This window comes from Chryseobacterium sp. S0630 (assembly GCF_024158915.1).
Lineage (GTDB): Bacteria > Bacteroidota > Bacteroidia > Flavobacteriales > Weeksellaceae > Chryseobacterium.
On the sequence record NZ_JAMZGF010000027.1, the window covers coordinates 1 to 57671 of the forward strand.

At 36.4% G+C, this 57671-nt stretch carries 42 protein-coding genes (1 of these 42 running past the window's edge); 23 read left to right on the plus strand and 19 right to left on the minus strand.

Features of this window, described 5'->3' with window-relative positions; all coding sequences use genetic code 11:
* Nucleotides 1–385: 385 nt before the first annotated feature.
* Nucleotides 386–1330, plus strand: coding sequence for a DUF4349 domain-containing protein (locus NK356_RS13160; protein WP_253317194.1), 945 nt, complete (start codon nt 386–388; stop codon nt 1328–1330).
* 264 nt (nt 1331–1594) lie between these two features.
* Here the strand turns inward: NK356_RS13160 and NK356_RS13165 are convergent, their stop codons facing one another.
* Together NK356_RS13165 and NK356_RS13170 are read right to left on the minus strand one after the other, a co-directional pair.
* Nucleotides 1595–1960, minus strand: a complete 366-nt coding sequence (locus NK356_RS13165; protein ID WP_034695305.1) for a hypothetical protein — start codon at nt 1958–1960, stop codon at nt 1595–1597.
* A gap of 22 nt (nt 1961–1982) precedes the next feature.
* Nucleotides 1983–3122 (minus strand): acyl-CoA dehydrogenase family protein, encoded by a 1140-nt coding sequence (locus tag NK356_RS13170; protein ID WP_034695304.1) that lies wholly within the window; start codon nt 3120–3122, stop codon nt 1983–1985.
* Nucleotides 3123–3468: 346 nt separating this feature from the next.
* On the opposite strand from NK356_RS13170, the gene NK356_RS13175 reads away from it, so the two are divergent.
* Entirely contained in the window at nt 3469–5247 is a 1779-nt protein-coding gene (locus NK356_RS13175; protein WP_034695302.1) for a long-chain fatty acid--CoA ligase, read from the plus strand.
* Between the two features lie 7 nt (nt 5248–5254).
* Nucleotides 5255–5914, plus strand: coding sequence for a hypothetical protein (locus NK356_RS13180; protein ID WP_253317195.1), 660 nt, complete (start codon nt 5255–5257; stop codon nt 5912–5914).
* 341 nt (nt 5915–6255) lie between these two features.
* On the opposite strand, the gene NK356_RS13185 is transcribed toward NK356_RS13180, so the two are convergent.
* The 3 genes from NK356_RS13185 to NK356_RS13195 form a co-directional block, all read right to left on the minus strand.
* Complete coding sequence (locus NK356_RS13185; RefSeq protein WP_034695298.1) at nt 6256–7032, minus strand: zinc ribbon domain-containing protein; 777 nt, start codon at nt 7030–7032, stop codon at nt 6256–6258.
* Between the two features lie 2 nt (nt 7033–7034).
* A complete protein-coding gene (locus tag NK356_RS13190; protein ID WP_034695296.1) occupies nt 7035–8132 on the minus strand; it encodes a Nif3-like dinuclear metal center hexameric protein in 1098 nt (365 codons plus the stop codon).
* A 114-nt stretch (nt 8133–8246) separates the two neighbouring features.
* Nucleotides 8247–9095: a hypothetical protein gene (locus NK356_RS13195; protein WP_051934309.1), complete on the minus strand. Its 849-nt coding sequence runs from the start codon at nt 9093–9095 to the stop codon at nt 8247–8249.
* Nucleotides 9096–9345: 250 nt separating this feature from the next.
* On the opposite strand from NK356_RS13195, the gene NK356_RS13200 reads away from it, so the two are divergent.
* Both NK356_RS13200 and NK356_RS13205 read left to right on the plus strand, forming a co-directional pair.
* Nucleotides 9346–10173, plus strand: coding sequence for an ion transporter (locus tag NK356_RS13200; protein WP_253317196.1), 828 nt, complete (start codon nt 9346–9348; stop codon nt 10171–10173).
* Nucleotides 10174–10216: 43 nt separating this feature from the next.
* Nucleotides 10217–10375 carry a hypothetical protein gene (locus NK356_RS13205; RefSeq protein WP_156106430.1) on the plus strand — a complete coding sequence of 53 codons (159 nt, stop codon included), beginning with the start codon at nt 10217–10219 and terminating at the stop codon, nt 10373–10375.
* A 191-nt stretch (nt 10376–10566) separates the two neighbouring features.
* On the opposite strand, the gene NK356_RS13210 is transcribed toward NK356_RS13205, so the two are convergent.
* The 4 genes from NK356_RS13210 to dnaE form a co-directional block, all read right to left on the minus strand.
* Nucleotides 10567–12891, minus strand: a complete 2325-nt coding sequence (locus tag NK356_RS13210) for a GEVED domain-containing protein (RefSeq protein ID WP_253317197.1) — start codon at nt 12889–12891, stop codon at nt 10567–10569.
* A gap of 172 nt (nt 12892–13063) precedes the next feature.
* Nucleotides 13064–15841, minus strand: a complete 2778-nt coding sequence (locus NK356_RS13215) for a T9SS type A sorting domain-containing protein (protein ID WP_081906432.1) — start codon at nt 15839–15841, stop codon at nt 13064–13066.
* A 171-nt stretch (nt 15842–16012) separates the two neighbouring features.
* Nucleotides 16013–19561: a T9SS type A sorting domain-containing protein gene (locus NK356_RS13220; protein ID WP_253317198.1), complete on the minus strand. Its 3549-nt coding sequence runs from the start codon at nt 19559–19561 to the stop codon at nt 16013–16015.
* A gap of 345 nt (nt 19562–19906) precedes the next feature.
* A complete protein-coding gene (gene dnaE / locus NK356_RS13225) occupies nt 19907–24577 on the minus strand; it encodes a DNA polymerase III subunit alpha (protein ID WP_253317199.1) in 4671 nt (1556 codons plus the stop codon).
* Between the two features lie 257 nt (nt 24578–24834).
* On the opposite strand from dnaE, the gene NK356_RS13230 reads away from it, so the two are divergent.
* The 4 genes from NK356_RS13230 to NK356_RS13245 all read left to right on the plus strand — a co-directional run bounded on the left by NK356_RS13230 (nt 24835) and on the right by NK356_RS13245 (nt 31652).
* Nucleotides 24835–26976 (plus strand): S8 family peptidase, encoded by a 2142-nt coding sequence (locus NK356_RS13230; protein WP_253317200.1) that lies wholly within the window; start codon nt 24835–24837, stop codon nt 26974–26976.
* Between the two features lie 75 nt (nt 26977–27051).
* Nucleotides 27052–29124 (plus strand): thiamine pyrophosphate-dependent enzyme, encoded by a 2073-nt coding sequence (locus tag NK356_RS13235; protein WP_034695285.1) that lies wholly within the window; start codon nt 27052–27054, stop codon nt 29122–29124.
* A 207-nt stretch (nt 29125–29331) separates the two neighbouring features.
* On the plus strand, nt 29332–30363 hold the full coding sequence (locus tag NK356_RS13240) for a bestrophin family protein (protein WP_253317201.1): 1032 nt from the start codon (nt 29332–29334) through the stop codon (nt 30361–30363).
* A gap of 203 nt (nt 30364–30566) precedes the next feature.
* Complete coding sequence (locus tag NK356_RS13245; RefSeq protein ID WP_253317202.1) at nt 30567–31652, plus strand: serine hydrolase; 1086 nt, start codon at nt 30567–30569, stop codon at nt 31650–31652.
* 23 nt (nt 31653–31675) lie between these two features.
* On the opposite strand, the gene NK356_RS13250 is transcribed toward NK356_RS13245, so the two are convergent.
* The gene (locus NK356_RS13250) at nt 31676–32134 is read right to left on the minus strand and encodes an Lrp/AsnC family transcriptional regulator (protein ID WP_034695278.1); all 459 of its coding nucleotides are present in this window, start codon (nt 32132–32134) and stop codon (nt 31676–31678) included.
* A 157-nt stretch (nt 32135–32291) separates the two neighbouring features.
* Between NK356_RS13250 and NK356_RS13255 the strand changes: the two genes are divergently transcribed.
* Nucleotides 32292–33521, plus strand: coding sequence for an aminotransferase class I/II-fold pyridoxal phosphate-dependent enzyme (locus NK356_RS13255; protein ID WP_034695275.1), 1230 nt, complete (start codon nt 32292–32294; stop codon nt 33519–33521).
* 317 nt (nt 33522–33838) lie between these two features.
* Here NK356_RS13255 and NK356_RS13260 read toward each other — a convergent pair whose 3' ends face one another.
* A complete protein-coding gene (locus NK356_RS13260) occupies nt 33839–34843 on the minus strand; it encodes a glycosyltransferase family 2 protein (RefSeq protein ID WP_253317203.1) in 1005 nt (334 codons plus the stop codon).
* 209 nt (nt 34844–35052) lie between these two features.
* On the opposite strand from NK356_RS13260, the gene NK356_RS13265 reads away from it, so the two are divergent.
* Nucleotides 35053–36066 (plus strand): SDR family NAD(P)-dependent oxidoreductase, encoded by a 1014-nt coding sequence (locus tag NK356_RS13265; RefSeq protein ID WP_253317204.1) that lies wholly within the window; start codon nt 35053–35055, stop codon nt 36064–36066.
* A 216-nt stretch (nt 36067–36282) separates the two neighbouring features.
* Nucleotides 36283–37089 (plus strand): AraC family transcriptional regulator, encoded by an 807-nt coding sequence (locus tag NK356_RS13270; RefSeq protein ID WP_253317205.1) that lies wholly within the window; start codon nt 36283–36285, stop codon nt 37087–37089.
* Nucleotides 37090–37445: 356 nt separating this feature from the next.
* Here the strand turns inward: NK356_RS13270 and NK356_RS13275 are convergent, their stop codons facing one another.
* The gene (locus NK356_RS13275) at nt 37446–37868 is read right to left on the minus strand and encodes a branched-chain amino acid ABC transporter substrate-binding protein (RefSeq protein WP_253317206.1); all 423 of its coding nucleotides are present in this window, start codon (nt 37866–37868) and stop codon (nt 37446–37448) included.
* Nucleotides 37869–37887: 19 nt separating this feature from the next.
* Nucleotides 37888–39054, minus strand: a complete 1167-nt coding sequence (locus NK356_RS13280) for a class I SAM-dependent RNA methyltransferase (protein WP_034695266.1) — start codon at nt 39052–39054, stop codon at nt 37888–37890.
* Between the two features lie 137 nt (nt 39055–39191).
* On the opposite strand from NK356_RS13280, the gene NK356_RS13285 reads away from it, so the two are divergent.
* Together NK356_RS13285 and NK356_RS13290 are read left to right on the plus strand one after the other, a co-directional pair.
* A complete protein-coding gene (locus tag NK356_RS13285; protein ID WP_034695265.1) occupies nt 39192–39917 on the plus strand; it encodes a class I SAM-dependent methyltransferase in 726 nt (241 codons plus the stop codon).
* Nucleotides 39917–40648, plus strand: a complete 732-nt coding sequence (locus tag NK356_RS13290) for a ZIP family metal transporter (protein ID WP_034695263.1) — start codon at nt 39917–39919, stop codon at nt 40646–40648. The genes NK356_RS13285 and NK356_RS13290 overlap by 1 nt, the downstream gene beginning before the upstream one ends.
* A gap of 63 nt (nt 40649–40711) precedes the next feature.
* Here the strand turns inward: NK356_RS13290 and NK356_RS13295 are convergent, their stop codons facing one another.
* Nucleotides 40712–42097, minus strand: coding sequence for an OmpP1/FadL family transporter (locus NK356_RS13295; RefSeq protein ID WP_253317207.1), 1386 nt, complete (start codon nt 42095–42097; stop codon nt 40712–40714).
* Between the two features lie 54 nt (nt 42098–42151).
* Complete coding sequence (locus NK356_RS13300; protein WP_034695260.1) at nt 42152–43252, minus strand: hypothetical protein; 1101 nt, start codon at nt 43250–43252, stop codon at nt 42152–42154.
* Between the two features lie 144 nt (nt 43253–43396).
* Between NK356_RS13300 and proS the strand changes: the two genes are divergently transcribed.
* The 5 genes from proS to dnaJ all read left to right on the plus strand — a co-directional run bounded on the left by proS (nt 43397) and on the right by dnaJ (nt 50260).
* Entirely contained in the window at nt 43397–44872 is a 1476-nt protein-coding gene (gene proS / locus NK356_RS13305; RefSeq protein ID WP_034695259.1) for a proline--tRNA ligase, read from the plus strand.
* Between the two features lie 118 nt (nt 44873–44990).
* Complete coding sequence (locus NK356_RS13310; protein WP_253317208.1) at nt 44991–46316, plus strand: OmpA family protein; 1326 nt, start codon at nt 44991–44993, stop codon at nt 46314–46316.
* 113 nt (nt 46317–46429) lie between these two features.
* Nucleotides 46430–47764, plus strand: coding sequence for an Nramp family divalent metal transporter (locus NK356_RS13315; protein ID WP_034695256.1), 1335 nt, complete (start codon nt 46430–46432; stop codon nt 47762–47764).
* A gap of 739 nt (nt 47765–48503) precedes the next feature.
* On the plus strand, nt 48504–49040 hold the full coding sequence (locus NK356_RS13320; protein WP_034695255.1) for a nucleotide exchange factor GrpE: 537 nt from the start codon (nt 48504–48506) through the stop codon (nt 49038–49040).
* Between the two features lie 101 nt (nt 49041–49141).
* The gene (gene dnaJ, locus NK356_RS13325; RefSeq protein WP_034695254.1) at nt 49142–50260 is read left to right on the plus strand and encodes a molecular chaperone DnaJ; all 1119 of its coding nucleotides are present in this window, start codon (nt 49142–49144) and stop codon (nt 50258–50260) included.
* A gap of 132 nt (nt 50261–50392) precedes the next feature.
* On the opposite strand, the gene NK356_RS13330 is transcribed toward dnaJ, so the two are convergent.
* Nucleotides 50393–51277, minus strand: a complete 885-nt coding sequence (locus tag NK356_RS13330; protein WP_034697497.1) for a DUF808 family protein — start codon at nt 51275–51277, stop codon at nt 50393–50395.
* 155 nt (nt 51278–51432) lie between these two features.
* Between NK356_RS13330 and NK356_RS13335 the strand changes: the two genes are divergently transcribed.
* Genes NK356_RS13335 through NK356_RS13345 form a run of 3 tightly spaced genes read left to right on the plus strand, consistent with a single transcriptional unit; the run spans nt 51433 to nt 54264 of the window.
* Nucleotides 51433–51915 carry a tetratricopeptide repeat protein gene (locus NK356_RS13335; RefSeq protein ID WP_253317209.1) on the plus strand — a complete coding sequence of 161 codons (483 nt, stop codon included), beginning with the start codon at nt 51433–51435 and terminating at the stop codon, nt 51913–51915.
* A 28-nt stretch (nt 51916–51943) separates the two neighbouring features.
* Nucleotides 51944–53344, plus strand: a complete 1401-nt coding sequence (locus NK356_RS13340; protein ID WP_253317210.1) for a serine hydrolase — start codon at nt 51944–51946, stop codon at nt 53342–53344.
* A 50-nt stretch (nt 53345–53394) separates the two neighbouring features.
* A complete protein-coding gene (locus tag NK356_RS13345) occupies nt 53395–54264 on the plus strand; it encodes an alpha/beta hydrolase (RefSeq protein WP_034697500.1) in 870 nt (289 codons plus the stop codon).
* Between the two features lie 333 nt (nt 54265–54597).
* On the opposite strand, the gene NK356_RS13350 is transcribed toward NK356_RS13345, so the two are convergent.
* Together NK356_RS13350 and prfB are read right to left on the minus strand one after the other, a co-directional pair.
* Complete coding sequence (locus NK356_RS13350; protein WP_034697501.1) at nt 54598–55296, minus strand: DedA family protein; 699 nt, start codon at nt 55294–55296, stop codon at nt 54598–54600.
* Nucleotides 55297–55382: 86 nt separating this feature from the next.
* Nucleotides 55383–56495 (minus strand): peptide chain release factor 2, encoded by a 1113-nt coding sequence (gene prfB, locus NK356_RS13355; protein ID WP_034697502.1) that lies wholly within the window; start codon nt 56493–56495, stop codon nt 55383–55385.
* A 430-nt stretch (nt 56496–56925) separates the two neighbouring features.
* Between prfB and NK356_RS13360 the strand changes: the two genes are divergently transcribed.
* The gene (locus NK356_RS13360; protein ID WP_034697503.1) at nt 56926–57198 is read left to right on the plus strand and encodes a hypothetical protein; all 273 of its coding nucleotides are present in this window, start codon (nt 56926–56928) and stop codon (nt 57196–57198) included.
* Between the two features lies 1 nt (nt 57199).
* Here NK356_RS13360 and NK356_RS13365 read toward each other — a convergent pair whose 3' ends face one another.
* On the minus strand, nt 57200–57671 hold the 3' portion of the coding sequence (locus tag NK356_RS13365; protein WP_051934479.1) for a hypothetical protein. It continues 20 nt past the right edge of the window; the window shows 472 of its 492 coding nt (coding positions 21–492); its start codon lies beyond the right edge, outside the window — the gene reads right to left on this strand; the stop codon is at nt 57200–57202.

A 57671-nucleotide genomic window follows, 5' to 3' on the forward strand; every position in this document is an offset into this window, starting at 1 on the left:
GCAACGCTAAATTTTTCTTTTTTATACATAAAAAATGCCCCTAAAAAGTGTCTAACTTTTTGGGGGCAGTCCATTTCTGCGGATTTTTTTATGCTTTAATTATATAGCATAATTTAAACTACAGTAGATTCCTACGGAATGACATACTGAGCGCTGCAATTTATCCACACACTTTGTCATTCCGTAGGAATCTACCCATCAATAACATGTTCAATTAATAAGCATTTTGCTATTAAACAAAACTAAATACTTTGTAAATCTTTTGTAAAACAAATACAAAACATTGAAAATATAACAGTTACTATTTTACCAGCACAATACATTTCATTTACAATCTTTACAAGAACTTCCCTTCTAATTTTACTTCATCAAAAAAATTAATCTTATGAAAAAGTTCATCTTACTCGTTGCTGTATCAAGCACTTTCATTATGTGTAAAAAAGCGGAAGCTACACAGGATAAAATACATGAAGCAATCCATTCAGCCGACAGTGCGGCTACAGTTGCTTCAGAAACCGTTGAAAATGCCAGTAAAACAGTAGACCAGGTTATGGATTCTGCTAATATTAAAATAAAAGATTTTGAGAATACTAAAAATGACATCCAGGAAAAGATAGAACATACCTCCAAAATGGTAGATTCTTTATCTGATAAAATTGCCAATACAAAACTGGAATCAAAAATTGAGAAAAAAGATTCTATAGCAAAGAAATCTGAAAAAATTGCAGCAAAAACTCCAGCACCAAAGGTTATTAAAGAAACAAAAATCATTTATAAAGAAAAGCCTAAGAATGACAGTTACGAATTGAATATGCCTAAAGATAAAATGGTAAAATCAGGATATCTTTCTATAACCGCAGAGAATGTGGAAACGGTAAAGGAAATTATCCGGGAAGAAGCGAACAGAAATAACGGCTATATCAAAAGTGAAAATCTTTCTTATGTAGAATCTGCCAGCCCTCATGGAGAAGATCAAAAAATATACAGCCTTGACATCAAAGTTCCTATGCAGCATTTTGATGGATTAATGGACGCTATCAATAGCAATGTTGGAGATATTGATACAAAAGATATTCAGGTTTCCGGGCGAAACTACGCAGACAATACCATCTGTACAATCAATGTAAATATCAGCGATAAAGCTAAAACAGAAACAGAGCCTAAAACTTTTGGTGGAAAATCACTGGCTGCCATTGAATCCGGCTGGGATGTTATTACTTCAATATTCCTGTTTATCCTTCCATTATGGCCTTTATTCCTGATTGCCGGTATTGGATATTATTTCTATAAAAAGAAGAACAGAAACATTCCTAATAATGATTCTCACTAGGTTTCAATCTTTCCTCAGGGTAGATTTTTAATATTTTTTTAATGAGGTTTAGAATTGAAGTTCGATTCTTATGTTTAATTTTATCAAACGTAAAAGAAAGTGCTTGCTTATTAGAAAAATAACTCTTAACTTTAAGTATAAGCAAAATGTAAAGAATCTTCGTTGTGAAACAGGGTTCAAAAGAAATTTGGAAATTTTATTTCATATATTAATATTTTGTGATTTGGTGTAAAATAAGGCCCTCTATTGAGAGCCTTATTTGTTTTATTTCATATTCACTACTTTATCTACAATGAACTTTGTGTTTCCTCTCCAGGGAAGTGCGCCATTGTACTCTTTGTAATGCAGGTCAAAAGTTTTACCGCTGTTGGTTTCCAGTTGTTTGAAAACTTCGGGATCATCTACGGAAAATTCAAACTCATAGCTTGTAATTGTTCCTGTTTTTCCTCTTCCAAAGCCTTCCTGAATCAGCTTGCCTTCATAAGTTTTGAAAACATAACCTTTTTTCATAGCATAGTTCAGGTATCCGGATTTTACTCCTTCTCCGAAAACAAAATAGTACTTATACCAGACAAATACGCCCAGTAACAGCAGTACAACCCCAAGGGTGATCCACAAAGATTTTTTCATAGGTAGTGTGTTTTATAAAATGTTATTTTGCGATGCTTCTGGAGATCACGATTTTCTGGATTTCAGAAGTTCCTTCATAGATCTGAGTGATTTTTGCATCTCTCATTAATCTTTCTACGTGGTATTCTTTCACATATCCGTATCCACCGTGGATCTGTACTGCTTCAATAGTAGTATCCATTGCCACTTGAGAAGAATATAATTTTGCCATAGCTCCGCTTTCAGAAATATCTTTCCCAGCATCTTTCTCACAAGCAGCTTTGAAACATAACATTCTTGCAGCAGTGATCTGAGTAGCCATATCAGCCAATTTGAATGCAATAGCCTGGTGGTTGATGATTTCAGTTTTGAAAGCTTTTCTTGTTTTAGCATATTTCAATGCCAGTTCGTAAGCACCTGAAGCAATTCCTAAAGCCTGAGAAGCAATACCAATTCTTCCTCCGTTCAATACTGCCATAGCAAAGTTGAACCCGAATCCGTCAGCACCGATTCTGTTTTCCTTCGGAACTTTTACGTTATTAAAGATCAAAGAGTGAGTATCACTTCCTCTGATTCCTAGTTTGTCTTCTTTTAATCCAATTTCAAATCCTTCCCATCCTCTTTCAACGATGAAAGCATTGATTCCTTTGTGCTTTTTCTCAGGATCTGTCTGTGCAATTACGATATAATAAGTAGCTGTTCCACCATTGGTGATCCAGTTTTTGATACCATTTAAAAGATAGTAATCTCCTTTGTCTTCAGCAGTAGTTTTCTGAGAAGTTGCATCAGAACCTGCTTCCGGCTCAGATAATGCAAATGCTCCAATTACCTGCCCGCTTGCCAGTGGAGTAAGATATTTTACTTTTTGCTCTTCAGAAGCGAATTTTTCAAGACCGGCACAAACCAATGAGTTGTTTACAGACATCACAACAGCTGCAGAAGCATCCACTTTTGCAATTTCTTCCATTGCAAGTACGTAAGAAACGCTATCCATACCTGCACCGCCGTATTTTGGATCTACCATCATTCCTAAAAGTCCCATTTCTCCCATTTTCTTCACCTGTTCTGCAGGGAATTTCTGGTCACGGTCTCTTTCAATCACTCCAGGTAAAAGTTCGTTCTGTGCAAAATCTCTTGCTGCCTGCTGAATCATCAGCTGTTCTTCCGATAAATTAAAGTCCATAAAAAAAATAATTAGATAGCCGTAAATTTACACTTTTTAAGCAAATCTGAAAAAATAAATTAAAAGCGGGAAAAAGGCAGGTTTGGGGAGGTTTAATGATAATGGGATACTTGTTTAGGGATCTGAGATCATGGGTTAAGAAGACAATATAAAACAGATGAAAAAAAATAAACCTTCATAAAAGAATCATTGGAAATACAAAATCCCCACTTCAGGGCTTCCGGCCTCCTTTTTGATTCAAACTATTATGGTAAGCATTTAACTAATTCCTAATTATCACATTGAGATGTTTTCAATTAAAAAAAATGCTTATATTTAAATTTCTTTATAAATTACGTAAAAAATCATGACGATCAAGAGATTATTCGATATTCCACACTATGCTTTAGAAAAATATCCTAAAACGGATATGTTTGTAACAAAATATCATGGTGAGTGGAAAAAAACTTCTACACAGGAGTTTATTAATGAGGGAAATAAGATATCCAGAGGATTATTGAAGCTTGGTATAAAACCAGGTGATAAAATCGCTTTGATTACAACCAACTCCCGTACAGAATGGGCTATCATGGACTTTGGACTTTCTCAGATCGGCGTTGTTTCAGTACCGGTTTATCCAAGTATTTCTCCTGAAGATTATGAATTCATCTTCAATAATGCTGAAATTCAGTATTGTTTTGTTTCTGATAAAGAGCTGTTGAATAAAGTAATGAAAGTAAAGCATAATATCCCAAGTTTACAGGGAATTTTTACTTTTGATAATATCAGTGGAGCTGCCAACTGGAGAGAAATTCTGGATCTGGGTAAGGATGAATCTACCCAAATTGAAGTAGAAGACCTTTCCAATGCCATCAATACAGAAGATCTTGCAACCATTATTTATACTTCCGGAACTACAGGAAGACCAAAAGGAGTAATGCTTACGCATAATAATATTGTTTCAAACGTATTGGGAGCCATACCAAGAATTCCAAAGAAAAGAAGTCTGGATTACAAGGAAACAAGAGCATTAAGCTTCCTTCCCATCTGTCATATTTTTGAAAGAATGCTGTTCTATCTTTATCAGTACAACGGTTTTTCTCTTTATTTTGCTGAAAGCATCGAGAAAATGGGTGAAAATGTAAAAGAAGTGAAACCTCATTATATGACTGTAGTACCAAGACTGGTAGAAAAAGTATATGATAAAATCTACAATACTGGATCTTCAGCCGGAGGATTAAAATCAAAAATCTTCTTCTGGGCCCTGAACCTGATTACCAAAAAGAAAACCATTTCAAAACCGTCCGGGCTTCAGGAAATTATTGCTGACAAGCTTGTATTTTCTAAATGGAGAGAAGGTTTAGGTGGTGAAATCGTGACTTTGGTTTCAGGATCTGCAGCATTATCTACAAGACTTAACCTGATGTTCCAGAATGCTGGTATTCCAATTCTGGAAGGCTATGGCTTAACAGAAACTTCCCCTGTAATTTCTGTCAACAGCTTTGATAAAATGAAAGTGGGAACCGTAGGGATTCCATTGGATAATTTAAAAGTTAAAATTCAGGAAGACGGTGAAATTACAGTGAAAGGACCATCGGTATTCAAAGGATATTTCCAGAATGAAGAAATGACGAAAGAAGCTTTTACAGAGGATGGATTCTTTAAAACCGGAGACATTGGACATATCGACAGTGACGGATTTTTACAGATCACTGACCGTAAGAAAGAAATGTTCAAAACTTCCGGCGGAAAATATATTGCTCCACAGACTATTGAAAACTTAGCAAAAGCTTCAAAATTCATAGAGCAGATTATGGTTGTAGGTGATGGTGAAAAAATGCCGTGTGCTTTGGTACAGCCTGATTTTGAGTTTGCTAAAAACTGGGCTTTAAGAAATAATCTGAACATCGGTGCTACACCGGAAGAGATTGCAAAAAGCCCTGAATTGAAGCAAAGAATTGAAAAAGAGATCGACGGCATCAATGAGCACCTTGGAAACTGGGAGAAAATCAAAAAAATCGAGCTTACTCCTGAAATATGGAGCATTGAAAGCGGATTGCTTACTCCAACGTTAAAACTGAAAAGAAAAGCGGTAAAAGAGAAGTTTATTGCTTTGTATAATAAGATGTATGATCATCAGGAATAATTATTCAATGGAATTATTTAAGTATAAATTCATCTACCAATCCACTTTTGTTGGATTGGTATTTTTTATGTTTTCATGTAAACAACAGATTGAAAACACAAAATCAATAGCTGAGGAAAAAATAGAAATTCCACAACTTTTATCAGATTCCACGTTAAAAGAGAAAACATTGAATGATTATATTCAAACTGCTGAAATCATAAAACCCAATGTAAAAAACGGGGTTCCTTTTAACAAGCTTGATTATGATAAAATTATTGCTTATGATTTTGCTGGTGACGAAGAGACCTATCCTAATCCAATTGATAGAAAAGGAAAATTTATCCCTGTGATCCTGAGACAACAGTTTCTGACTCAAAAACAAGCCGATCAGATCCTATCTGCCTTAGCAAAAAATTCAAGCTATGGTGAGAGCTCTGCGGCATGTTTTCAACCTCATCTGGGATTAGTGTTTTTTAAAGACAATAAAAAAATCAATCAGATTAGTATTTGTTTAAGCTGTAACGCTTCAATTACAGAAATTGAAATTCCTGCCAGAATCCATAAAGTATTTAATAAGGGAACAGATAATGAGTATTCCTTTACTGGCTTCAAACCGTCTGGAAAAGCAGCAATCATCAAACTGTGTAAAGAGATTAATTTTCATTATGGAAACAAGAAAGAGTAATATATTAATAAAACAGATTGAAAAATAACTTTCTTTTTTATTTATAACGAAGTCCTTTATTTTGAATATTTTTATAGGTTTTGGCTAAAATTTCATTTTGATTAAACGGGCTAAAGCCCGTTCCTATTGATGATTTTCCATTGTTTTTTTCAACCTTAATGATTAACGCCAACTTTGTCATTCCATAGGAATCTATATCATATTAAAAGAATGTGCAAAGATTCCTACGAAATGAAAAGAACACCGTAAAAAATTAAACGGGCTAAAGCCCGTTTCTATTGAATACACAAAAAAAGCTGTCTCATTTCTGAAACAGCTTTTATATGTTTTAAAATCAATAATTAGAATTTAATTACAGATTTCATTCTTTCGTTTTCTTCCATTACCAATTCATCATCAACAAGGATTTTTCCAGAGTGCTCATCAATGATGATTTTCTTTCTCTGAGCAATTTCCATTTGCTTTTGAGGAGGAATAGTGAAGAAAGATCCTTTTGGAGCTCCTCTTTCTAATCCTACTACTGCAAGACCATTGATAGAGTTGGTTCTGATTCTGTTGTAAGAAGCCAATAATCTTTCATCAATTTTACCTGCGAATTCTTTAGACTGCTCTAAAAGATATTCTTCTTCTTTCTGCGTTTCAGAGATCAAACCATCCAATTCTTCTTTCTTGAATTTCAAATGGCTTTTCAAATCATCGATCTTAGAGTTCAGTTCGCTTAAAGTTTCGTTTTTGTGAGCGATTTTAGCTCCGAATTCTTTAATTCTTTTTTCAGCAAGCTGAATTTCCAGATCCTGGAATTCCATTTCTTTCCCTAATGCTTCAAACTCTTTATTGTTTCTTACATTATCCTGCTGAGATTTGTATTTCTCAATTAAAGTTTTAGCATGGTTAATTACTTCATGCTTTGTTTTGATCTGATCGTCCTGATCTTTGATATCAGCATGAAATTTTTCAGCTCTTTTTTCAAGACCTTCAATCTCAATCTCAAGATCTTCAACTTCAATTGGCAATTCTCCTCTAGTATTTCGGATTTCATCCAATCTTGAATCAATGATCTGTAAATCGTATAAAGCTCTTAATTTTTCTTCAACTGAAATATCGTTGGTTTTTGCCATATTTAAATGAAATAATTTACTGGGTTTGTTTTTTCAATAGATTTTGAAATTGCAAATGTACTAAATTTTTGTGATAAAATTTCAAATAATTGTTGAGCAACAAATTGTTCTGATTCATAATGTCCTATATCACAGATCAGCATTTTAGACTCAGCCAGAAAATAGTCGTGATATTTAAGATCTCCGGTAAGATAAGCATCACATTTCCTGGCTGCTGCAGATCGTATTCCACTTGCTCCTGAGCCTCCCAGAACCCCTACTCTTTTGATTTTTTTATTATTAAAAGAGGAATGTTTTATCACTTCCAAACCAAATTTTTCTTTTACAAATCCAAGGAAATCTTTTTCATCCATTTCTTCTTCCAGATCACCGTACATTCCCAAGCCGGCATGATGATTTTTATTATCCAGATTATAAACCTGATAGGCTACTTCTTCATAAGGATGTGCTGTCTTCATAGCACCCACAATCTGCCCTTGTTTAAAACCTTCAAAAATCACAGAGATCATATCTTCATCTGCATTTTCACGAACTCCCTGCTGTCCTGAAAACGGATTTGAACCTTCTACAGGCCTGAATGTTCCGTTACCATTCACTGTAAAACTGCATTCATCATAAAATCCGATATTTCCTGCTCCGGCTGAGAACATGGCTTCTTTTACTTTTTCTGAATAGTCTTTGGGAACAAAAACCGTCAACTGTTTTAAATTATTTTCTTTAGGCTGAAGAATTTTCATATTCTTTAATCCCAACTGACTGCATATTCCATGGTTGACTCCAAAGAAATCATTATCAAATGCGGTGTGGATGGCATAGATGGCAACCTTATTTTCAATAGCTTTTAAAACTGCTCTCTCTACGTAGTTCTTCCCTGTTAAAGATTTTAATCCGGAAAATATAATGGGATGAAAGCACACAATCAGATTGCAGTTTCTCTCAATAGCTTCATCAACCACATTTTCCAACGCATCATGGCAAACCAGAATCCCTGACACATCACGGTCGTAAACCCCGCAGAGTAATCCCACATTATCAAAATCTTCTGCCTGTCTGATACTTATTTCCTCTTCAATCTTTGCAATTACAGTTTTTAGCTTCATTAATTTTATATTTTACAGTTACAGCGAAGATATTAATTTTACGGGAAAAATTTCCACAACCATAAAAAAACCGGCTTTCATCAACCGGTTTTATTTTGATATTAAAAAAGACTGTTAATCTTTGAAAAGAGATACTCTTGTAAAGGATTCCACGACAACACCACAGTTGATATCAGACTCCATAAAAAGTTGATATCCTCTTCCCGGATCAAGACTTGCAGGGTCTGCAATGGTATAGAAATAAAAGGTAAGAATGTTACCCGTTCCACTTGAGCCACTTGGAACCAGCTGAATAGAGTTAATTTCAAAGCCTGAATCAGGATTTTTAAAAGTAGCTTTTATAGATCCTGAAGAATTGGATCCTGGAGTGATGGTAGCAATTACTCTCCATACATGTACTTGCCCGTAAATTTCATTTTCCCGCCATTTACCAGTTGCCGAGATATAGATATTACTGGTTACTCCGGGAAATGGAACAGTGGTTTCCGGCCAGCTTGTAGTAGGGCTTGCGGCAAATACTAGCGGAGTAGCATAAAGTACCTGTTGTCTTGGGCCGTAGCCGCTTCCTGCTGCACTTAAACTGAATGAGGGTTTTACATTTGCGTTTCCAGAATTGATTTTAACGACACCATCGTTACCAGCCTGAGAAGATGTGGGAACAAAAAGCTGTCTCCAGAGGGTACCGTCCCAATACTGGAAGTTATTTGTTGTCGTATTAAAAATAAGGGTTCCTGCAGTAAGGTTAGGGTTTACCACACCTGCAGGAGGTACTGTGGAAACATCGTTATCTGCCAGGTTGGTATCCCGGTCAGTATCTGTAAGACGAGGAATAAGAATTCCTTTTTGGTTGGAAACTATATCCAGTACTGAAGCCCCATTTGGCGCTGCAGTATTAATCCCAACCTGAGCATTAGCAAAACTGCTTATAATAAACAGAATAAACAAGGTTAAAATTTTTCTCATGATATAAAGCTTTTGTAGAATAAAATTACAAACTTGGACCAAAAAAATGTTAAAAATTTAATTTTTATATGTCATATTTTATTCGTATTTTACTAAATATAACATATTGAAAACCATGTAATTAATACCATATAATTCACTTTTTAATGATAGATTTTCCTTTAACATTTGCAAGATTCTTTTAACAATCATATATTTACCGTATACATTATAGAAATTATTAACTTCGCTGTGAAATAACCTTATATAAATGGAAAGAGAACATAATCTGATTCCTGAGGACACTTTATGGAAAAGATTCCTTTATCGTATAATTTATCGCTCCGATACGAAGCTTGGAAAACTGTTCGACATCATATTATTGTCATTGATTCTTGCCAGTACTGCTATTATTATGATGGAAAGTGTACCAAAGCTTGATAAAAGATTCCATTATACCTTTCTGATCCTCGAATGGATCATCTCTATTTTTTTTACAGCAGAATATTCTATGCGGATTGCGGTGGTAAAAAATAAACGGAATTATATCTTCAGTTTTTTCGGAATTATAGATTTCCTGGCTCTTGTTCCTTTTTTTCTAAGCTTTATTTTCCCTGTTACTAAATATTTCCTGATTTTCAGAATGCTGAGAATGCTGAGAGTGTTCAGAATTTTCAACTTACTGGATTTTATGAATGACGGATATTTTATTGTAAGGGCTTTAAAAAACAGTTCAAGGAAAATTTACATCTTCCTTCTTTTTCTGATTATTTTCTCAGTTATTGTAGGATCGCTTATGTTTATGGTAGAAGGCGGAAGAGAAGGCTTTGAAACAATACCTCAATCCATCTATTGGGCAGTTGTTACAGTAACTACTGTAGGGTACGGTGATGTATCACCTATCACGCCTTTAGGAAAGTTCTTTGCTGTTATTCTTATGCTGGCGGGTTATTCCATTATTGCAGTTCCTACCGGTATTGTAACGGCCGAAATGAGAAACAAAAGACAGAACCTGGAAATAGTATGCGACCGCTGTGGTAATGATGATATTGATGATGATGCAAGGTATTGTAAGAAATGTGGCAAGAAATTAGCTTAATATTTGGTATAAGTAAAATTTATTCACCAAATACCACAAAATCATGGAACCAAAAAAGAAAAACAGACCGAATAGCTTAGTGATTATTCTTTTTGCATTGATCGTGCTGATGATCATCATCTACTTTATATTAGCAATGTTCTTCCCTACTGTTTTTGACCTTATGAATAAAGGAGAAATACAGCCTGTACCCAATAAATGATGAGTAATGTAAAATACGCAATGGGGAATAATTTATAATCAACTAGAACTATAGAACAAAATAAAAAAGATGAGCAAAGTATTTTGCTCATCTTTTTTCATCAATATTTTTCAAATCAAATTCTATTCAATCTCCATAAAAAAAGACGGATCATCAATGACCCGCCTCCCTTTTTTTATTTAAATGATGAATTATTTTTTAATAGCTTTAATAGTCTGCTTGGATCCGTCTTTCATTTCAAGTGTTATTAAATAAACTCCTTGCATCAGATCTCTTAAATGGATTGTAGATTCAGGGTTGGTAATAGTTTTCACCAATCTTCCTGTAGCATCTGTCACCGTTACATTTTTAACATTTTTCACATCAGAGATATTCAATACATCCGTAAATGGATTAGGATAAACCTGGATATTATTTTTCGCTTTAGCAACTTCAGCTGTTGCCAGGTTCGCATTATTAATACTGATATCGTCAATATACAGATTATACTGGTCCGGATCTGAATAAGCATTAAATCCAAAGAAATACACTCCTGTTGTAGGCACTGTAAACGTTATAGATTCTGTATGAGCCATTTCATCATTGATTGAAGGATAATCTGCGATAGAACCTGTCATAGCTGCTGCAGCTGGTGAAGTTCCGTACGCTACCTTCAATTTTTCAACATAGGTTGATGAGTTATTACCATATTTATAACTGATGGTATACTGCACTCCTGCCGTCAAATTCAATCCTTGTGTAAAGAACCATGCATTACCAGAATTGGAAGAGTTATACTGATATTTCAACACATTGGTAGTGAATCCCTGGCTATCGGAAGGAGGATCCATTGTTTCCCAATCATTTCCTGTTCCCGCATTAACATTATTTGTGCAACCAGGCAGATCCGGAACAGTAACGTTTTCAAAATCTATTGTGTAAGGAATATTCGTACTTGAACATAATGTTGTAAAGGTAGCAGAATCACTCCATATACTTTTACTGGTTGCACTACATGCAGATCTTACCCATACGTAATAAGGAGTGGAAGCAGCTAAACCTGGAATATTATAAGTGGTTGCTGTAACTCCTGTAAAGTTAGGGGTACTTGTTGCTGTAGGTGCTGTATTGGTTGTACTGTAATAAATATCATAGCCGTTAGCCGGAACCGGAGTGGCTGCTGCCCAGGAAACTGTAGCTCCTGCAGCGGTAATATTTGAAACAGCTAATGCATTAGGTTCACTACAAGCTGGTGCTACATCTATATTAATATCATCAACGTATAATTTATTCATATTAGCATCAGAATAGGCCTGAAATCCAAAATAATACACGCCCGTTGTTGTTGGCGTGAAGTTCGCAAAAGCACTTGTTGCGGTGCTGATAACAACATCCGAGTGGTCCGCCAATGTATTGGTCATTCCCGCACTTGTAGCCGAAGTTCCGTAGGCTACTTTTAGTTTTTCAGCATATACAGTTCCTTCCGCATTGGCATATTTATATTTAATTCTATAGGTCACTCCTGCAGTAAGATTAATTCCGTTGGTAAAAAACCAGGTATTCGCATTCTCTGCATAGTCGTAAGAATACTGAAGAACATTTCCAGTAAATCCTTGAGCATCCAGATCACCTGTTTCCCACATATTTCCTGCCCCATCATTCACTACCGAGGTACAAGTTGGCATATCTGGTGGAGTTATACTTTCAAAATCCAATGCATAAGGCACTCCCACCGCAACACACGAGGTCATAAATGTGGCCATTTGAGACCATGCACTCTTATTAGAAGAACTGCATACAGAACGTACCCACACATGGTAAATAGTAGCTGGTGCAAGAGAAGGTAAATTTGTAGTCAATCCATTGATAGACCCTGAAACTACTGTTGCAGCAGTAGGATATGTACTGGAAGTTGAGTAATAATATTCATAACCACTTCCCGGAGCGGAAGTCGGAGCTGTCCATGCTACCTGAGCTGAATTTGCCGTAATAGCAGATACCGTTAAAGCAGATGGTGCAAAACAAGTCGGAACCGCCCCAATTACAACTGTATAATCATGAGCTTCTCCATATCCATCTGTATTACAAGGAATAGGATCTCCGGAGAACCTGTCACCCACTCTCATTCTGTAAGTACCTGGAGTTACAGTTGAAGGAATTGTTATAAGTCCTGCTGTAATATTATCCCCTCCTACAAACGTACTGCTTGCAGAAGCTACAAGCTCCGGAGCTGCATCATCAAAAGTTCCATCGTTATTGAAATCTATCCAGATACGAACATTCTGATCACTGTAATCATGTTTAACGCTAAAATCATAACTTAAACCTGCACTGAGATTAATTGTCATAGAAGTATAATCTCCATAGGCATTAGTAGAACAACCTGTATTAGAATGATCAAATCCCGCTCCCGGAATTGCAAAAGTGTCTATCATATCCCCACCGCTACAGCCACTAGCGAACGCAGGCGTACAATAGGTTTGCGCAGAGGATAAAAAGCCAGTTATTAAGAAACCAACGAGTAAAAAGTTTTTCATATAAATCAGTATTAGTTAATCAAATCTAGTGAAAATCAGCAATAAAAAAAATATTTTTTTCATCATATGACAACAAATACAAATTTTCTTTCAACAAAAGACAATTCACCTTATAAACAAAGAGACTGCTCAAATTGAACAGTCTCTTTTTTCTATTTTTAAAAGAAATTATTTATTTCTTAATTGCTTTAACGGTTTGTTTAGATCCATCTTTCATATGCAGTACTACTAAATACATTCCTTCTTTCAGATCTTTCAAATGAAGCTCAGAGGAAGGTTTTTCAATTGTTTTAATCAATCTTCCGGTAGAATCCAGAATAGAAACTGATTTTACTTTATCTGGTTTTGCAATATTCAGTACGTTTGTAAATGGATTTGGATAAACCTCTATACTTTCTCCGTTTTTAGAAACTTCAGAAACCCCCAAAGTCCCTTTGGAAATAGTAATTGTAAAAGGAAATTCTAAATAATCCACGGTTGAACTTTCATTCCCAACATTCACATAATATACAGTTCCCGGAACAGTATCAATAGATATTGGTGTAGAATGCCAACCTCTGGTAATACAAGTTAAACTTCCACATCCTCCTTTATAAACTCCAACCTTAGGAAATTCATTTCCTATAGGTGATACTATAATTTTATGAGTAGAACCATCCCCTGTAAACGTAAACCATGTACCATCATTCATTGCCGGGCTACAAGTTGTAACAAATCCATTATTATTAGTTGCAGCTAACGCGTCTGTTTGTGTGTAACTATAAGGAAATACAGAAGCAACCAAAGCTCCGGAACAACTGTCATTAACTGGAACCGGAGGCAATGTTCCAATACATATATTAAATCCGACAACTTCACTTGGGTATCTAGTATTAAATACTCTTATATAATAAGTTTGGCCTATTGTAAGCCCGGAAACCCCACCCATACGATGTGAGCAATTAATACTTGTAAGGTTACCACAATCACCACTAAAAAGCTGAAAGTAGATTTCATTACCGAACTGCACCCCAAGAGAAACCAAATCTTTCAATTGAATCAAATGACCTGTTGCAGTGGCCGTAAACTTAAACCATACATCTCCCGGTTTTGCAACACCATTGCATGTAGGAGCTGATATATTCGACGCTGTAGCCCCCACTGTACTTCCAGCTGTTGCAACGGAACAATTCACATCAGAATTTACAGGTAAAGTAATTGCATTTATACATTCATCATTGGGAGGAGGTGGTGTATTATCTGTCCCTATACATATATCAAAATCCATAGCACTGGATTGTTGCGTCGAACTACTATAAACCCTTATATAATAAGTATCTCCTACTGTAAGATTATCTACAGCCAAAGCATTCAGATAAGAACAAGAAAGACTAGCTAAACTATTACAATCCCCCTTATAAACCTGAAAACGTAAAGTAGGAGCAAAAAATACCGGGACTTTATAGATAATATTGCTTAATTTAATAACATGCTTATTGCCTGTTGCTGTAAATTTGAACCATACATCATAATTAGGACTATTATAGCAAGTAACAGGTGACAGACTGGAATCTGTCGCGGATATAATGGTTCCTTGAGTAATGCTTGCACAATTCAAATCAGGATTTACAGGTAAGTCTATAGCATTTCCACATTCATCATTGACTGGTGGTGGCGGAAACGTTACCACGCATATATCAAAATTTTGAGCAGCACCATAATTAGCACGAGTAAACACTTTTACATAATAAGTTTCACCCGGAGTAAGATTACTTACTATTGAATAATATTGAGCTTCGTCGCTACATGCAATATTTGTTAAGTTACCACAACTTCCTTTAAAAACAGAAAAATATATAAACTTATTATTTACTGCTCCTACGGAGGTTATATTACTTAATTTAATCATATGTTTGGAAGCTATAGCAGTAAATTTATACCACACATCATTATGACTATAAGAATTAATACATGAATTCTGTCCCTGATTAGATACAGACGCCATCAAATTTGTACCAGGAGTAAAATTTGTACAATCTATAGTTGGGCTCACAACCAACTCCACAGCGTCTGCACATTCATCATTAGATGGAGTTAATGGTGCAGTTGTAAACTTGATATTAGCACAACCGTAGGATTCCCCTGTTGATCCTACTGCCGTCACCTTAAGATAATATGTGGTAGTCAGTGAAAGCGGAGACGATGGGGTGAAACTTGTTCCCGTTACAGACTGTTGATTTACCACATCAGTTCCTCCTGGTGTAGTCCCTATTGAAACTTTGTAACTTGTCGCTCCTTGTGATGCAGCCCAGGTAATCACGGGTGAAGTAGGTACAAGCACTTCATTATTAACAGGATAAGATACTGCAGGACATACTGGTAAAACACTCGGCTCCAAGCCCTTAAGAGTTATTACAGATTTATACGGCAAAACATTTCCCTGATTACTAGTAGAAGGATCTCCAAAACCAGGATTTAAAAGATAGCGCCCCCCTCCTTCTGTAGTATTGTAGACAAAAAATTGATTAGAAGGATTGTCGTTAGATACCTTTCCATGAACTGCAATTACTAAGTTCCGGACATTATCATATGCAAAAGGAGTCGTAAATGTTATATCTATAATTCCATTTACATTATAAATAGCACTAGAATAAACCTTTGTCATTTGTCCGCTTGAAATCCAGTTATCATTAGGCGCAAAGGTGGTTTTTGTAGTATGTCCTATATATACATCCCAACTTGACGAGTACGCTGGATTTGCAGATGAAGTTACATAAAATTTAAGCCCGGTAATATTTCCTGCGGCATCAGCATTAATTTCTTGCTTTGTAAAAATCTGCTGAGAATAGGACGTGCTATAATCTGTATTGACTGGAGCATTACCTGTATCTGTACTTCCTGCACCTAATTTGATTTGAGCACTTAGTACAATACTTACCATTAGTAAGCATAAAAATAAGATTTTCTTCATGTATAAGTTTTTGGTTATTAACACATCCACGAATTTACAATAATTTGAAACATCTTTTTTTAAGTTTAAAAAAAAAGAAATAATGATAGATCTATAGGCATCTACACCACAAATAACAATAAAAAACGACAGCCAAATAGCTGTCGTTTGATAGGATATGATTAATAAATTTTATCTCTTAATTGCTTTAATGGTTTGTTTAGATCCGTCTTTCATATTCAACACCACTAAATACATCCCTTCTTTCAGATCTCTCAATTGAAGTTCAGAGGAAGGATTATCAATGGTTTTCACCAATCTTCCGGAAACATCAACAATTGAAACAGATTTTACTTTAGAAGCATCTGAGATATTCAGAACATCTACAAATGGATTAGGATAAGCTTTAATCTCATTATTTTTCTTTTCAACCTCAGCTGTTGCAAGACCCGAACAACCTTGCGTTACTGAAATACTATAGTTACCAACTCTGGTTGCAGCATATCCTGTAAGCAAGATATAATACGTAGTACCAGCAACTCCTGTAAAGGTTAATGTCGGAGCATTATAAAGAGAAACTGTACATCCGGCATCAGCATATCCCACACCAGAACTATTACTGAAGCAAGTAAGCGAACCACAAGTACCTGTGTATACTCTTAGATATGCATCATATTGTGTACCACAAGCATCAATAGTAATAGGTCCATTTTCAGTAGCTTTTACTGTATACCAAACTCCTTTATAAGATGCAGTAGAACCTGTACTACCACATGATGAAGCAGGAAGGGTTTCATCACCCGCCAGTGCATTTACACCTTGAACCGTTCCGTTACAAGCTATAGCAGTTGCTGTATCACATGTATCATTAACGACAGGTGAAGGAGTAGTCACAGCAATCTGGAAATTAGATGTTGTAGTTGCCGTACTTGTAGAAGAATATACTCTTACATAATAAGTTTGACCTACTACAAGATTTTGTAACAATATGTTGGAATTTCCATAAGCACCATCAAAACAAGTCATAGCTGTTAAAGCCCCACATGCTCCAGAATATATCTGTGTACTTGTTGCATTATCAGTATATAAAACATGTACAAGATGCGTAGCAGCTGTTGCTGTAAACGAATACCAAACGTCATCATTGATTCCAGATGCACTACATGTAGGCGCTGTAACTCCTGAACTCTGAGTAGCACTTACAGTAGAACCGTTCACAGCGTTTAGGAAAGCATCAGTACTGCTCACAGAAAGAGCTGTAGCGTTTGCACAGTCGTCATTTGCAGGAGGTGGCGGAGGTGTACCAATACAAATATTGAAGCTATTAGCGTACAGCGTAGTACCATTCGTATTAGAATTATAAACTCTCACGTAATAAGTCTGACCTGCAGTAAGACCAGTAAGTGGAGTATTTACAGAAGTACCACATTTAATACTTGTCAAAGTACCGCAAGCACCACTGAACACCTGAGTATACAAACTCGTTGATGAAGAAGTTCCAACCGCAGTAACATTTGAAAGCATTACCATATGATCAGTACCTGTAGCTGTAAATTTATACCAAACATCATCATCAGCTGTTCCTGTACATGGACTTACTGCCAACCCTGAGTTAGTAGCACTTAAAGTTGTTCCCGATACAGGCGTAGCACATGCCAAAGTAGAGTTTACTGATAAGGAAACAGCAGCTGAACACTCATCATTAGCAGGAGCAGCAGGAAGTGTTCCCATACAGATATCAAAAGAATTTGCATAAAAACTCGCTCCTGAATTAGCATCATATGTATACACTCTTACATAATAAGTCTGACCTGCTGTAAGACCTGTTAAGTTTGTAAAGTTTGTATTTGAGCTGATACATGTAGTACTTACCAAAGCTCCACAAGCACCACTGAATACCTGAGCATACAAAGATGTAGTAGAAGCAGTTCCAACAGAAACTACATTCTTCAACTGGAAAGTATGACCAGTTCCTGTAGCTGTAAATTTATACCAAACATCATCATCAGCTGTTCCTGAACAAGATCCAAGAGCAACTCCTGAACTTGTTCCTCCTAAAGTTGTTCCCGATGTTATACTTGTACAGCTCATATCAGGATTGATGGTAATTGCCACTGCATTAGCACAGTCATCATTCGCTGGCGGCGGTGGCGGCGTACTTACACAAATATTAAAGCTAGCATTAGCCGTAACCGTAGTAGAGTAAGTATAAACTCTTACATAATAGGTCTGTCCCGGAGTAAGACCGGTAACAATATTTGTTTCAGCATCAGAACACAGTAGACTTGTAAAAGTACCACAGTTTCCTGACAATACCTGGAAATACATATCAGTAGTTCCTGTTGTAGTTCCAGTAGAAGTGATATTAGATATTGCTATTACATGACTTGCTGCTGTTGCAGTAAACTTATACCATACATCATCATTCGGGCCTCCGAAACAAGTACCTGCAGCCATAGATTCTGTAGCACCCAAAGTATTACCAGGAGTTGTAGCAGTACAAGTTAAAGAAGGATTTACTGTTACATCCACAGCACCTGAACAATTATCATTTACCGGAGGTATTACAGTAGTCGTGAAATTTCTTTCAGTACAACCTGTTGATACTACACCACCGTTATAAGCTGTAACAGTATAATAATATTGAGTTGTCGGATTCAGTTGCTGCGCAGGAGTAAGGGTATAAGTAGTAACATTTCCCATATCAAAATTACTCAAAACATTGGAAGCACCAGCAGACGTTCCGATACTTAATCTATATCCTAATGCTCCGCTTACAGCAGACCAAGAGAAAGTAGTTAATACAGGTACACCAACCTGAGCACTTGTAGGCGCGCTCACAGAAGGACATCCCAATGTAGCCATTGTTGTGAAAGATCTTTCAGCACATCCAGTAGATGTCCCTGCAGAATTTACAGCATATACTGTATAGTAATATTGAGTATTGAAACTCAAAGAACTGGTTAAAGTATAAGAATTAGTAATTCCTACATCCTGCATATTCATAATATTTGTTCCTCCAGGCGTTGTTCCTATGCTAATCTTATATGAGGAAGCATAGCTGGAAGCCGTCCAGGTAATCGTAGGCATTACAGAAACATTGGTTGCTGCAGCTGCAGGCGCAGAAACCGCCGGACAAGCTGGAGCTGCTGCCGGAGTAAGTCCCAAAAGACCTGTAACTGATTTTGTTGTTGTTCTTGATCCTGTTGGAGGTGATGCAGGATCCGGGTTCACAGTATCACTTCTATTATACAGCGTTGAATTAGAAGGTCCGGTATAGGTGTAGAATTTGTTTGTGGTTGCTGTATAATCAGCAGTATTCTCATCTATAGCAAACACAAGGTTATCTGTATTGTTATAAGCAAAAGGAGTTGTAAAATTAACAATCACCTCTCCTCCTGAAGCACTTACAGTACCAGCAAAAACCTGTGTCATTCCAGAAACAGGAATCCAATCCGACGTAGAAGAAAAGGAAGTTTTGGTAGTATGAGCTACATACACCACCCAATCTACAGATTTGGAAATATCAGCATTGTTTGGAAGATAAAACTTCATTCCGGTAATATTTCCGGCGGCACTCGCATTAATTTCACTTTTAGTAAAAATCTGCTGGGTGTAATTGTATCCGTAGTTGACATCAACCGGGACATACCCGCCCTGGGACGTCCCACTGCCAAGTGTTACCTGGGCATTCATAATAGAAGCTATTAAAAATAGACTTAATAGTAGTAGTTTCTTCATAAAATAGTAATAATAAAGGTTAGGGCGGTAAATGTATAAATATTAATTCAAATTTTAAATGAAAAAAAACAAAAAATATCATAAAATCTTAAATAAAAACAAATAAAAACAACAATAAAATACAATAAAACTAAACATTTATTTAATTTTAATGATTATTTCGCAATATATTGAAAAATAATAAATAATTGAAAAACAGACACTTAAATACTATACAATCAAAATAGACTTCAGAAAATTTTTCTATTTAACATAAAAAAATATTTAAAATTTTTCACTAATATTGACAATATGTAAACAAAAAAAGAGTGACCTAAGCCACTCTTTTTTATTATAAGGTATTTTCTAGTTTAAGTAAAACTCATATTTATTAAGAAGTTGAATTTCTTTAATCAAATCTCCATTAAGATCCACTGAATGCTTCATAGACTGCACTTCAATATCAGAACCATCTTCCATGTTTTTAATAAAGAATTTCAGCTTTTGATTTCCTTTATTCCTGTCGAGAACTGTTCTGAAAAAGTCGAGATCTTCCCGTCTTACATCCATCACATCCATCACCAGAGAAATACTTTTTGCAAACCGCTCAAATGCTTCCTGAAGTTCTATCACATCATTTACATTCACAAAGACTCTTCCATCCTTTACCTGAGCGAATTTGATCTTAAAAATAACAAATCTCTGAACCTCCAGCTTCTCCTTCAATCTCATATAATCTCTGTCTCCCAACCTGAATGAATACGATCCGGAATAATCTTCCAGGGTAACAAAAGCTACTTTCTCACCACTTCTGAAGCCATCTTTCACCACATATTCCGTAATCAGGCCAGCAACAGTGTATTCTTTACCGCCGCCGCCATTTTCCCTTTCTTTCTGAAGGGTTTTCCAGTCTTTCTTTTTCTCTTCAAACAACTCTTCCTGTTTATTGGAAAAAGCCTGTTCTTTATAAGCATCTACCTCATCCAGATTCAGGAATAGGAAATTCCCTTTAGGCTCTGCTTTTTTTGTTACTTCTTCTACTACTTCCTCTTCACCCGCCACTACATCATCTGATACAATTTCCGTAAGATCTGCAGCATCATCCTGAGTATCCTGTTCCAAAACAGGCGCTTCATCCGTAACTACTTTATCTTCCTCATTTTTCTCAAGAACAGATTTTTTAGAAAGCTGCCCCTGCATAAACTGGAACTGATATTTAAACTCATCCAGCGGATGTGCAGAAAGATAGAAACCAATAATCTCCTTTTCTTTATTAAGCTTATGCATATTAGGCCATTCCGGACAAGGCGCTAATTTCGGCTGCTCAATCTGAACTTCTTCTGCAAAATCAGCAAATAAGGAATGTTCCATTTCGTTTTTGCTTTCCTGGAAGCTCTGTCCGTATCTGATAAGTCTTTCAAGGTTAGTCTTTCCAGCCATGTCAATATCAAAATACTGTCCTCTGTGGAAAGAATCCAGTTCATCAAAAGCTCCGGCAAGCACTAAACTTTCCGCTACCCTCTTATTCATCTGAGAAGGCATTATTCTTTCAAAGAAATCGTAAATATTCTTAAATCTTCCGTTTTCTCTTTCTCTTGTAATTCCTTCGCTTGGCCCTTCACCAATTCCTTTGATTGCTCCCAATCCGAAACGGATCTGCCCTTTTTCGTTTACGGAGAACTTGTATTGAGATTCGTTTACATCCGGTCCTAATACATCAACTCCCATACTCTTACAATCTTCCATGAACATGGTAATAGAATCCGTATTATTAATGTTATTACTCATTACACTCGCCATATATTCCGCAGGATAATTCGCTTTTAAATAAGCAGTCTGATAAGCAATAAACGCATAACAGGTTGAGTGAGATTTGTTGAAAGCATATTCCGCAAAGGCTTTCCAGTCATTCCAGATTTTCTCTAATCTTTCCTCATTCAGGTTGTTTTTTCTACCACCTTCAATGAATTTCGGGTACATTTTATTAAGAACATCAATCTGCTTTTTACCCATCGCTTTTCTCAAAGTATCGGCTTCACCTTTGGTAAAGTTGGCCAGTTTTTGAGATAAAAGCATTACCTGCTCCTGATAAACGGTAATCCCGTATGTTTCCTTTAAATATTCTTCTGTTTCCGGTAAATCGTAAACAATTTCTTCAATCCCATGCTTTCTGTTGATGAAGTTTGGAATATATTTAATCGGACCTGGACGGTACAATGCGTTCATGGCAATAAGATCGGCAAAAACCGTTGGCTTAAGCTCCCTCATATATTTTTGCATCCCAGGACTTTCATACTGGAAAATCCCAACCGTTCTTCCTTCTTTGAACAACTGATACGTTTTGGTATCATCAAGCGGAATAAGATCCGGATCAATATCTATATCATATCTAGCTTTTACCAGCTTCAATGCATCTTTAATAATAGTCAGAGTTCTCAACCCCAGGAAGTCCATCTTCAGAAGTCCTGCACTTTCCGCAACGGAGTTATCAAACTGCGACACTAAGATATCAGCATCTTTCGCAGCAATGGTCACAGGAACCAGATTACTCACATCTTCAGGTGTAATGATTACTCCACAGGCATGAATTCCGGTATTTCTGATACACCCTTCCATCTTTTTGGCACTTGCCAAAACTCCATGTCGTGCATCATCAGGACTATCAAGAACATATCTCATTTCATCTACGAGCATCTGTTCTTCCGGTTTTAATTTATCATATTTTGCTAAAGCTTTCGCAATGTTCATCCCCGGACTCGGAGGAATCAGCTTAGCAATATTATTCGTGTCAGGAATCGGAACATCCAAAACTCTTCCGGCATCTTTAATAGCAGATTTTCCACCCAACACTGAGTAGGTAATAATCTGTGCTACCTGAGTTTTACCATACTTTTCAACTACCCATTTGATAATTTTATCTCGTCCTTCATCATCAAAGTCAATATCAATATCAGGCATGGAAACCCTTTCAGGATTCAGGAATCTCTCAAAAAGGAGATCATATTTAATCGGATCTACATTGGTAATTCCGATACAATATGCTACAGCAGATCCTGCAGCAGAACCCCTTCCAGGACCTACCCAAACACCCATATTACGAGCTTCGTTACAGAAATCCTGTACAATAAGGAAATATCCCGGATAACCGGTATTGGCAATTACTTCAAGCTCGAAGTCAAGACGTTCTTTAATTTCATCAGTAATCCCATCATATGGATCATATCTTCTTTTCGCTCCTTCATAGGTAAGATAGGTAAGATAAGCCATCTCTCCTCTTTTTCCTCCGTCTAACTCATCTTCTGCGTGGATAAATTCTTCAGGAATATCAAACTTCGGAAGGAGAACGTCCCTTTTTAAAGTATATGGTTTAAACTTTGCCGTAAACTCTTCATAAGCATCAAAAGCATCAGGATAAGCTAAAAAAGCTTCTTTTATTTCTTCAGAATTTTTAATAAAATATTCACCTGTAGCCAACCCTCTTCTTTTACCAAATCCCTTACCAATAGGTGTTGTCAGCTTTTCACCATCTTTGATACAGCTTACAATATCCTGGATATTAGAATCATCTTTATTGGTGTAAAAAGTCTCGTTCTGAGCAAGAATTTTAACATCATATTTATCAGCCAGATATAAAAGAACCTCATTCAAATGCTCTTCTTCAGGCAGTTTGTGATTCTGAATCTGAACATAAAAATCATCTTCAAAAGTATCTTTCCACCATTTGAAAAGTTCTTCTCCTTTCTGCTCACCGGTATTTAAAATCGCATCAGGAATATCTCCCATAATTCCGGAAGTCAAAGCAATCACTCCTTCTTTATATTGGGCTATCAATTCTCTGCTCACCCTTGGAACCCCAAAATAAAATCCTTTCAGAAATCCTATACTGGAAAGCTTTGCCAGGTTTTTATAACCATTAAAGTCTTTTGCCAAAAGCACTACCTGCGTTCTCCTGTCCGGATCATCTTTGGTAAATTGCTTTTGTTCATAACGTTCTGAAATATAAAATTCGCAGCCTACAACGGGTATAAGCGGTTCGGAAACAGGTTCGGCTTCATTAAACTCTGTTCCGTTTTCTTCTGCTTCCTGCTTTTTCGCCAGGTATTCTTTATGTTTCTTTGCTCTGTCTCCATTAGCTCCCTCTACTGCTGAAACAAACTTGAAAGCTCCCATCATATTTCCGAGATCCACCATTCCGACAGCCGGGAAGTTTTCATCAGAAGCTTTTTTAATCAAATCATTGATGCTAGAAGTAGCGGTAAGTGTTGAGAAAACACTGTGATTATCAAAATTGAAATATTTACCTAAATCAATTTCATCAATACTTCCGAAATCCTGTTGTTTTTTCTTATTATGAAAATCAGCAACCTGCCTTCTGATAACAATATTGAAAGGCTTAATCGAATCCGGATAAAGGCTTCTGAAATAAGCAAGCTGATCTTCTGAAATCTTTAAGGTTTCAGCGGGTACTACTCCAATTCTTACCATTTCAAAGAAAGCTCTGGCAGTAGCATTTACGTCGGCAGCAGCATTATGGGCTTCATCAAATTTGTTCCCATAAAGTTTTTCATAAAGTTCTTCAAGTTTCGGAGGTTTGAATCTCCCTCCACGTCCTCCACCAAGCTGACAGAAGTCGGTTCCCAAAATCATGGTATCGGCTTTGGGTTTTTCCTGAAGATTATCTTTCAGATTTTTTCTATAAAATTCTGCCCCTACAATATTATAGTCGAATTCTACATTATGTCCGGAAACCACCCTTACTCTTTCGAGAACTTTAGAAAATTCTTCAAGAATCTCCTGAAGATCCCGTCCTTCTTCATTGGCAATCTTGGTTGTAATTCCGTGAATACGTGCTGCGTTGAAGGGAATATCGTACCCTTCAGGTTTTATTATATAATCCTGGTTTTCAATCAAGTTCCCGTCATCATCGTGTACTTGCCATGCAATCTGAACCATTCTTGGCCAGTTATCCGAGTCTGAAAGCGGAGCGTTGAAATTTTTTGGTAAACCGGTTGTTTCTGTGTCAAAAATTAAATACATATAATGTTCTAACTTTTTTATAAAAAGAGGATGTAAAGTTACTTCATTTTTTCCAATTATTATTTTATGGCCACGATACAATAAATCAATAATATTCAAAACAAATCAAATGGACACTTTCCCAATAATAACTCCATTTTTTTAAGTTAAATTAAAATAATATTAAAAAATTAGAGTTATATAATAAAACACTACTGACTATTAAAATTTTACTATAATTTTGATTCAATATACTTTTTAACAATTTACTATCTAAAATGAAGAAACAATTACTTTTAATTAGTTCTTTTGCTATTTCACTATTAAGTGCCCAAAATAATGAAGAATTAAACAGACAGTTTGAAAAACAGAGAATAGAGAACAATGCTAAGTTTGATACTTATATAGCTAAGCGGTTTGGCTCCGACAGAAGCCCTGAAACTTTAAAGAAAATTGAATTACAGAGAGCCACTTTGGCAGGTTTTCTACCTGATAACAAACCTTATTTCTTACAGGCTCAAGATGCTGACCAAATTAAAAATTCCAATTCTGATTTTTTACAGGGAGGAACCATCACAGGATTAACAGGATCTTTTAACGGAGAAGGCATTAAGTTTACTATTTTTGACGGGAGTACTTCTTCAGGGGTAGCAAGAGTATTTGCAGGCCATGTATTTTTCAACAACCTTCCTAACAGAATAACGAATAAAGAAAGCAGTACAGTTAATTACGGCGACCATGCGACTGCTGTTTCCAGCTTTATAGGAGCTAAGGACTATCCATATACTGTAACTTTTAACGATGGTACAACAAGACAAGTTAACTTCAAAGGGATTGCTCCTAACTCTACAATAGATGCATATGCTTTTGGAACCTCTATATTAGATGGAGAAACTACACAAAAGACTGTCTATCAAAAAATCACACAAGCCCAACCTAACATTTCCAACCATTCATACGGAAGTAATCAGGGATGGGCGGACCCTCAGTTGATTAACAATGAGCCTTCATGGGTATGGAACGGTGCTTTTGCCAGTCCTAATACCACTTTCGATGCTCAGGGTACTTACCACACCGATGACCGTAATTACGATCAAATTGTATACAACAATCCATCATATATCATTATAAAATCAGCTGGAAATTCTTTCGGCAATGGGCCTAGTTCTGCTACCAGTACATATAAAAAATACTACACAGACAACAGCGGTAATCTGGTTGAATTTGCGCCAACTGACACACTACCTCAAAGCAATTGTGCACAAGGATATGATTGTATAGGGATTGGTTCTTTAGGAAAAAACATAATTGTTGTAGGAGCTACTGACAAAATTACAACTAACAGCGGAAGGTATACTGCCTCTTCAGATGTTATCCACTCCAGCTATAGTAGTGCAGGACCAAGAGATGACGGAGGTATTAAACCGGATATTACAGCTGTGGGAACAGAAGTTGCCAGCGCATGGACTGATAACAATGCGACAGGAGGCAGTAAAATTGATATAGGAGATGGCACTTCTTATTCCGCTCCTGTAGTAACTGGTATTGTGGGACTTTGGACTCAGATTAATAAACAACTATTTGCAGGAGGTTTATTAAATGCTGCATCAGCCAAAACTCTAATGATACACTCTGCAAAAGAAGCAGGTAATATTGGCCCTGACCCGCAATTCGGATGGGGATTCATTGATGCTAAAAAAGGAGCAGAACTCCTTGTAGGGAAATCCAACAACAGTATTATTTTTAATGATGAAACTTTAAATAGCGGAGTTGCGAATGTAAAAACCGTAAAAGCATCAGCTTCAGAACCGTTAAAAGTAACAATATCCTGGATAGATCCTGAGTTCACCAACTTTACTAATCAATGGAGTAATATCTACAATAACCGAAACTCCAAGTTGATTAATGATTTGGATCTCAAAATTACAGATACCACTACAAACACGGTATACTATCCATGGAAACTGGATGCTAACAATCCAATGACTCCCGCTACCAAAGGAGACAATACAGTAGATAACGTAGAACAGGTTGTAGTAGACGCTCCGGTTGCAGGAAGAACTTATAAAATAGAGATCACCAATAAAGGCATACTGAAAAACAACACGGGTGGGAATGCCCCTCAAAACTATTCTGTTATCGTAACAGGATTTACCGAAGTATTGGGAACTAAAGAAGCCGGATTTGCAATGGATGCTGTAACCGTAGCTCCAACTGTTGTAAAAGACTTTACCAATATATTAAAAGCGCCTAAAAAGTCTACTTTTAATGTTTACGATCTTTCGGGTAAAAAATTACAGACAGGTATCATTAACAATGATAAAGAAGCAGTAGATTTATCCGCTTACACAAAAGGAATTTACATCATTGAAGTAAAAACAGACAAAGATGTTATTTCTAAAAAAGTGATCAAGGAATAACCTATATCAACAAAGATTTTACACAAAATACTAACAGTTGTTAGTATTTTGTTTTTTTATGTATATTTGCTTCCTATGGAAAATGCACTTCACGAAAAAGTTTCTCAGGATATATTACTCAAAGCGTATAATCATATGATGCTGGCGAAAGCCATGGCAGACATCTACGAAGAAAACAGAAATGTATGCAAATACGTTCACAGTACTTCCAGAGGTCATGAAGCTATTCAGCTTGCAACGGCTTATCAGCTAAAGAAAGAAGACTGGGTTTCTCCTTATTACAGAGACGAAAGTATTCTTTTAGGAATTGGCTTTGAACCTTATCAATTAATGCTTCAATTACTAGCCAAAGCTGATGATCCTTTTTCGGGAGGAAGATCTTATTATTCACACCCTTCAAGTAGGGATGAAAACAAGCCAAAAATTGTTCACCAGAGTTCTGCCACAGGAATGCAGACCATTCCTACGACAGGAGTAGCACAGGGTATCAAATACATTCAGGATTTCAACCTTCAGAATTTTGAAAATAATCCTGTTGTGGTTTGTAGTCTTGGAGATAATTCTGTGACAGAAGGTGAAGTGAGTGAAGCTTTACAATTTGCCGCTTTACACCAGCTTCCTATTATCTTCCTGGTTCAGGATAACGAATGGGGAATTTCCGTAACAAAAGACGAGGCAAGAACCTGTGACGCTTATGATTTTGTAGCTGGATTTACCGGATTAAGCAGAATGAGAGTAGACGGAACTGATTTCGTGGAAAGTTTTGAAGCCATGAAAAAAGCCGTAGACTTTGTAAGAACAGAAAGAAAACCGTTGGTTGTCTGTGCAAAGACTGTATTGATCGGACATCACACTTCAGGAGTAAGAAGAGAATTCTATAGAGACGAAGAAGATTTAACAAAACACAGAGCTAAAGATCCGGGAGAAATCCTTAGAAAATATTTACTGGAAGCAGGTGTAGACGAAGATCTTTTAAAACAAATCACTAAAAAGGCTCGTCTTGAAGCAGAAGAAGCTTTCGAAAAAGCTAAAAACGCAGAAGATCCAAAGCCTGAAACCGTAATGCAGCACGTTTTTGCTCCTACTCCAATTACAGAGGAAACAGGAACACGTGAACCTGCTAACGGAGAAAAAATCGTAATGGTAGACGCTGCCATCCACGCGATACAGGAATTGATGTGGAAACACCCAGAAGCTCTTCTTTACGGGCAGGATGTAGGAGAAAGAATTGGTGGAGTTTTCCGTGAAACGGTTACTTTAGGAAAAAAATTCGGTAGCAAGAGAGTATTCAATACGGCTATTCAGGAAGCGTATATCATTGGGTCTACAGCGGGAATGAGTGCTGTTGGACTAAAACCAATTGTTGAGGTTCAGTTTGCTGATTATATTTATCCGGGAATCAACCAGCTCATTACTGAGATTTCAAAATCAAGTTATTTAAGTGGCGGAAAATTCCCAGTAAGCAACATCATCCGTGTTCCTATCGGAGCCTATGGAGGTGGTGGTCCTTACCACAGCGGAAGTGTTGAAAGTATCTTAGCCAATATCAAAGGAATCAAAATAGCATATCCAAGTAACGCTGCCGATTTTAAAGGATTATTAAAAGCAGCCTATTACGATCCGAACCCGGTAGTAATGCTGGAGCATAAAGGATTATACTGGAGTAAAGTTCCGGGAACTGAAGATGCTAAAACTATAGAACCTGCTGAAGACTATGTTCTTCCATTCGGAAAAGGTAAAGTGATCATTGAAGCTGATAAAGATGAAACTGAAAAAGGCAGAACTTTATTAGTGGTTACTTACGGTATGGGAGTTTACTGGGCTAAAGAAGCAGCCAAAAATTTCAACGGAAGAGTTGAAGTGATTGATTTAAGAACATTAATTCCTCTGGATGAAGAGCTTGTTTTTGAAAGAGTAAAAGCGCACGGAAAGTGTATCGTTCTTACAGAAGAGCAACTCAACAACTCTTTTGCAGAAGCATTCGCTCATCGTATTTCTAAAAACTGTTTCAAGTATCTTGATGCTCCGGTAGAAACGATGGGATCCCTGGATGTACCTGCCGTTCCAATCAATCTGGTGCTGGAAAAAGAAATGCTTCCGAATGCTGAAAAGCTCAGCAGTAAGATCGAAGAAATGCTGAAATATTAATTTTATATAAACTTAAAACCTCTAAAAATATTTAGAGGTTTTTTTATGCAATTTTTTCACTACTTTTATTTAAGATTATCAATCTCAATTCTAGTCGATTATCAACCAACAAAACACAATTATCCATTATCTGAGAGGTACCATGAAATACAATTAATCCCAGTTTGGTATTTATTTTGTCTATACACGCAAAACACATCCATTTTTATGATCACAACCAAATACGTCAACTATAAACAGGTTCTCAATCTTGCCGGTGTACATCTTATCCTTATCTCTATCTGGTGTACATTGATTGCTGTTTTCTTTTATTTCTTTAACTGGCACTGGATGACGATTCCATGGGTTCCTGTTGCACTTATTGGTACAGCAGAAGCATTCCTTGTGGGTTTTAAAAACAACCAGGCCTATGACAGACTTTGGGAAGCCAGAAAAATATGGGGCGGAATTGTGAATTCCAGCCGTTCATTTGCGTCTATGGTGTATGCTTTCGATACCAAAAATGAAGAAATTGGAGTTTTTGATCTCGAAGACCGTAATAGAAGAATCGTTTACCGCCATATTGCATGGTTATATACTTTCCGTGAACAGCTTTTAGTCCCTACAGAATGGGAACACATCAGTACAGAAAATAATAAATTCGGGAATATCAACCTGAGAAGAAACAGATTAATCAAGGCTGGTTTTCCTGATTACGGAAGAGCCCCTATTTTCCTTCACAAATATCTTTCGGAGGAAGAATATGAACTTAAAAACGATTATAAAAACTTTGCCACCTATTTAGTTGCCCAACAGGCAAAAGACATCAATGAGCTGAAAAATATGAATGCCATCACAGAATTCAACCAGACTCAGCTTCAAAACAGCCTGAATGAATTCTACAATTTCCAGGGACAGGCAGAAAGAATCAAGAAGTTTCCTTCTCCAAGACAGTTTGCCAGCACAGCTTTTGTTTTCAATATTCTTTTTATCATGCTGCTGCCACTAGGATTAGTGAATGAGTTTGCAAAACTTGGTGATTGGGGAATCTGGACCTCCATTCCTTTCTGTATCATCATCGGATGGATTTATATTATTATGGAGCTGGTGGGAGATTATTCTGAAAATCCTTTTGCAGGATTAATGTTTGATGTTCCGATGCTTTCAATCTGCAGAACCATTGAAATAGACCTTCTTCAGATGAGCGGAGAAACAGAGCTTCCTGATCCTATTTCTTCCAAAAACGGAGTTTTGGTCTAACTTCTTTAATCATATTCAAAACTTAAAATTCATATCAAAAGCATTGTAAAAAACTTTAAAATATTCTTTAAAACATATTCAAAAAGTTCATTGTTTTTCATAATTTAGAAGCATTGAAAGCACAAGCTATATTGATTCATCCGAATCGATTTAGCTTTTACTTTTTTCATCAACTAATAATTTTATCCTTCCTTTTGTAAACAATGAACTCCAAGCAACTTCTGCAGGCTATCACAATGCTATGTCTTACCCTCTTCTGTACTAAAGTGAAGTCGCAGGCCGCCTACAACCAAGAACTACCTAAAGAATTCAAAGACCAATTCACCAAAGAAATTAATGACAGTATTCCTTCTCTGGGATCTTTTATTGTTTCCCAGAATAATAAGGTAATTTATGAGCAGTATTTCCATGGAGCTAATAAAGAAACTATATTCAGTATAAAATCTGTTACCAAAAGTATTGTCTCTGTACTGGCAGGCATCGCACAGGATAAAAACATACTTCCTAACCTCAATACTCCGGTTTTAAAAATTCTTCCGGAATACAATATATCGAGAAGTAGTTTCAAAAACATTTCCAATATTGAAGGAAAGGTGGCTCATGATTCCATCAGAAATATATTAACATTAAAAAATCTACTGACCATGCAGGGTGGTTTTGACTGGGTTGAAAATTCAAAAATTTCAACAGCCATGTTGTTTTCCGGTGATCCTGTAAAGTTTGTACTGGATCTTCCTTTTGAAGAATATCCGGGGACAGTCTTCAATTATAACAGTGGTGAAACCCATCTTTTTGGAGCAGCGTTGGCAAAAATTGTAAAAACGAATTTGAAGCAATTTGCCACAGAAAATCTTTTCAGGCCATTAAAGATGAATATTCCACGATGGGACACTGATTCCATGAACAGGAATATTGCAGGTTCGGAAATGTTTATGAAACCTGAAGACATGCTGAAATTCGGCACTATGATTCTGAACAACGGAAAATTTAGCGGCAAACAGATCGTCTCTTCAAAATGGATTCAGGAATCTACTTCTGAACAGGTAAAACTGGATGCCTGGGATGTAATGCCGAATGCCGACGGTTACGGCTATTACTGGTGGCGAAGAAAGACCAACGGACATCAGGCGTTCGTAGCCACCGGCTATGGCGGACAGCTTATCTGCGTTATTCCTGATTTAAAAATGGTTATCGTGACCACTTGTTTTTTAAATGACAAAAACAAAGGCAGAACCGAGATTAAAAGACTTCATTATTTCATCGATAAAATGACAAAAACAGATCAATAATTGAATGTCAAATCATTGATAGTCTATAATATGATGGCCGTCGTATTTTTCACTTCAGAAATCATAAATGAGCTGTGTGTACTTGCAATGTGCTGAAGCGTCGTAAGCTTTGTGAGCATAAAACTGCGGTAATCTTCAATATCTTTCACACCAATTTTAAGGATATAATCATAGTCACCGCTTACATGAAAGCACTCTGTCACTTCCTGAAGATCCATCACCTCCTTTTCAAACTGCAGTACAAATTCTTTTTTATGCTGACTTAGTTTCACATGACATAAAACGATAAAATTTTTCTTAACTTTACTCTTGTCCAGCAAGGCTACATATTTTGAAATAACACCAGCATTTTCAAGCTTTTTTACACGCTCATAAATTGCTGTAACCGACAATCCAAGCTTACCGGACAGCTCTTTGGTGGTTTGCTTACAGTCTTCCTGTAAAAAAAGTAACAGTTTCTTATCTGTTTCGTCAAGTTCCATAGATATTTTTTTGGTAAAAATTTAATAATATCGAAGATACTAAATATTTTTTCTAAATAAACAATATTTTACAGTTTTATATTCTATAAATTCAAATTTATATTGTAATTATTAAGAAATTAATGCAAATTGGAACGATAAAATAAAAACAATATTTATGGAAAACTTTAACGCAGCCAATGAGATCCAGGATCTTCAGTATTTTGGTGAATTCGGAGGAGTGAATCCTTCTATCTCTGATAGCTCTACCTATACGTTCCTTTCTGCAAAGACCATGTTTGATACTTTCGAAGGAAATGCAGAAGGATGTTATCTGTATTCCAGACATTCATCACCGATGAATCTTTATCTGGCTCAGGCTCTTGCCAAGATGGAAAACACAGAATCTGCCAACGTTACGGCATCCGGAATGGGAGCTATTACTTCCGTTTTGATGCAGGTGTGCAAAAGTGGAGACCATATTATTTCAAGCCGAACGATCTACGGAGGAACTTATGCTTTTCTTAAAAATTTCTTCCCTCAATTCAATGTAGCGACTACTTTTGTTGACATCAACAATTTTGAATCTATAGAAAAAGCAATCACTCCCAATACCAAAGTTATTTATTGTGAAAGTGTGAGCAATCCGTTGCTTGAAGTAGCAGACCTTAGAAAACTTTCTGAAATCTGTAAAAAACACAACCTGAAACTGATTGTAGACAATACCTTCTCTCCTCTTTCTATCTCTCCGACATTATTCGGGGCTGATGTGGTGATTCACAGTTTAACAAAGTTCATCAACGGAAGCAGTGATACGGTAGGAGGAGTATATTGTGCTAGCCAGGCATTTATTGATGATACTAAAAATGTCAATTCCGGCGCATGTATGCTTCTTGGGCCTACGATGGACAGTTTAAGATCATCAAGCATCTTAAAAAACCTGAGAACATTACATATCAGAATCAAACAGCATAGCCACAATGCCATGTATCTGGCTGAAAGATTCGAAAAAGATGGCTTAAAAATATCCTATCCTGGCTTACCATCTCATAAAAACCATGAATTAATGAAAAGCATGATTCATGAAGAATACGGATATGGAGGATTATTAACTCTGGATGCCGGAACAACAGAAAAAGCAAACGAACTGATGGAGCTGATGCAGGCAGAAAACCTAGGATATCTTGCCGTAAGCTTAGGGTTCTATAAAACCTTATTCTCATGCTCAGGAAAATCTACCTCATCTGAAATCCCTGAAGAAGAGCGAGCTTCCATAGGAATTTCTGACGGACTGATCAGATTCTCTATTGGTCTAGACCACGATATCAAAAGAACTTATCATAAAATGAAGGAATGTATGTTGAAAGTAGGAGTTCTTAACCACCATGAAAACATTTCTACCATCTAAATTTATTGTAAAAAGGCTGTTTCGTTTGAAACAGCCTTTTTTTATTTTCTTAATTTATAATTCCAACCGTTTAGATTCCTTCGGAATGACAAGCTGAACGGGTAAAAACTATTCACAAAGACTATCCCCATAGTTTGTCATTCCGTAGGAATCCATACAGCAATAGTTTTCAAATAGTAAATGATGATAATAGAACTGAGACTTCTACGGAATGGCAAAGATTGTGAATAATTACAAGCAAAAAATTCAATAGGAATGGGCTTTAGCCCATTTATCAAAAAAGAATTCATTCGATCGGCTTTAGCCAAAACTTAAAACTATTTCTTATAATAATGATGCGGAAAAGCATCCTCAGGCTTCATTCTGAAAATATTCAATAAAATCCAGGATTTCAGGAAACCATATCCGTAAGAAAACATCTGAATATAGGTGGAAATAACTGCCATTCCGGCAATGCTGATATTTTTAGTCAACAATAATGCATGGAACAATACTAAAAAGGTATACAATCCGTAAAAAGCAAGGATGATTCCTCTTCCCATTATAAAGTATTCCAAAAAGCCCATCAAATATCCTAACATGAATAAGGTAGGAAATGCAAAGGAAATCTTCACATAATTGGGGTGTCTCTGATTAAGAATCGGTCTTGCACAGCCAAATTGGTAGACCTGCTTGGAGAATTTCCCAAAATCAACCCTACGTTTGTGATATACAGCAATATCATCAAAAAAAGCAGTGGTAAAACCATTTTCCCAAAGCGTCATGGAAAGATCCGGATCCTCACCTATCCTCATCTCTGAAAATCCGCCTACTTTTTCAAAAACAGCCTTTTTCACCCCCATATTAAAACTTCTGGGTTGAAATTTCGAAACAGCTTTCTTACTCCCTCTGATTCCTCCTGTTGTAAAAACAGAAGTCATAGAATACGAAATGGCCTTCTGCATCAGATTAAATCCCTTATGCGCTTTATCTGCTCCTCCAAACGCATCACAAGGAATGGTAAGAATATCGTTTTTAATATGTTCAATATAATCTTTTTCAACGATGACATCACTGTCTACAAATACCAGCCATTCATTGGCTGCTCTTGCTGCCCCATAATTTCTTGTCAGTCCGGGTCCTGAGTTATCTTTTCTGAAATATTTAATATCCAGTATTCCATCAAAATTTTCAATGGTAGGTTTCAGGTCAATTAAAGAACCATCATCCACAATAATGATCTCAAACTCCTTATCTGTCTGCTGAGTAAGAGAAGTCAGCAACTCAAAAAGTTCATCTTTTCGGTTGTAAATGGCAACGACAATGGAAATAGTAGGCTTCAAATTGAAAATTTTTCAAAATTACTTATTCGCAGAACAACCTACAAACAGTTTAACAGCTTATTCAGAGAAATTAACGATAAAGAATTTTATCTGCCTTACTACATGGAGATTACAAATGAAATTCTGAGCCAAGTTATTTGACATTTTAAACAAAATGAACACCGAAATTACCTCCTAATTTTGTGATAGAAATTTAAAACAACGAAAAAATGGAACCTATTATCAACGCATTGCAGCAACCTGTTCAATCAGGATTTACTGCTTATACAACGGCTCAGGAAGTTATTAAAGGAATAGACCTTACCGGAAAAACAGTCATCATTACCGGTGGCTATGCAGGAATTGGACTTGAAACCACAAAAGTTCTTACTTCAGCTGGAGCGCATGTGATTGTTCCCGCAAGAGATATCGAAAAAGCGAGGGAAAATCTTACAGGAATTGAAAATTTTGAACTTGAAAAAATGGATCTGATGAATCCGGCTTCTATTGACGCTTTTGCAGAAAAATTTATCGCATCTGGTAAAAGTCTGGATCTTCTGATCAATAACGCAGGAATCATGTGGGTTCCGCTTCGCAGAGATCACAGAGGTTTCGAATCTCAGCTCGCTACAAACTATCTTGGACAGTTTCATCTTACTTCAAAATTATGGCCCGCCCTTAAAAAAGCAAATGGAGCAAGGGTAATAAGCGTTTCTTCTTATGGGCATCAGATGGCTCCGTTTAATTTTGAAGATCCTAATTTTGAAAAAAGAGATTACGACACCCTTTCCGGATACGGACAATCCAAAACAGCTTGCAATCTGTTTGCCGTAGAACTTGATGAAAGAGGAAAAGAATTCAATATCAGAGCGTATTCCCTTCACCCTGGATCTGTATATGGAACTGATCTGGGCAGAGAAGAGCCTATCGAACTTTTTAAACAGCTTGGAACACATGATGAAAACGGAAATATCAAACCGGAGGTGGAAGCACGATTGAAAACTATCCCTCAAGGTGCTGCAACAACAATTTGGTGCGCTGTAAGCCCTCAACTTAACGAAATAGGTGGTGTTTATTGTGAAAACTGTGATATCGCAGAAGTAGACAAGGGACAAATTGAACATAGATTTGATGAACCGGCAACTATTTATGGAGTACAGCCTTATTCCATCGATAAAAACAATGCGGAGCGCTTATGGAAATTAAGCGAAGAAATGCTGGGATTTGAGTTTGACACCCAATAACTGTTTTTAGCCAATTATATACAATTTTACATAATCCTGCTGCCTTATTATTATGACACTGTCATTCTGAATGTAACGCAGTGAAATGAAGAATCTAAGCTATACATGAAATTCTTCCTTCATCAGAAATCGAAGATCCGACTTAGTCAATGACAAAGCGTAAAATTATATATAGTCGCCATTTTTAAATACATTTGTAATGAAAAACTTTTGACAATGGATTTCCAGATACAATACCTCACTCCGGATATCAAGATTTCCAGTTATGACGACAAGCTGTTCAAAACGGAAACGGTTTTTGAATATCATATGCTGGTATGGTTCATATCAGGAGAAACGAAAATTATTCAGGCAGACAAAACCTATCTGTTCAAAGCAGGAGATATTTTTCTGATTCCGAGAAATCATCTTGCCACGATTATCAATTACCCCAAAGACGGACTTCCACATAAAGCTGTAGTAATGCATCTTACCACAGAACGACTGAAAAATTTTTATAGTTCCGTTGATTATGAAAGGAAAAACGGGCATCGGGAATCCAGCATTCACAGTTTTAGCAGCCATCCGCTTCTGAACAGTTGCCTGGCTTCTCTCATTCCCTATTTTGATATTGAAGGTCCATTTCCTGAAAACATTGCTCATTTAAAAATTACTGAAGCCATCAGTATTTTAAGAGAGATTGATCCGGATATTGATACTTTACTTGCAGATTTTGATGAACCCGGAAAAGTAGATCTGATTAACTTTATGGAGAAGAATTATATGTTCAATATGCCATTGGAACGCTTCGGGTATCTGACAGGAAGAAGTTTATCTACTTTCAACAGAGATTTCAGAAAGATTTTTCAAACGACACCACAGCGATGGCTTACTCAAAAACGTCTGGAACTGGCCTATTATCATTTATCTGAAAAGAATAAAAAGCCTTCTGATATTTTTCTGGAAGTAGGGTTTGAAGATCTCTCCCATTTTTCGCACGCTTTTAAAAAACAGTATGGCTTTGCGCCTTCACTGGCAAGATAAAACAAAATAGGTTGTACCGCGTGAGTACAACCTATTTTTTATTTTAATTACTATTGGAATTATTTTTTCGGTAAACTATCCGGATCTTTTGAATCCTTCTTTTGAGATATTATATTATGATTTAGAGCTTTTCTTTCAGGTTTTGAAGGTGACGATTTTGATCCAGAACCCAACAGACCGAATAAATCAAAAACTACATCAAATATGTCAAAAAAATTCCAAGACATCAATTTATTATTTTAAATCCTACTTATTATCTTCTAGTTTATGTATCTTCTTCGTCGTTTCCACATCTGGAAAAAAATCATCCAACTATACAGTCTATATATTTTTACTTTAAAACCTGTTTTGTTCTGTTATATAAACCATCCTGACTTAAAGTAGGCATATAATACTGCCGAAATAAAAAAAGTGATTACTGAACAACTGAAAAAAAGCAATTTGAACAGGGTTTTAAAGTAATAAAGTTCCAAAACATAGAGAACAAAAAACACTAACAGCGAAATACCAATTCCTATTAAAGAAGCTACTATTAAGGTTTGTGTATAGTTTTGTACCGGTAAAGGATCTTTAAAAACAATAAAAAGCCCAAATGCCGCTAACACCAAAGCTACAGCACTTACTTTCTCAGTAAAATATTTAGATCTTTTTGATTCCTTTTTTAGAGGTTTTTCATTATAATTAAGACTCTTTCTGTCAGAGGTTGAACTTGACGAACCTGAGCCCGAGCTAAGCAACCCCAATGCGTCCACAATTATGCCTAATAGATCTAAAAACATCAGTTTATTATTTTAAATCCTACTTATTCTCTTCCAGTTTATGTACTTTCTTCGTTCCTTCATACATTTCGTACTGTAAAAATCTCGTTTCCAGTTTTCCGTTGAAAAGTTTGATCTTTCTTGAAGGACGTAAACCGATCTTCTTCACCGCTTCCAGATCGGAAGAGATCAGCCAGGCCAGTGTATTCGGATAATGCGTTTTAAAAGTATCTCCAATTTTCTTGTAGAAATCATCATCATTAATAGAAATTCTCTCATCATATGGAGGGTTGAATACCATTAATAATGGGAAGAGTTCTTTTTTAGAATCAAAGAAGTTCTGTTTTTTAATCTCAATAACATCTTCCATTTCTGCTGCTTCTACATTCATTCTTGCAGCATTCAGCATTCTTGCATCAATGTCATATCCAACAATTTTTCCATCAAATTGTCTTACTCTGTTAATTCTGAATTCTTTAATTTTTGCAAACAAGTCTGCATCATAGTTATTCCAGTTCTGGAATCCGAATCTCTTTCTGAAAATCTGAGCCGGAAGATCCATCGCAATCATTGCTGCTTCAATCAATAATGTTCCGGAACCACACATTGGATCAAGGAAATTTCCTTTTCCATCCCAGCCTGCCAGCTGAAGCATTCCGCTTGCCAGCACTTCATTGATCGGAGCCTCACCTTGTTCTCTTCTGTATCCTCTTTTAAACAAAGGATCTCCTGAAGAATCCATTGAAATCATTACCAATTCTCTGTCAATATGAAGATGGAATTTGATATCCGGATTTCTGGTTTCTACATTCGGACGTCTTTTGAATTTTTCCTGGAAATAATCTACAATCGCATCCTTCATTTTTAAAGTCACAAACTGAGAATGCTTGAAGGTTTCAGAATTTACAGTAGCATCAATAGAGAAAGACTGATCAACATCCATAAAGTTCTCCCATTCAAATTTGAACAATCTGTCATAGAACTGATGCTGATTAAAAGCTTTGAATTCATGAATTGGTACCAGAATTTTCAATGCTGTTCTCGCAGAGTAATTGATTTTATAAAGAAAACCAAGATCTCCTTCACAATTTACTGCTCTGTTTTTAATTTCAACATTCCTTCCACCCAATTTTTTGATTTCTTCTGCCAGAATCTGCTCCAATCCGAAGAATGTTTTTATCTGTATTTTAATATTTTCTGTATCCATAAGTTTGAATTAAAAGATTTAAAGCTTTAAAAATTAAAAGATTAGCTATCCAACTTCTTGTCCAATTGAATTTTTCAATCTCTTAATGTTGTAAAATACTTTGCTTTTAACCGCACAAATTTAGTTATTTTTGCATTATGGAATGGTTTGAATCTTGGTTTGATACCCCTTATTATCATTTGCTTTATAGCAACAGAGACTATACTGAAGCTGAAAACTTCATTACAAAGCTCACTGCGGACCTTCAGCTTCCGCCTCAGTCGAAAATCATAGATCTTGCCTGTGGTAAAGGAAGACACTCGGTTTTTCTTAATAAATTAGGGTATGATGTTTTGGGACTTGACCTTTCAAGACAAAGTATTGAATCTGACAAACAGTACGAAAATCAAACTTTACTTTTTGAAGTTCATGACATGAGAAACCCTATTGATGCAGATCCAATGGATGCTGTATTCAATTTATTTACAAGTTTTGGATATTTTGACAATGAAAGTGATGATAAAAAAGTATTTCAGTCGGTATACAATGCTTTAAAACCAGGAGGATATTTTGTTCTGGATTATCTGAATGAAGAATTTGTAAGAAATACCTTAGTTCCTGAAACCACAATAACCCGCGGCGATATTGATTTTAAGATCCTGAAAAAAATTGAAGGCAGACACATCATCAAGGATATCCGTTTTGAAGCTGATGGTAAGCCATTTCATTTCTTTGAAAAAGTAAAACTTCATACCCTGGAAGCGATCCATAACTATGCTTCCGAATGTGGTTTTGAAAGAATAAAAATCTGGGGAGATTATCAGCTGAATGAATTTAAGAAAGAAAATTCCCCGCGATGCATCAATTTATTTAAGAAAAAATAATGACAACAGTACTTTTACTGATTTTAAGTGTCGTAACAGGAGTATTCCTGGGAAAACACTTTGGTAAAAAAGAAAAACTGGCTAAAAACTTACTGATATTAAGTGCCGGTTTTTTGATTACAATATGTCTCAACGAAGTTTTTCCGCAGGTTTACACCTCAGCCGGAAGCAATAGTCTTGGGATATTTGTAATTGCAGGAGTTCTTCTCCAGATGATTCTGGAAGCTCTTACCAAAGGTTTCGAACACGGACACTTTCATCATCATAGTGAACACAATATTCTTCCCGTTGCTTTAATGGTAGGACTATTCATCCATGCTTTTATTGAAGGGATTCCTTTAGCTAACGAGCAGCATGAAATGTCACCTTACCTTTGGGGAATTGTATTTCATAATCTCCCTATTTCATTTATTCTGGGAGCATTTTTATTTAACAGAAAGGGAGAATCTAAAAGTTCATCATCTTATCCTTCTATTCTCATTGTAGCATTATTTGCCCTGGCTTCTCCAATGGGAATGTTATTGGGTAACTATTTCAATCCAAATCTTCAGCCCTATTTTCTGGCTATCGTAGGAGGAATTTTCCTTCATATTTCATCTGTAATCATTTTTGAAAGCAATAAAAATCACAATATCGATTGGGTAAAGATTGGGCTGGTTGTCTTAGGAGTTTCACTTGCACTCATGATGCATGTTTTCCATCAACATCCTGCCGCTGCTCATTCTCATTAAAAAATAAAAAAGCTCCGAGATTCCGGAGCTTTTTTGTTATATATAGCTTAATGTGTTATAAGCTTAGAATTTCCATCCTAAAGTAAGGAAGAAATTATTTCTGTTGTTTTTCACATCACTTACAGCATAAGCATCACTTTCGAAAGTGTTTTTAGCAGAATAATATGATGAATCAAAATTATCACCCATATATCCTCTCATGAAAGGATTGGTGTATTTAGACGAAATATTCTGATAAGATGCATCGATATAGAATGATTTGAAATCATATCCAATACCAAATGAAAGTGTATTTCTGTCGCTCAACATCAAGTTGCTATAAGACTGATCTCCTACACTGCCTGCATCATTAAATCTACTGATTGTAAGTGCATCAAAAGGACTTGACTGGTAAGAGTATCCTCCTCTCAATCTGAACTGCTGTACTCTGTACTCAGCTCCCACTCTTACTTCTGAAAGATTCTTGTAGTTTTCTTTGAAGAAATCATTCAATTCTCTTTCTGCACCTCCATATACTTTATAATCAGGCTTTGTAAGTCCAAGAGTATAGTCTACGTTCAATGAGAAGTTTTTACTTGCTACAAACGCAGCACTCACCGTTGCTTTAAGAGGTGAAGTGAACTTTCTGTTTTCAGCTCCCATATCATCTCCGTAAACAGGATCATTATAGAAGTAATAATTTCTGTCTATTGTCCAGAATGTAGGAGTTTCAAGAGATGCTCCCACTCTGAAGTTAGGACTCAACTTTCCGATCACCCCTAATGAAGCAGAAAAACCTGAAGATCTTTCTGAATACGGAGTATCCTGCTTGCTGAATGCTTCTGTAGAACCATTGGCAATGCTTCTGTACAACAAAGTATCATATTGATCCAATGAAGCGTTGAAAAAGTTGAAACCTGCTCCTAAATATAAATTATGATTATAATTGGCTCCAACCCCAAAACTCATCTTTGAAAGGTTTCCGTATCTTTCATACATATGCCCTGCTAATGCAGCATCTTTGGTAATATCATCCTTATCAAAAGCATAAACGACATTATTATTTCCCGGTGACTGGATGATATTGTCTAAAGTCTGATTAGAAAAATTAATACCAATATTGATAAACTTCCATCCGGTTTCTGTCATCAAAGGAAAAGCAATTACTCCTCCTGCATTCCCAAGGTCTCCTCTGGTTTTACTATAATCTATTGTAGATCCTCCTAAAGAACTTTTGTTTTTATTTCCTAAAATAGATAAAGTTCCTGAAACCTCTCCTGAAATAGCAACTCCTAAACCTGCCGGGTTCGTAAGCAAAGAGTTTGCATCACCACCTAGCGCACCATTAGCTCCAGCCATCGCATTAAACTTAGCTGATCCCACCATAGGAGTACTTGAATAAACCTCTACAGTATTTCTTATGACAGAAACATCCTGAGCCTGTGCATAAAATGCAGCAGAAATGCTCATTAATACTAAAGATTTTTTTAACATTATTTTTTAATAGTTTATTAATTTGAAAAATTATCTGAAGCCTCCTCTGCCTCCGCCGCCGGATCTCATTCCGCCACCGCCTCCTGAAGAACCGCCTCTAAAGCCTCCTCCACCAGAGTTGAAGCCACCACTAGATCTGAAACCTCCTGAATCATTAGATCTGAAGCCTCCGTTATTGTTGTTATATCTTGGCTGTGGTTGCTGATAATTGTAATTAGGTCTTGTTTGTGGCGCAGAGTTACGGAAACCACCATTAGATTGTGTATTTCTGAAACCTCCGGAATTACCGTTTCTAAAACCTCCGGAATTACCATCTCTGAAACCGCCATTGCTATTTCTGAAACCTCCGTTTGAGTTAGTATCTCTGAAACCACCATTATTATTAGTGTTTCTGAAACCTGAATTATTTGTATTCGTTCTGTAAACTGCATTGGCTACCCCAGTATTCTGGAATCCACCTCCACTGATACCACTTCTTCTGTAAACAGGTCTGTTGTAGTAGCCACCACCCCAGTAGCCGCCTCCGTAACCCCAGTAAGGATTTCCGTAGTATCCGCCCCAGAATGGATCATAATAGCCACCATAGCCATAACCCCAGTATGGACTTCCCCATCCGTAAGAGCCTCCCCAGCCCCAACCGAATGATCCGCCCCAACCCCAGGACATGCTTGCACCCCAGCCCCAGCCACGGTTCATACCCCAACCCCAATAAGGGCTGTAACCACCATACCATCCCCAAGGAGATCCCCATCCCCATGAGTTGTCATAGTAGTTAGTCTGAGAACCTGAATAAAGTCCCCAGTCCGAATCTGTAGCATTAGAGTTCCAATTTGGATTGGTGCCACTCCAGTCATTATATCTGTTTTGCTGTTCTCTGGAATTCGTCTGTGCATTCTGAATTACATTAGAATCCTGATAGTAGTCATAGTATTCTCCTACTCTGTTTCCGCTATCATTAATGATAACTCCTTCAGGTAGCGTATCCTTATTGGGGTCGTAATACACCCCATCTGTCTCGCTATACCCTCCCATCTGAGCACCACAAGACACAAGTAATAATCCGCCCGATATAGCCAATATCCCTTTGGATCTTAGCAGACCAAGCAAATTTTTATGTATATTTCTTTTCATGATAACGTAAAAATTTTTAATTTAAATTATATTTGCAATCTGTACCAAAAATGTACCAAAATACTGGTAAAAAAATCTATCAAAAATAGATTTTTATTTTTAGATAACAATAATGTACAAAAGTTAAAAAAATTTTAAAAAATAATGGCAAAATTAACCTCAAGAAGCGAAGATTACAGCAAATGGTATAATGAGCTGGTTGTAAAAGCTGATTTAGCTGAAAACTCAGGCGTGCGTGGATGTATGGTGATCAAACCGTATGGCTATGCGATCTGGGAAAAAATGCGTGATGAAATGGATAAAAAATTCAAAGAAACAGGTCACGTTAACGCATACTTCCCGCTTTTTGTGCCCAAGAGCTTGTTTGAGGCTGAGGAAAAAAATGCAGAAGGTTTTGCAAAAGAATGTGCTGTTGTTACCCACTACAGATTAAAAACTGATCCGGACAATCCTTCCAAGCTGATTGTAGATCCGGATGCAAAACTGGAAGAAGAACTTATTGTTCGTCCTACTTCAGAAGCAATTATCTGGAATACTTACAAAAACTGGATTCAGTCTTACAGAGACTTACCGATACTAATCAACCAATGGGCAAATGTTGTTCGTTGGGAAATGAGAACACGTCTGTTCCTTAGAACAGCAGAATTCTTATGGCAGGAAGGTCACACTGCTCACGCTACAAAAGATGAAGCTATTGAAGAAGCAGAGAAAATGAATAAAGTATACGCAGATTTTGCAGAAAACTTTATGGCTATTCCTGTAATTCAAGGGTTAAAAACTCCATCTGAAAGATTTGCAGGAGCTGATGAGACTTATTGTATTGAAGCATTAATGCAGGACGGAAAAGCTTTACAGGCTGGAACATCTCACTTCTTAGGTCAGAATTTCGCAAAAGCATTTGACGTAAAATTCACCAACAAAGAAGGTAAAATCGAACATGCATGGGCAACATCATGGGGAACTTCTACCCGTTTGATGGGAGCTTTAATTATGACCCACTCTGATGATTTCGGATTGGTATTGCCTCCTACCCTTGCGCCAATTCAGGTAGTGATTGTTCCTATCTTTAAAGGAGAAGAGCAACTGGCACAAATCAGTGAAGTGGCTTTAGATATTCAGGCTAAACTGAGAGCAAAAGGAATTTCTGTGAAGTTTGACAATGATACTCAGAACAAACCAGGATGGAAATTTGCAGAATATGAATTGAAAGGAGTTCCTGTAAGAATTGCAATGGGACCAAGAGATCTTGAAAATAAATCTGTAGAAATTGCGAGAAGAGATAATCTGACTAAAGAAGTTCGTTCTATTGATGGACTTGATTCTTATATCGAAGATCTATTGAAAACGATTCAGCAGGATATTTATAATAAAGCATTTGAATTCAGAAAAAATAATATCACGAAAGTGGATACTTATGAAGAATTCAAAAAAGTTCTGGAAGAGAAAGGTGGATTCATCTATGCACACTGGGATGGAACAGCTGAAGAAGAGGAACAAATCAAGGATGAAACGAAGGCTACGATCAGATGTATTCCTCTGGACAATGACGTAGAAGAAGGTATTTCTTTGATTTCAGGAAAACCATCTAAGAGACGTGTATTATTTGCAAAAGCTTATTAAAAAATTTTAACGATTTAGAAAAAAATCGTTAATTTTTAAAGAAATATTCAAAAAAAGTGACATTTGGACGGATTTTTGTTTAAATTTATCTCAACATTAATCAAAAAAATTTATTATTATGTCTTTAAATGTCATTGATTTAATTAAAGGACAATTAGGTCCCGCATTGGTTTCACAGGCTGCATCGCAGTTTGGAGAAAGTGAATCCGGTATTTCTAAAGCAATTGGCGGATTATTACCTGCCGTAGTAGGTGGATTAGCCAATAATGCAGATAAACCTGGCGTTGTGGATGCTATTACACAAGCCTCTTCAAGTGGAATTTTAGGAAATTTATTAGGTGGTTCGTCCAGCAATCCTATTATTTCAAACTTGTTGTCTTCAATTTTTGGAGATAAAGTAAGTGCATTAGTGAATTCTATTGCCAGTTTTTCAGGAGTGAGCAATACCTCTGCAAGTTCTTTGTTAAACCTGGTGACTGGAGCTACAGTAGGCACTGTGGGAAAATATGCAGCAGACAATAATTTGGGTGCTTCAGGTATTTCCAGCTTACTGAATGATCAGAAAGGCATTATTTCTTCTTTATTGCCAGCAGGTCTTTCTTTAGCTTCCTTTGGATTAGGAGCTGAAAATTGGTTTGGCCAGGCAAAAGAAACAGTTTCTTCGGTAACTTCTACTGCTAAAGATAACATCGCTGAAGGTGTTGCTACAGCAAGAGAAAATGTTTCGGAAGGAGCAAGAGAAGTAAGAGAAAGATTTGAAAATAATAACAATAATAATCAAGGCGGAGGTTCAATCTGGAAATGGTTGCTTCCGCTTTTATTATTGATCGCTGCTGCTTATTTCTTATGGAAGCAGTGTGAGAAAAAACAAACCACTACAACCACTACCACAACATCTGATTCTGCAGCAACCAGCTCAACTACAGATACGGCTGCTACAACAGCAACACCTGCTCCTGCAACAGCTAAAACAGATGAAGACATTGATCTTAATGGAGTGATGTTAAAAGGTTACAAAGGAGGAATGGAAGATCAGATGATTACATTCCTGAAATCCGGAAACTACAAAAATGCAGCTGATGATGCGGCATTGAAAGACAAGTGGTACGATTTCGATCACGTAAACTTCAAAATGGGAAGTTCTACTGAACTTGAAGCTGGTTCACAAGGACAGTTAGATAACTTAGTGGCTATCCTTAAGGCTTTCCCTGATGCAAAAATCAAAATCGGAGGTTATACAGACAAAACCGGAAACGAAGCCAACAATGTAAAACTATCAAAAGCCAGAGCTGAATATATCAAAGCTGCTTTAGTAAAAGCAGGAGTTGGTGCTCAGGTCTTAGAAGCTGAAGGCTATGGAAGCAAATTTGCTAAAGTAGATGCAAAAGCTTCTGATGCTGAAAGAGCTGCCGACAGAAAAATGGCTGTAAGATTTGCAAAATAATCTTTAGATTGAATAAAAATTAGATCCCGGGAAGCAATTTCCGGGATTTTTTTAGGTCATGATTTTTCTGTTTACATTTATTTAATTAAATTTGTTAGTCATTTCTAACATTTATGAATTTCAATATAAAAAGCGCCTGGCGAAAAGATAAAACCAACCATTCTTTATCAGAGGTTTATTCATCAATCAAAGTCCCTAAAAATGCAACTTTTTGGAGAAAATATCTTGCATTTGCAGGACCGGGACTGATGATTGCTGTAGGATATATGGATCCCGGGAACTGGGCTACAGATATTGCCGGGGGAGCTCAATTCGGTTATACACTCCTTTCGGTTATCCTTATTTCCAATATTTTTGCAATGGTTCTACAGCACTTATCCGTGAAACTTGGAGTTGTTGCAGAGAGAGATCTTGCTCAGGCTTGTAGAGACCACTTCAGTCCTACCACTAATTTTATTCTCTGGGTATTCTGTGAAATAGCCATTGCCGCCTGTGATCTCGCTGAGGTTATCGGCTCGGCCATTGCATTAAACCTGTTATTCCATATCCCGCTCACCTGGGGAATTGTCATTACAACAGTGGACGTTTTAATCATTCTTTTGCTTCAGTCCAAAGGTTTCCGATGGATTGAGAGTATTGTAGGAGGGCTTATCTTCATTATTCTGGCGTGTTTCGTGTATGAAATTATCATTTCGCAACCTGCTTTTAATGAGATTCTGGGAGGTTTGGTTCCACAAAAGGAAATCATTCAGAACCCTGCCATGCTTTATATTGCAATCGGGATTTTAGGAGCTACCGTAATGCCACACAATCTGTATCTGCACAGCAGTATTGTACAGACCAGAGATTATACCCGTGATAAGGAAGGAAAAAAAGAAGCCATAAAGTTTGCCACTATAGACAGTACCGTTTCATTAATGCTGGCATTTTTTATCAATGCAGCAATCCTTATTCTGGCAGCTGCTACATTCCATACTACAGGTAACGAACATGTGGCGGACATTCATGATGCCTATAAAATGTTAACGCCTATTCTGGGAGCTTCTATGGCAAGTATTGCATTTGCCATTGCTTTATTAGCATCCGGGCAAAACTCAACATTAACAGGAACTCTTGCCGGACAGATCGTAATGGAAGGCTTCCTGAATATCAGATTAAAACCATGGCTGAGAAGATTGATCACCAGACTTATTGCTGTAATTCCAGCACTTATTGTTGCCATTCTTTACGGAGAACAGGGAACCACTGAATTATTGGTTTTAAGCCAGGTAATTCTTTCCATGCAACTGAGTTTTGCAGTTGTTCCATTGGTGATGTTTACCAATGACAAAGCTAAAATGGGAGAATTCGCCAATAAACCATTCCTTAAAATCTGTGTATGGATTATTTCCATTATTATTATTGTTTTAAATCTGTACCTATTGTACCAGACTTTTACAGGAGAATAAGAAATACAACTATAGTTTTAAAATTGACTATTGGGCATTGGTAAAGTGAATGGTCAATAGTCAATTTTTGCTTTGAAAAGGCAATTTTTAAAATTACACACCTACAAATTCACAAGCGAAGCGAATTGACGCCTTCACCATTGATAAGTGAATAGTCAATAGTCAATTTTTGTTTCACAAAGTCAATTATTAATCCTAACCCTACAACAAATTCACAAGCGAAGCGGATTGACATCTTAACCATTGATAAGTGAATAGTGAATAGTGAATAGTCAATTTTTGTTTCACAAAGTCAATTATTAATCCTAACCCTACAACAAATTCACAAGCGAAGCGGATTGACGCCTTCACCATTGATAAGTAAATAGTCAATAGTCAATTTTTATTTCACAAAGTCAATTATTAATCTTACCCTACAACAAATTCACAAGCGAAGCGGATTGACACTTTTACCATTGATAAGTGAATAGTCAATTTTTGCTTCGCAAAGTCAATTTTTAAATTACACACCTACAAATCCACAAGCGAAGCGAATTGACACCTTCACCATTGATAAGTGAATAGTCAATAGGCAATTTTTGCTTTGCAAAGGCAATTTTTAAAATTACACACCTACAAATTCACAAGCGTAGCGGATTGACGTATTCACGATTCACCATTACTCCTTTTTCTGCCTTAATGTCCAGATTTTAGATTTGGCAGGCTCTTTGTCAAACAATCAGTAAATAAATATTGAATTATGGAAAACCAGGATATTAACGAAGAAAGCATCAATAATCAGGAAGAAAACAATGTTCAGAATGACGCAACGTCTCAGGACAATGTGACAGCTACTCCTTCTCCAGAGGAACTTTTGGCAGAAGAGAAAGACCGTTACATCAGATTGTATGCTGAATTCGAAAACTATAAAAAAAGAACGAGCAAAGAGAAGATCGAATTCTTCCAGTATGCCAACCAGGAAATGATGGTTTCAATGTTAGGAGTTTTGGATGATTTTGAAAGAGCTTTAAAAGAAATCGCTAAAAACGGAAATCCGGCTGACCTGCAAGGTGTAGAGCTTATCTATCAGAAATTCAAAAATAAACTTACCGAAAAAGGACTAAAAACAATGGAAGTAAAGGCTGGTGACAGCTTTAATGTTGATTTCCATGAAGCGATTACTCAGATCCCTGCTCCATCGGAAGATTTGAAAGGAAAAATCGTAGACGTTATTGAAACAGGATATACTTTAAATGATAAAGTAATCCGTTTTGCAAAAGTAGTAACAGGAAATTAAAATTCATAAATGATAAATGGTGAGTGATAATTGATGAATGTTTCACTTATTAGCTTTACAATATCTTTTATCATTTATCAACAATCAATTATAAAATTGTCATGTCAAAAAGAGATTATTACGAGGTTCTTGAGATCAGCAAATCTGCATCGGCCGACGAAATAAAAAAAGCATACCGTAAAATGGCCATCAAATTTCACCCGGATAAAAATCCAGGGGATAAAGAGGCTGAAGAAAAATTTAAAGAAGCTGCTGAGGCTTATGAAGTTCTGAGCGACGATCAGAAGCGTGCAAGATACGACCAGTTCGGTCATGCCGGAGTAGGTGGAAACGGTGGTTTCGGAGGCGGAGGCTTCGGAGGCGGAATGAACATGGAAGATATTTTCAGCCAGTTTGGAGATATTTTCGGTGGTGGTTTCGGAGGATTCGGTGGTGGCGGTGGAGGCCGTCAGCAGGTGAAAGGTTCTAATTTAAGAATCAGAATCAAGCTGAACCTTGAGGAAATGGTAAATGGTACTCAGAAAACCATCAAAGTAAAGAAAATGAAGATGGCAGAAGGCGCCACTTCAAAAACATGTCCTACCTGTAATGGTTCCGGTGTTCAGTTAAAAGTAATGAATACCATGTTTGGTCAAATGCAGACTCAAACTACATGTAGTACTTGTCAGGGAATTGGAAAAGTTGCTGATAAAATTCCTGCAGGAGCCAATGCACAAGGTCTTATCAAAGATGAAGAGGAAATCACAATCAACATTCCGGCAGGAGCAAGAGACGGTATCCAGCTTAATGTAAGAGGAAAAGGAAATGACGCTCCATTTGGAGGTATTCCGGGAGACTTACTGGTGATCATTGAAGAGGAAATAGATCAGGTGATCAAGAGAGAAGGCGATAATCTTCACCAGGAATTATATGTTTCATTTGCTGAAGCTGCTTTAGGAACTAAGAAAGAAATTCCTACTGTAGGCGGAAAAGTAAAAATTACCGTTGATCCGGGAACTCAATCCGGAAAGATCTTGAGATTGGCCGGAAAAGGACTTCCTAGCATCGATAGTTATGGTAAAGGAGACATGTTTATTCACATCAATGTCTGGACTCCACAAAAGCTTACTAAAGACCAGAAAGATTTCTTTGAAAAGCAGATGTCCAGCGGAGAAATGGTTGCAGAACCATCCGGAAAGGAAAAAACTTTTTTTGATAAAGTAAAAGATTTATTCAATTAATATAGAAAAAGAGGCTTGTAAAAAGTCTCTTTTTTTGTTCAAAGTTTTATATTCAAGGTTTAAATCTCATCATAAAAAATCCTGCACTCTCTCGAGCACAGGATTTTTTGGTTATTTAATTCTAATTCTGTTTTATTTTTTTGTGGCTAAGGAATAGATTCCCTTTCCTAAAGTAAATACGGCAACCGCCAGCAATCCGCCAACAACACCAAGCGTAAGTTCTTTCAAAACATCTGGCCAGGTTGGTAATATGCCATGGAAAAATTCAATCCTATGCAGAAAAATTCCACCAGCAACCATTATTAAAGCAATTGTTCCTACGACTCCTAATATTTTAATAACAATAGGTAAAGCCTTCACTAATAGATGTCCAAGCCTTCCGAAAAAACCTTTATCGTTACTTTTCTTTATTAATTTAAATCCTGCATCATCCATTCTTACGATCAAAGCTACAATTCCATAAACTCCGACAGTAGCGATAAATGCAACTAAGCTCGTTACTAAAATCTGCGTAATGAAAGGATGACTTTCTTCCAATACAGTTCCTAAAGCAATAATAACGATCTCAATTGATAAAATAAAATCAGTTGTAATTGCCGATTTTACTTTCTCTTTTTCAATTTCTTCAGAACTTTTTTCGTCTTCTTCAATTTCCTCTATCACTTCATGACCTTTTTTGTCACGGTGAAAAAGAAATTCTATTACTTTTTCAACACCTTCAAAAGCCAGGTAGAATCCTCCAAGGATCAATACATAATTAATAGCCGGAGCATACAACCAATTAAGTAAAAAAACGACAGGAAGAATAATCAGTTTATTGATAAATGATCCTTTGGTAATTGCCCATAAAACGGGAATTTCTCTTGAGGAAAGAAAGCCAGTGGCTTTTTCTGCATTTACAGCAAGGTCGTCTCCTAAAATTCCTGCTGTCTTTTGGGTAGCAACCTTACTCGTAACCGCTACATCATCCATCAATGCTGCAATATCATCCAAAATTGCAAAAAAGCCTGATGCCATATTTTAATAATTTTTTAATCTTTGTTAAGTTCAGCAAAAATAATTATTTAATTCCGTTTTTGGATTCATAATCTAACAATAATTTTCAAAATTATAAGAATCTTTCAACAATCCTTCACTTTCAATATTTTATATCTTTGTTTAAAATCTATTCAATGGATAAAAACTGGGAAAACCAATTACAAAGTATATGGCTAAAACTTGGAACTATAAGCAATCAAGAGTTTATTGAGCAAATTAAAAATCATGCAGAATTACTTACAGAAACGGATTCCCTGGCTATTGCTGATTTTGAAAAAGCCTGTGCTTTTGACTCCACAGGACATGAAAAGGAAGCAGAACCTTTGTACAGATCAGCATTAGAAAAAGGATTAACTGGCTTACGAAGAAGAAGAGCCAGAATTCAGCTGGCTAGTACATTAAGAAATAATGGAAAAATAGAAGAAAGTATCCATATTTTAAGGGAAGAAAAAGCCCATTATTCTGATGAACTGGATGATGCGGTAGATTCTTTTTTAGCACTGTCCCTTTCTTCAGCAGGAGAATACAAAGAAGCACTGTCTTTAGCATTGAAAGCAATATCAAAACATTTGCCCAGATACAATAATTCTTTGAGCCGCTACGCTGAAAACCTGTAATTTTAACCGTTTTTAAAATCTGATACCTATGCAACGTCAATTTCATATTTTAGCTTTAGGATGTGTGTTTTGTTTGTTCAGTACATTCTACTCTACTCTGAAAGCTCAGACAGAAGATCATCTCAACACTATTAATCCTATTAATCAGGAAAAAAAGAAAGAAGAAATAGACCGCATTATAAAAGCATTTGCTGCAATTAATAAATTTAATGGAACTGCTTTGATCCATTATCAGAATAAAAACATCTTTGAAAGATCATACGGCTGGCAAGATGCGGAAAAAAAGATTCCCAATCAGGACAAAAGCATATATCAGATTGCTTCTTTAACCAAATCTTTCACGGCTTTGATGATTGTGAAGCTAAGTGAAGAAGGAAAACTTTCTTTTAAAGATCCTGTCTCAAAGTTTATCCCCGATTATCCTAGAGGAAATGAAATTACTATCGAACATCTCCTTACTCATACTTCCGGAATTTATGAGGTATTGAGAAATAAAGAGTATTTCAATCTTCTTCACACCGGAAAGTCTATACCAAAAGATAAAGAACTTTCATATTTTAAAAATGAGCCATTGGATTTTGAGCCCGGTACTCAGTTTTCTTATACCAATTCAGGCTATATTATATTGGGACTTATCATTGAAAAAATCACAGGACTTTCTTATGAAGACGCTGTAAGAAAATTCATCCTAAATCCCCTGAAGATGACTCACACAGGCTTTAACTACCTTGCTCTGAAAAGTCCGTACAAGACCGTTCCTTATTCTTATATTTCAAAAACAAAACAGGAAAAAACAGCAGTCTGGAATTCTACATTAACCGGGCCAGCCGGACAAATCTACAGTACCGTTGAAGACCTGTACAATTACTATATTGGGTTGAGGGATTATAAAATTGTTTCCAAAGAAGCATTTAAAAAAGCAACCACCCCTTATTTGAGTGGCTACGGCTATGGTTGGTTTATTGATGATCTTTATGGGAAAAAACTTATTAATCATGGTGGAAATATTGAGGGTTCTACAAGTTATTTTGCGATGCTTCCGGAGGATGATCTTTGCATTATCCTTCTGAACAATATCACGAGTAAAAAACTGGAGAAAGCAGGTAATACTATTTTAGCGGCTCTCTTACACCAGCCTTACACTCTTCCACAACCGAAGAAAGAAGTAGTCTTAAGTGCTGATATCCTTAAAAAATATGCAGGAGACTATCAGCTTTCTGATGATAATATTATCCATATTCTGTACGAAAACGGTCAGCTTTTTATGCAGAACAATAAAGATCCTAAAGTCAGAATTCTAGCTGAAAAAGAAGATGCATTTTTCCTTCAGGATGATGACACTGAGATTTCTTTCATTTTCAAAGAAGGTGAAAAAGGTATTATTACCATCAAAAAAGGTCTTTCATCAAAAACAGCAGAAAGGCTTTAATTAAGTCTTGTTTGCTTCATAATCAATAGAATATTTCGTAAATTTAAGTAATGAAAAAGCTCATTCTCCGGTATCATTTTTTCGTCATGGGATGCATTGGTTTCCTTCTGCAGTCCTGTAATACGAAATTCAGAGTTTGGGTAGGTCCCGGAGGACAGCAGAAAATTTATAATCTGAAATATGGGGAACATAAGAGACAGAAAATGGATGTCTTCCTTCCCAAAGATTATGCTGAAGATTCCCCGGTAGTACTTATCGTTCATGGTGGAGCGTGGACTTTAGGTAAAAAAGAGCATATGATTCAGGTTCAGAAAATGCTTTTTGAAAACAGAATTCCGAGTATCAGCATGAACTATAGATTGGTTTCTACAAAGGAGAAAATCACTTATAGACAACAGCTCGAAGATATTGGTCTCGCCATTGAGAAATTCAATTCTCTGGCAGAAAAAGCAGAACTTCAACCCAACAATTACATTCTTCTGGGAGAAAGTGCCGGCGGACATCTCGCCTTACTTTATGGATATCAGCATCCTGAGCAGATCAAAAAAATAATCTCTTTAAGCGGACCTACAGATTTTTACAGCTCTGAATATCTTAAATCTTTTTATTCCAAATACACCTCTCCTACTTTCCAAAAGGTAGTAGGGACTAAATTTGATCGGAAAAATATCTCTGAAGCCTTTAAAGAAGCCAGTCCCATTGCCAATATTTCAGATGTTCCTACCTTGTTGTTTCAGGGAAATAATGATGTGCTGGTGAATCAGCATCAGGGAATTGCGATGGACTCTGCGCTTACCAAGATGAATGTTCCACACAAATTCATTTTCATGAAAGGAGCCGGACATGCACCAAGGTTTTTCAGTAAAAGAAAAAGAGACAGTATTATTTATCCTAATATCCTGGAATGGATTAAAAAATAGCTATTATTTAATGCAATAAATAATTAAACTACTATTTTAAACCATTCGTTCATAAGAATCTTTTAAGTATCCAGCATAAAAAATTTTTGTCTGGTGGATATATTTTAAAAACGCGATGTCCGCAAAGAAATTTTAAAGCTTATATTCTATCGATCGCAAAGACACTTCGCTCAGCAAAGTACATTACTTAGCTAAGTGAAGCGCCTCTGCGAACAAAAAGTAACGGATCATGATAATACCCTTGCGAGTTTTGCGTGGTAAAAAAATATTTATATGCACAAAAAAGCCATCTCATGATTGAGACGGCTCTATATTTTTGATTGAATTTCTTATTTATTCAAAATCCTGATCTTCGTATTTTTTAGCAAGATCTTCTTTTTTTCCGAAAACGAACTTGAAGATTACCGGAAGTGTAGTTACCAATACAATGACGATAATGATGTATTCCAGCTTTTGTTTCAGGTTGATTCCAAACTGTTCCATGAAAAGTTTATCCAGATAATGTCCTGCAAAGATCAAAATGAATGACCATAATACAGCACCGATAATATTATCTCTTAAAAACTCTTTTTTATCCATTTTTACAATACCTGCTACAATAGGGGTAAAAGTTCTTACAACCGGTAAGAATCTTGCCATAATAACAGCTAATGCACCATGTTTTTCAAAGAAATCGTGTGCCTGATAAAGGTATTTTTTCTTGAAAAGCATTGAATCCGGTCTTTTGTATAAAGCGGGTCCTGCTTTTCTTCCGAAATAATATCCTACTTCATTTCCTATGATAGCAGCAAGAGCCACTCCGGAAGCTAAAAGTGTAGTATCTAAGAAATCGCTCCCTGTAGAGCCAAAAGTCTCTTTGATGATTTCAACAGCATAAATTCCCGAAACGAACAGTAGTGAATCTCCAGGTAGAAAAAATCCTACAAAAAGACCTGTTTCAGCAAAAACAATAAACAAAATCAGCCAAAACCCTCCCATTTTTATATAAAACTCCGGGTTTAATAAATCCTTCCAGCTATTGAAATCTTCCATAAATATCGATGAACAACAAAAGTAAGCCTAAAATGTCTGAAACAAAAATTAATTATAAGATTTTAACTAAAATTCAAACATGATTTTTATAAGTCCATGTCATCATCGGAAACTGCCGTTCCATCGGCCATTAAGAATGCTTTCAGGAATGGAGTGATATTTCCGTTCATTACGGCATCTACATCTGAAGTTTCATGACCTGAACGTACGTCTTTTACCAGTTTGTATGGATGCATGACGTAGTTTCTGATCTGGCTTCCCCACTCGATCTTCATTTTGTTGGCTTCAATCTCATTTCTGGCTTTCATACGCTCTTCCAGTTCCATTTCGTAAAGTCTTGAACGAAGGAGCTGCATAGCCTTTTCTTTATTCTGAAGCTGAGAACGGGATTCTGAGTTCTCAATGATAATTCCTGTAGGCGCGTGACGAAGACGTACAGCAGTTTCTACCTTGTTTACGTTCTGTCCTCCAGCTCCTGAAGCTCTCATCGTTTCAAAGCTGATATCTGCCGGATTGATATTGATTTCAATGGTATCATCCACCAAAGGATACACATATACGGAAACAAAACTTGTATGGCGTTTTGCATTACTGTCAAAAGGGGAAATTCTTACTAAACGGTGTACTCCGTTTTCACCTCTTAAATATCCAAAAGCGAATTCTCCTTCAATTTCCAGCGTAACAGTTTTCACTCCGGCTACATCACCTTCCTGAAAGTTCAGTTCACGGATTTTATAGCCTTGTTTTTCTGCCCACATCGTATACATTCTCATCAGCATAGCTGCCCAATCACAACTTTCTGTTCCTCCTGCTCCTGCTGTAATCTGCAGCACTGCGGAAAGTTCATCACCTTCGTTGGAAAGCATATTTTTGAATTCGAGATCTTCAATTTTTTCCAATAATTGCGGAAATGTTTCGTCCAGTTCTTTTTCAGAATCCGGATCTTCCTTGGCAAAATCAGCTAAAACCTGCAGATCTTCAAACTGTGTCTGAATTTCGTCATAGCCTTCCACCCATTTTTTCTTGGAACGAAGCTGCTTTAAAAATGCTTCAGCAGTTTTTGGATTGTCCCAAAATTCGGGTGCCGCAGTTTTTTCATCATCATTGGCAATTTCAATCTTCTTTTTTTCAATCTGAAGGTATCTGTGTAAGTCTTCAATTCTGGATTGAACTTCTTTTATCTGGTCGTTGTTAATCACGAATGTTTCTTTTTGCAAAAATAAGGAATTCTTTTAGAGTGGAGAGGTACGGATTTAAAGTTCCGAATTTAAAGTTTTGGGTTCGAGGTGCGGGTTCCGTGGTGTGGAGTTCAAGTTTGGAATTTTTGGAATGTAAAGAAAAAGTTGTTTAAACTTTACAAACCACAAAAGCTACAGAAAGGTTCATTTTAAAACATTTGAGTTCACTTAAGTAAGTTTAAAATGAAACTGCAAAAAAGTTCACATAAGATGAAAATCAAAGATTTTCACAAAACTTAGGTGTACTTATTACGCATAAGGTTTGGTTCTGAAAAAACTTAAGTGTTTAAAACTTTTGTGCCTTTTGTGGTTAAAATAATGAATACAAAAGCTTAAACAACCTTGAAGTAAAATGTTTTTCCTTTATATTTATATTTCAAAACAGGTCTAAATGAATATCAATGGTTGGATTAATGAGCGTAATGGAAATTTTGCTCAGTTGAAAAAGCTTATTATTTCAATGAATTTAATGCCCTGTCTTTCTAAAAACAGTTTTAATCACTTAACAGAAAAGCTTCTTCAAGAGCTGGAAAAAGAGGCTGTTCAGGAAAAGCTCGAAAATATTATAGAAACTGAGTTGGTGGTCACTTACGGTCTTTACAGGTCTGAGTTTATTGCTGAAGACATTGCAAGAGATATTTTAAAGTGGTGGGAAAACAGCTAAATCACTCATTGGTAATTTCAGCATCAAAGCTTCTTCTAAGGTATTCTTTTGATTGTTTACTTTCCGATTTGAATCCTACCATAGTTAAAATGTAGACAAACAAGAGCATACCTAGAGGAAGAAAAAGTTCTACCGATATTTCTTTTTCTCTTATAGTTCTTATGGAAACTCCTATGAAGAAAACCAGGGCAAATGAACACCAGACTATTAAAAAAAAGAAGACAAATGCATGTAGCGACATGGTTACCTGTATTTGGGTTCCATTATTTTCATTTTGAATTCTACCATTTATCTGAGGAAGAAACGAGTTTCTGTACTGAATAACTTTGCTTATTTCAAAGCTATTGTTATTCACAGTTCCTTCATATTCTTTTATATAATTTTTTCCCAAACCAAATTTTTTAGGTTCTACAAAGCCTGAAAGTCTTGTTAAAACTTCCTGTTCAGATAAATTTGTTCTATAAGTAATACGT

What these genes read in the sequence shown, in the direction of transcription:
- NK356_RS13200 (WP_253317196.1), top strand. Translation starts at nt 9,346, where the DNA reads ATGGAAAGAGAACATAATCTGATTCCTGAGGACACTTTATGGAAAAGA.
- NK356_RS13205 (WP_156106430.1), top strand. Translation starts at nt 10,217, where the DNA reads ATGGAACCAAAAAAGAAAAACAGACCGAATAGCTTAGTGATTATTCTT.
- NK356_RS13350 (WP_034697501.1), bottom strand. Translation starts at nt 55,296, where the DNA reads ATGGAAGATTTCAATAGCTGGAAGGATTTATTAAACCCGGAGTTTTAT.
- NK356_RS13235 (WP_034695285.1), top strand. Translation starts at nt 27,052, where the DNA reads ATGGAAAATGCACTTCACGAAAAAGTTTCTCAGGATATATTACTCAAA.
- dnaE (WP_253317199.1), bottom strand. Translation starts at nt 24,577, where the DNA reads ATGTATTTAATTTTTGACACAGAAACAACCGGTTTACCAAAAAATTTC.
- NK356_RS13340 (WP_253317210.1), top strand. Translation starts at nt 51,944, where the DNA reads ATGCAACGTCAATTTCATATTTTAGCTTTAGGATGTGTGTTTTGTTTG.
- NK356_RS13160 (WP_253317194.1), top strand. Translation starts at nt 386, where the DNA reads ATGAAAAAGTTCATCTTACTCGTTGCTGTATCAAGCACTTTCATTATG.
- NK356_RS13245 (WP_253317202.1), top strand. Translation starts at nt 30,567, where the DNA reads ATGAACTCCAAGCAACTTCTGCAGGCTATCACAATGCTATGTCTTACC.
- NK356_RS13285 (WP_034695265.1), top strand. Translation starts at nt 39,192, where the DNA reads ATGGAATGGTTTGAATCTTGGTTTGATACCCCTTATTATCATTTGCTT.
- NK356_RS13240 (WP_253317201.1), top strand. Translation starts at nt 29,332, where the DNA reads ATGATCACAACCAAATACGTCAACTATAAACAGGTTCTCAATCTTGCC.
- dnaJ (WP_034695254.1), top strand. Translation starts at nt 49,142, where the DNA reads ATGTCAAAAAGAGATTATTACGAGGTTCTTGAGATCAGCAAATCTGCA.
- NK356_RS13330 (WP_034697497.1), bottom strand. Translation starts at nt 51,277, where the DNA reads ATGGCATCAGGCTTTTTTGCAATTTTGGATGATATTGCAGCATTGATG.
- NK356_RS13320 (WP_034695255.1), top strand. Translation starts at nt 48,504, where the DNA reads ATGGAAAACCAGGATATTAACGAAGAAAGCATCAATAATCAGGAAGAA.
- NK356_RS13270 (WP_253317205.1), top strand. Translation starts at nt 36,283, where the DNA reads ATGGATTTCCAGATACAATACCTCACTCCGGATATCAAGATTTCCAGT.
- NK356_RS13170 (WP_034695304.1), bottom strand. Translation starts at nt 3,122, where the DNA reads ATGGACTTTAATTTATCGGAAGAACAGCTGATGATTCAGCAGGCAGCA.
- NK356_RS13165 (WP_034695305.1), bottom strand. Translation starts at nt 1,960, where the DNA reads ATGAAAAAATCTTTGTGGATCACCCTTGGGGTTGTACTGCTGTTACTG.
- NK356_RS13275 (WP_253317206.1), bottom strand. Translation starts at nt 37,868, where the DNA reads ATGTTTTTAGATCTATTAGGCATAATTGTGGACGCATTGGGGTTGCTT.
- NK356_RS13310 (WP_253317208.1), top strand. Translation starts at nt 44,991, where the DNA reads ATGTCTTTAAATGTCATTGATTTAATTAAAGGACAATTAGGTCCCGCA.
- NK356_RS13280 (WP_034695266.1), bottom strand. Translation starts at nt 39,054, where the DNA reads ATGGATACAGAAAATATTAAAATACAGATAAAAACATTCTTCGGATTG.
- NK356_RS13195 (WP_051934309.1), bottom strand. Translation starts at nt 9,095, where the DNA reads ATGAGAAAAATTTTAACCTTGTTTATTCTGTTTATTATAAGCAGTTTT.
- NK356_RS13215 (WP_081906432.1), bottom strand. Translation starts at nt 15,841, where the DNA reads ATGAAGAAAATCTTATTTTTATGCTTACTAATGGTAAGTATTGTACTA.
- NK356_RS13255 (WP_034695275.1), top strand. Translation starts at nt 32,292, where the DNA reads ATGGAAAACTTTAACGCAGCCAATGAGATCCAGGATCTTCAGTATTTT.
- NK356_RS13190 (WP_034695296.1), bottom strand. Translation starts at nt 8,132, where the DNA reads ATGAAGCTAAAAACTGTAATTGCAAAGATTGAAGAGGAAATAAGTATC.
- NK356_RS13185 (WP_034695298.1), bottom strand. Translation starts at nt 7,032, where the DNA reads ATGGCAAAAACCAACGATATTTCAGTTGAAGAAAAATTAAGAGCTTTA.
- NK356_RS13300 (WP_034695260.1), bottom strand. Translation starts at nt 43,252, where the DNA reads ATGAAAAGAAATATACATAAAAATTTGCTTGGTCTGCTAAGATCCAAA.
- NK356_RS13265 (WP_253317204.1), top strand. Translation starts at nt 35,053, where the DNA reads ATGGAACCTATTATCAACGCATTGCAGCAACCTGTTCAATCAGGATTT.
- NK356_RS13250 (WP_034695278.1), bottom strand. Translation starts at nt 32,134, where the DNA reads ATGGAACTTGACGAAACAGATAAGAAACTGTTACTTTTTTTACAGGAA.
- NK356_RS13175 (WP_034695302.1), top strand. Translation starts at nt 3,469, where the DNA reads ATGACGATCAAGAGATTATTCGATATTCCACACTATGCTTTAGAAAAA.
- NK356_RS13230 (WP_253317200.1), top strand. Translation starts at nt 24,835, where the DNA reads ATGAAGAAACAATTACTTTTAATTAGTTCTTTTGCTATTTCACTATTA.
- NK356_RS13220 (WP_253317198.1), bottom strand. Translation starts at nt 19,561, where the DNA reads ATGAAGAAACTACTACTATTAAGTCTATTTTTAATAGCTTCTATTATG.
- NK356_RS13295 (WP_253317207.1), bottom strand. Translation starts at nt 42,097, where the DNA reads ATGAGCATTTCTGCTGCATTTTATGCACAGGCTCAGGATGTTTCTGTC.
- NK356_RS13290 (WP_034695263.1), top strand. Translation starts at nt 39,917, where the DNA reads ATGACAACAGTACTTTTACTGATTTTAAGTGTCGTAACAGGAGTATTC.
- NK356_RS13180 (WP_253317195.1), top strand. Translation starts at nt 5,255, where the DNA reads ATGGAATTATTTAAGTATAAATTCATCTACCAATCCACTTTTGTTGGA.
- NK356_RS13210 (WP_253317197.1), bottom strand. Translation starts at nt 12,891, where the DNA reads ATGAAAAACTTTTTACTCGTTGGTTTCTTAATAACTGGCTTTTTATCC.
- NK356_RS13345 (WP_034697500.1), top strand. Translation starts at nt 53,395, where the DNA reads ATGAAAAAGCTCATTCTCCGGTATCATTTTTTCGTCATGGGATGCATT.
- NK356_RS13360 (WP_034697503.1), top strand. Translation starts at nt 56,926, where the DNA reads ATGAATATCAATGGTTGGATTAATGAGCGTAATGGAAATTTTGCTCAG.
- proS (WP_034695259.1), top strand. Translation starts at nt 43,397, where the DNA reads ATGGCAAAATTAACCTCAAGAAGCGAAGATTACAGCAAATGGTATAAT.
- NK356_RS13335 (WP_253317209.1), top strand. Translation starts at nt 51,433, where the DNA reads ATGGATAAAAACTGGGAAAACCAATTACAAAGTATATGGCTAAAACTT.
- NK356_RS13315 (WP_034695256.1), top strand. Translation starts at nt 46,430, where the DNA reads ATGAATTTCAATATAAAAAGCGCCTGGCGAAAAGATAAAACCAACCAT.